The organism is Streptomyces sp. NPDC048290 (assembly GCF_040652095.1).
Classification (GTDB): Bacteria; Actinomycetota; Actinomycetes; order Streptomycetales; family Streptomycetaceae; genus Streptomyces.
The window spans coordinates 115,344-171,463 of the sequence record NZ_JBEZLM010000008.1; the positions used below are offsets into that span (position 1 = coordinate 115,344).

General features: G+C 72.1%; 54 protein-coding genes and 2 riboswitches (2 of these 56 cut by a window edge). Of the genes, 32 read left to right on the forward strand and 22 right to left on the reverse strand.

The features are described from left to right. A protein-coding gene (locus AB0D49_RS15855; RefSeq protein WP_362757235.1) for a hypothetical protein crosses the window boundary here: on the reverse strand, window positions 1–162 show its start. 240 nt of this gene lie to the left of the window's left edge; only the first 162 of its 402 coding nucleotides appear in the window; its start codon is at window positions 160–162; its stop codon lies beyond the left edge, outside the window. 257 nt (window positions 163–419) lie between these two features. Between AB0D49_RS15855 and AB0D49_RS15860 the strand changes: the two genes are divergently transcribed. From AB0D49_RS15860 to AB0D49_RS15885, 6 genes are all read left to right on the forward strand, one after another. Next, window positions 420–1,040: a heme-copper oxidase subunit III gene (locus AB0D49_RS15860; RefSeq protein WP_362757238.1), complete on the forward strand. Its 621-nt coding sequence runs from the start codon at window positions 420–422 to the stop codon at window positions 1,038–1,040. Between the two features lie 77 nt (window positions 1,041–1,117). Then, window positions 1,118–1,930 (forward strand): cytochrome c, encoded by an 813-nt coding sequence (locus AB0D49_RS15865; protein ID WP_362757241.1) that lies wholly within the window; start codon window positions 1,118–1,120, stop codon window positions 1,928–1,930. Beyond that, window positions 1,927–2,982 (forward strand): Rieske 2Fe-2S domain-containing protein, encoded by a 1,056-nt coding sequence (locus AB0D49_RS15870; protein ID WP_362757244.1) that lies wholly within the window; start codon window positions 1,927–1,929, stop codon window positions 2,980–2,982. The genes AB0D49_RS15865 and AB0D49_RS15870 overlap by 4 nt, the downstream gene beginning before the upstream one ends. Next, window positions 2,979–4,619 (forward strand): cytochrome bc complex cytochrome b subunit, encoded by a 1,641-nt coding sequence (locus AB0D49_RS15875; RefSeq protein WP_362757247.1) that lies wholly within the window; start codon window positions 2,979–2,981, stop codon window positions 4,617–4,619. Before AB0D49_RS15870 ends, AB0D49_RS15875 begins: the two co-directional genes overlap by 4 nt. Window positions 4,620–4,823: 204 nt before the next feature. Next, window positions 4,824–5,888 carry an anthranilate phosphoribosyltransferase gene (gene trpD, locus AB0D49_RS15880; RefSeq protein WP_362757250.1) on the forward strand — a complete coding sequence of 355 codons (1,065 nt, stop codon included), beginning with the start codon at window positions 4,824–4,826 and terminating at the stop codon, window positions 5,886–5,888. A gap of 162 nt (window positions 5,889–6,050) precedes the next feature. Then, a riboswitch (SAM riboswitch) is annotated at window positions 6,051–6,167 on the forward strand. Between the two features lie 164 nt (window positions 6,168–6,331). After that, window positions 6,332–7,702, forward strand: coding sequence for an aminotransferase class V-fold PLP-dependent enzyme (locus tag AB0D49_RS15885; protein WP_362757253.1), 1,371 nt, complete (start codon window positions 6,332–6,334; stop codon window positions 7,700–7,702). Here AB0D49_RS15885 and AB0D49_RS15890 read toward each other — a convergent pair. From AB0D49_RS15890 to AB0D49_RS15920, 7 genes are all read right to left on the reverse strand, one after another. Beyond that, window positions 7,657–8,850 carry a glycerate kinase gene (locus AB0D49_RS15890; RefSeq protein WP_362757256.1) on the reverse strand — a complete coding sequence of 398 codons (1,194 nt, stop codon included), beginning with the start codon at window positions 8,848–8,850 and terminating at the stop codon, window positions 7,657–7,659. The two genes, AB0D49_RS15885 and AB0D49_RS15890, sit on opposite strands and share 46 nt — an antisense overlap. Window positions 8,851–9,039: 189 nt before the next feature. Next, a complete protein-coding gene (locus AB0D49_RS15895; RefSeq protein ID WP_362757259.1) occupies window positions 9,040–10,452 on the reverse strand; it encodes an SLC13 family permease in 1,413 nt (470 codons plus the stop codon). A 202-nt stretch (window positions 10,453–10,654) separates the two neighbouring features. Continuing rightward, window positions 10,655–11,317 carry a response regulator transcription factor gene (locus AB0D49_RS15900; protein ID WP_362757262.1) on the reverse strand — a complete coding sequence of 221 codons (663 nt, stop codon included), beginning with the start codon at window positions 11,315–11,317 and terminating at the stop codon, window positions 10,655–10,657. Then, entirely contained in the window at window positions 11,314–12,699 is a 1,386-nt protein-coding gene (locus AB0D49_RS15905; RefSeq protein WP_362757740.1) for a HAMP domain-containing sensor histidine kinase, read from the reverse strand. The genes AB0D49_RS15900 and AB0D49_RS15905 overlap by 4 nt, the downstream gene beginning before the upstream one ends. Window positions 12,700–12,757: 58 nt before the next feature. Further along, the gene (locus AB0D49_RS15910; protein ID WP_362757265.1) at window positions 12,758–13,138 is read right to left on the reverse strand and encodes a small secreted hydrophilic protein; all 381 of its coding nucleotides are present in this window, start codon (window positions 13,136–13,138) and stop codon (window positions 12,758–12,760) included. A gap of 195 nt (window positions 13,139–13,333) precedes the next feature. Then, entirely contained in the window at window positions 13,334–13,615 is a 282-nt protein-coding gene (locus tag AB0D49_RS15915) for an Lrp/AsnC ligand binding domain-containing protein (RefSeq protein WP_362757268.1), read from the reverse strand. After that, window positions 13,612–14,355 carry a rhomboid family intramembrane serine protease gene (locus tag AB0D49_RS15920; RefSeq protein WP_362757271.1) on the reverse strand — a complete coding sequence of 248 codons (744 nt, stop codon included), beginning with the start codon at window positions 14,353–14,355 and terminating at the stop codon, window positions 13,612–13,614. Before AB0D49_RS15920 ends, AB0D49_RS15915 begins: the two co-directional genes overlap by 4 nt. Window positions 14,356–14,588: 233 nt before the next feature. Here AB0D49_RS15920 and AB0D49_RS15925 point away from each other — a divergent pair, with 233 nt between their 5' ends. The 5 genes from AB0D49_RS15925 (at window position 14,589) to AB0D49_RS15945 (ending at window position 20,051) form a co-directional block, all read left to right on the forward strand. Then, complete coding sequence (locus AB0D49_RS15925) at window positions 14,589–14,828, forward strand: hypothetical protein (protein ID WP_362757274.1); 240 nt, start codon at window positions 14,589–14,591, stop codon at window positions 14,826–14,828. 62 nt (window positions 14,829–14,890) lie between these two features. Then, the gene (locus tag AB0D49_RS15930) at window positions 14,891–16,240 is read left to right on the forward strand and encodes an NYN domain-containing protein (RefSeq protein ID WP_362757277.1); all 1,350 of its coding nucleotides are present in this window, start codon (window positions 14,891–14,893) and stop codon (window positions 16,238–16,240) included. Window positions 16,241–16,546: 306 nt separating this feature from the next. Continuing rightward, window positions 16,547–17,581 (forward strand): NlpC/P60 family protein, encoded by a 1,035-nt coding sequence (locus tag AB0D49_RS15935; RefSeq protein WP_362757280.1) that lies wholly within the window; start codon window positions 16,547–16,549, stop codon window positions 17,579–17,581. Between the two features lie 204 nt (window positions 17,582–17,785). Continuing rightward, window positions 17,786–18,808, forward strand: a complete 1,023-nt coding sequence (locus AB0D49_RS15940) for an NlpC/P60 family protein (protein WP_362757283.1) — start codon at window positions 17,786–17,788, stop codon at window positions 18,806–18,808. Between the two features lie 28 nt (window positions 18,809–18,836). Further along, a complete protein-coding gene (locus AB0D49_RS15945; RefSeq protein WP_362757286.1) occupies window positions 18,837–20,051 on the forward strand; it encodes a hypothetical protein in 1,215 nt (404 codons plus the stop codon). A 25-nt stretch (window positions 20,052–20,076) separates the two neighbouring features. Here the strand turns inward: AB0D49_RS15945 and AB0D49_RS15950 are convergent, their stop codons facing one another. Continuing rightward, on the reverse strand, window positions 20,077–21,306 hold the full coding sequence (locus tag AB0D49_RS15950) for a glycosyltransferase family 87 protein (RefSeq protein ID WP_362757742.1): 1,230 nt from the start codon (window positions 21,304–21,306) through the stop codon (window positions 20,077–20,079). Window positions 21,307–21,387: 81 nt separating this feature from the next. On the opposite strand from AB0D49_RS15950, the gene AB0D49_RS15955 reads away from it, so the two are divergent. After that, window positions 21,388–22,530 carry a glycosyltransferase family 4 protein gene (locus AB0D49_RS15955; RefSeq protein ID WP_362757288.1) on the forward strand — a complete coding sequence of 381 codons (1,143 nt, stop codon included), beginning with the start codon at window positions 21,388–21,390 and terminating at the stop codon, window positions 22,528–22,530. Window positions 22,531–22,678: 148 nt separating this feature from the next. Here AB0D49_RS15955 and AB0D49_RS15960 read toward each other — a convergent pair whose 3' ends face one another. Next, the gene (locus AB0D49_RS15960) at window positions 22,679–24,475 is read right to left on the reverse strand and encodes an AMP-dependent synthetase/ligase (RefSeq protein WP_362757291.1); all 1,797 of its coding nucleotides are present in this window, start codon (window positions 24,473–24,475) and stop codon (window positions 22,679–22,681) included. Between the two features lie 315 nt (window positions 24,476–24,790). Here AB0D49_RS15960 and AB0D49_RS15965 point away from each other — a divergent pair, with 315 nt between their 5' ends. The 6 genes from AB0D49_RS15965 (at window position 24,791) to AB0D49_RS15990 (ending at window position 29,976) form a co-directional block, all read left to right on the forward strand. Beyond that, window positions 24,791–25,588 carry a metallophosphoesterase gene (locus AB0D49_RS15965; RefSeq protein WP_362757294.1) on the forward strand — a complete coding sequence of 266 codons (798 nt, stop codon included), beginning with the start codon at window positions 24,791–24,793 and terminating at the stop codon, window positions 25,586–25,588. Between the two features lie 67 nt (window positions 25,589–25,655). Continuing rightward, window positions 25,656–26,096: an SRPBCC family protein gene (locus AB0D49_RS15970; RefSeq protein WP_362757297.1), complete on the forward strand. Its 441-nt coding sequence runs from the start codon at window positions 25,656–25,658 to the stop codon at window positions 26,094–26,096. A gap of 141 nt (window positions 26,097–26,237) precedes the next feature. Continuing rightward, window positions 26,238–27,386, forward strand: coding sequence for an ArsA-related P-loop ATPase (locus tag AB0D49_RS15975; RefSeq protein ID WP_362757300.1), 1,149 nt, complete (start codon window positions 26,238–26,240; stop codon window positions 27,384–27,386). 74 nt (window positions 27,387–27,460) lie between these two features. Continuing rightward, complete coding sequence (locus tag AB0D49_RS15980; RefSeq protein ID WP_362757303.1) at window positions 27,461–27,979, forward strand: DUF5304 domain-containing protein; 519 nt, start codon at window positions 27,461–27,463, stop codon at window positions 27,977–27,979. Between the two features lie 79 nt (window positions 27,980–28,058). Next, the gene (locus AB0D49_RS15985) at window positions 28,059–29,012 is read left to right on the forward strand and encodes an ROK family glucokinase (RefSeq protein ID WP_362757306.1); all 954 of its coding nucleotides are present in this window, start codon (window positions 28,059–28,061) and stop codon (window positions 29,010–29,012) included. Between the two features lie 199 nt (window positions 29,013–29,211). After that, window positions 29,212–29,976, forward strand: a complete 765-nt coding sequence (locus AB0D49_RS15990; protein ID WP_362757309.1) for an endonuclease/exonuclease/phosphatase family protein — start codon at window positions 29,212–29,214, stop codon at window positions 29,974–29,976. Between the two features lie 18 nt (window positions 29,977–29,994). Here AB0D49_RS15990 and AB0D49_RS15995 read toward each other — a convergent pair whose 3' ends face one another. Together AB0D49_RS15995 and AB0D49_RS16000 are read right to left on the reverse strand one after the other, a co-directional pair. Continuing rightward, complete coding sequence (locus AB0D49_RS15995; RefSeq protein ID WP_362757312.1) at window positions 29,995–30,621, reverse strand: hypothetical protein; 627 nt, start codon at window positions 30,619–30,621, stop codon at window positions 29,995–29,997. Then, the gene (locus tag AB0D49_RS16000) at window positions 30,614–31,429 is read right to left on the reverse strand and encodes an alpha/beta fold hydrolase (RefSeq protein WP_362757315.1); all 816 of its coding nucleotides are present in this window, start codon (window positions 31,427–31,429) and stop codon (window positions 30,614–30,616) included. The genes AB0D49_RS15995 and AB0D49_RS16000 overlap by 8 nt, the downstream gene beginning before the upstream one ends. Before the next feature lie 176 nt (window positions 31,430–31,605). On the opposite strand from AB0D49_RS16000, the gene AB0D49_RS16005 reads away from it, so the two are divergent. The 5 genes from AB0D49_RS16005 (at window position 31,606) to AB0D49_RS16025 (ending at window position 36,785) form a co-directional block, all read left to right on the forward strand. After that, the gene (locus AB0D49_RS16005) at window positions 31,606–32,388 is read left to right on the forward strand and encodes a lysophospholipid acyltransferase family protein (protein WP_362757318.1); all 783 of its coding nucleotides are present in this window, start codon (window positions 31,606–31,608) and stop codon (window positions 32,386–32,388) included. 104 nt (window positions 32,389–32,492) lie between these two features. Continuing rightward, window positions 32,493–33,791 carry a DUF5931 domain-containing protein gene (locus tag AB0D49_RS16010; protein WP_362757321.1) on the forward strand — a complete coding sequence of 433 codons (1,299 nt, stop codon included), beginning with the start codon at window positions 32,493–32,495 and terminating at the stop codon, window positions 33,789–33,791. Next, window positions 33,788–34,498 (forward strand): response regulator transcription factor, encoded by a 711-nt coding sequence (locus AB0D49_RS16015; RefSeq protein WP_362757324.1) that lies wholly within the window; start codon window positions 33,788–33,790, stop codon window positions 34,496–34,498. Before AB0D49_RS16010 ends, AB0D49_RS16015 begins: the two co-directional genes overlap by 4 nt. Before the next feature lie 161 nt (window positions 34,499–34,659). Next, window positions 34,660–35,688 carry a 6-phosphofructokinase gene (locus AB0D49_RS16020; protein ID WP_362757744.1) on the forward strand — a complete coding sequence of 343 codons (1,029 nt, stop codon included), beginning with the start codon at window positions 34,660–34,662 and terminating at the stop codon, window positions 35,686–35,688. Between the two features lie 101 nt (window positions 35,689–35,789). Then, window positions 35,790–36,785 (forward strand): 2-hydroxyacid dehydrogenase, encoded by a 996-nt coding sequence (locus AB0D49_RS16025; RefSeq protein ID WP_362757327.1) that lies wholly within the window; start codon window positions 35,790–35,792, stop codon window positions 36,783–36,785. On the opposite strand, the gene AB0D49_RS16030 is transcribed toward AB0D49_RS16025, so the two are convergent. Continuing rightward, window positions 36,737–38,602: an anthranilate synthase family protein gene (locus AB0D49_RS16030; RefSeq protein ID WP_362757746.1), complete on the reverse strand. Its 1,866-nt coding sequence runs from the start codon at window positions 38,600–38,602 to the stop codon at window positions 36,737–36,739. The two genes, AB0D49_RS16025 and AB0D49_RS16030, sit on opposite strands and share 49 nt — an antisense overlap. 440 nt (window positions 38,603–39,042) lie before the next feature. On the opposite strand from AB0D49_RS16030, the gene AB0D49_RS16035 reads away from it, so the two are divergent. Both AB0D49_RS16035 and AB0D49_RS16040 read left to right on the forward strand, forming a co-directional pair. Continuing rightward, window positions 39,043–40,398, forward strand: a complete 1,356-nt coding sequence (locus AB0D49_RS16035) for a class II 3-deoxy-7-phosphoheptulonate synthase (RefSeq protein WP_362757330.1) — start codon at window positions 39,043–39,045, stop codon at window positions 40,396–40,398. A gap of 180 nt (window positions 40,399–40,578) precedes the next feature. Continuing rightward, complete coding sequence (locus tag AB0D49_RS16040) at window positions 40,579–40,830, forward strand: (2Fe-2S)-binding protein (RefSeq protein WP_362757334.1); 252 nt, start codon at window positions 40,579–40,581, stop codon at window positions 40,828–40,830. Window positions 40,831–40,934: 104 nt separating this feature from the next. On the opposite strand, the gene bfr is transcribed toward AB0D49_RS16040, so the two are convergent. Next, entirely contained in the window at window positions 40,935–41,417 is a 483-nt protein-coding gene (gene bfr / locus AB0D49_RS16045; RefSeq protein WP_362757337.1) for a bacterioferritin, read from the reverse strand. A 176-nt stretch (window positions 41,418–41,593) separates the two neighbouring features. Between bfr and AB0D49_RS16050 the strand changes: the two genes are divergently transcribed. Then, window positions 41,594–42,226: a sulfite oxidase-like oxidoreductase gene (locus tag AB0D49_RS16050; RefSeq protein ID WP_362757340.1), complete on the forward strand. Its 633-nt coding sequence runs from the start codon at window positions 41,594–41,596 to the stop codon at window positions 42,224–42,226. A gap of 47 nt (window positions 42,227–42,273) precedes the next feature. On the opposite strand, the gene AB0D49_RS16055 is transcribed toward AB0D49_RS16050, so the two are convergent. From AB0D49_RS16055 to thiO, 6 genes are all read right to left on the reverse strand, one after another. Further along, complete coding sequence (locus AB0D49_RS16055) at window positions 42,274–42,831, reverse strand: DUF4396 domain-containing protein (RefSeq protein WP_362757343.1); 558 nt, start codon at window positions 42,829–42,831, stop codon at window positions 42,274–42,276. 191 nt (window positions 42,832–43,022) lie between these two features. Then, window positions 43,023–43,964 carry a deoxyribonuclease IV gene (locus AB0D49_RS16060; protein WP_362757346.1) on the reverse strand — a complete coding sequence of 314 codons (942 nt, stop codon included), beginning with the start codon at window positions 43,962–43,964 and terminating at the stop codon, window positions 43,023–43,025. A gap of 47 nt (window positions 43,965–44,011) precedes the next feature. Beyond that, entirely contained in the window at window positions 44,012–45,937 is a 1,926-nt protein-coding gene (gene pknB / locus AB0D49_RS16065) for a Stk1 family PASTA domain-containing Ser/Thr kinase (RefSeq protein WP_362757349.1), read from the reverse strand. A gap of 120 nt (window positions 45,938–46,057) precedes the next feature. Next, on the reverse strand, window positions 46,058–46,852 hold the full coding sequence (locus AB0D49_RS16070) for a thiazole synthase (RefSeq protein WP_362757352.1): 795 nt from the start codon (window positions 46,850–46,852) through the stop codon (window positions 46,058–46,060). A 2-nt stretch (window positions 46,853–46,854) separates the two neighbouring features. Further along, window positions 46,855–47,136 carry a sulfur carrier protein ThiS gene (gene thiS, locus AB0D49_RS16075; RefSeq protein ID WP_362757355.1) on the reverse strand — a complete coding sequence of 94 codons (282 nt, stop codon included), beginning with the start codon at window positions 47,134–47,136 and terminating at the stop codon, window positions 46,855–46,857. 125 nt (window positions 47,137–47,261) lie between these two features. Beyond that, a complete protein-coding gene (gene thiO, locus AB0D49_RS16080; RefSeq protein WP_362757358.1) occupies window positions 47,262–48,644 on the reverse strand; it encodes a glycine oxidase ThiO in 1,383 nt (460 codons plus the stop codon). Then, window positions 48,642–48,755, reverse strand: a riboswitch (TPP riboswitch). Its footprint overlaps the gene before it by 3 nt. Before the next feature lie 52 nt (window positions 48,756–48,807). Between thiO and AB0D49_RS16085 the strand changes: the two genes are divergently transcribed. The 6 genes from AB0D49_RS16085 (at window position 48,808) to AB0D49_RS16110 (ending at window position 53,921) form a co-directional block, all read left to right on the forward strand. Further along, window positions 48,808–49,161: a hypothetical protein gene (locus AB0D49_RS16085; protein WP_362757361.1), complete on the forward strand. Its 354-nt coding sequence runs from the start codon at window positions 48,808–48,810 to the stop codon at window positions 49,159–49,161. A gap of 63 nt (window positions 49,162–49,224) precedes the next feature. Beyond that, on the forward strand, window positions 49,225–50,496 hold the full coding sequence (locus AB0D49_RS16090) for an FAD-dependent oxidoreductase (protein ID WP_362757364.1): 1,272 nt from the start codon (window positions 49,225–49,227) through the stop codon (window positions 50,494–50,496). Window positions 50,497–50,569: 73 nt separating this feature from the next. Next, complete coding sequence (locus AB0D49_RS16095; RefSeq protein ID WP_362757367.1) at window positions 50,570–50,935, forward strand: Rv2175c family DNA-binding protein; 366 nt, start codon at window positions 50,570–50,572, stop codon at window positions 50,933–50,935. 106 nt (window positions 50,936–51,041) lie between these two features. Continuing rightward, on the forward strand, window positions 51,042–51,710 hold the full coding sequence (gene thiE / locus AB0D49_RS16100) for a thiamine phosphate synthase (protein WP_362757371.1): 669 nt from the start codon (window positions 51,042–51,044) through the stop codon (window positions 51,708–51,710). 247 nt (window positions 51,711–51,957) lie between these two features. After that, window positions 51,958–52,881: a methylenetetrahydrofolate reductase [NAD(P)H] gene (gene metF / locus AB0D49_RS16105; protein WP_362757374.1), complete on the forward strand. Its 924-nt coding sequence runs from the start codon at window positions 51,958–51,960 to the stop codon at window positions 52,879–52,881. A 56-nt stretch (window positions 52,882–52,937) separates the two neighbouring features. Continuing rightward, entirely contained in the window at window positions 52,938–53,921 is a 984-nt protein-coding gene (locus AB0D49_RS16110; RefSeq protein WP_362757377.1) for a hypothetical protein, read from the forward strand. Between the two features lie 152 nt (window positions 53,922–54,073). Here AB0D49_RS16110 and AB0D49_RS16115 read toward each other — a convergent pair whose 3' ends face one another. Beyond that, window positions 54,074–55,576, reverse strand: coding sequence for an NAD(P)/FAD-dependent oxidoreductase (locus tag AB0D49_RS16115; RefSeq protein ID WP_362757380.1), 1,503 nt, complete (start codon window positions 55,574–55,576; stop codon window positions 54,074–54,076). A gap of 60 nt (window positions 55,577–55,636) precedes the next feature. After that, window positions 55,637–56,120 carry the 3' portion of a DUF4126 domain-containing protein gene (locus AB0D49_RS16120; protein WP_362757383.1) on the reverse strand. Its footprint extends 140 nt past the window's final position, so only the last 484 of its 624 coding nucleotides appear in the window; its start codon lies off the right edge, out of view — the gene reads right to left on this strand; it ends in the stop codon at window positions 55,637–55,639.

Here is a 56,120-nt window from a genome sequence, read left to right on the forward strand (position 1 = left end):
CCCGCCCTTGTCCAGCTCCTCCACCACCGCCGGAGGCGTCGCGCACTCCACGAACCGCACCGGCGGCACGTCCGGCGCCGGCCGGCGTCCCGCGGCGAGCCGCACCTGCGCGCGGGTGGTGGAGTCGTCGCTGTAGACCAGCACGGTGGCGGTCGGCTGCATGCTTCCTCCGTGACTTCGGCGTGACATCGGCGTCGTACGTCCGGTACGGGCGGCGGTGCCCGATGCCGCGGATGCTACTCCTTCCGCCACCCCGTCAACACCTGTGGGAACACGCCTTTGATCACCGGACGGACACCGCACAGGCACCGCACGACCGGCGCTCACCCGCCCGCCGATCGGCCATCCGGGCAGTACACACGCTGCGGACACTCCGAACGGCACCCCCCGGAGTGAGGGCGGGATAAGCGACCGACATAATGTCGGTCGTGGCGACAGCAACGACAGTAGATACCGGGCACGCGCACCCGTCGGTCAACCGGCCGAACCTCACCAGCGTCGGAACCATCATCTGGCTGAGTTCCGAGCTGATGTTCTTCGCGGCCCTCTTCGCGATGTACTTCACCCTGCGATCGGTGACCGGCGCCGAATTCTGGACGGAGAAGGCTGACACCCTCAACTTCCCGTTCTCGGCCGCCAACACCACGATCCTGGTGCTCTCCTCCCTCACCTGCCAGCTCGGTGTGTTCGCCGCCGAGCGCGGTGATGTGAAGAAGCTCCGGATGTGGTTCATCGTCACCTTCATCATGGGTGCCGTCTTCATCGGTGGTCAGGTCACCGAGTACACCGAGCTGGTCAAGCACTACGGCCTCTCGCTCTCCTCCGACGCGTACGGGTCGGTCTTCTACCTGACCACCGGCTTCCACGGACTGCATGTGGCGGGCGGACTGATCGCCTTCCTGCTGGTCCTCGGCCGCACCTACGCGGCCCGGAGGTTCACCCATGAGCAGGCGACCGCGGCCATCGTCGTGTCCTACTACTGGCACTTCGTCGATGTCGTCTGGATCGGCCTCTTCGCCACGATCTACATGATCAAGTAGCCGGGCCCGTGCAAGACGCACGCACCCGTATTCCAGAAGCCTCATCGACGCAGAAGATCCTGACACCGGGGTAATCCGTGAAAAAGCTCTCCGCACGACGACGCCATCCGCTGGCGGCGGTCGTCGTCCTACTCCTCGCGCTGGCGGCCACTGGGGGGCTGTACGCCACGTTCGCGCCCGCGGACAAGGCGCAGGCCGATGAGACCGTCCAGTCCCTCGCCATCGAAGAGGGCAAGAAGCTCTACGCCGTCGGCTGCGCAAGCTGCCACGGCACCGGCGGTCAGGGCACCTCCGACGGACCCAGCCTGGTCGGCGTGGGCGCCGCGGCCGTCGACTTCCAGGTCGCCACCGGCCGGATGCCGGCCGCCACCTCGCAGGGCGTGCAGGTACCGGCGAAGAAGAACATCTACACACAGGCCGAGATCGACCAGCTCGCCGCGTACATCGCCACCTTCGGCCCCGGTCCCGCGATCCCGACCGAGGAGCAGTACGGCCCGCAGGGCGCGGACATCGCCAACGGCGGGGAGCTGTTCCGCAACAACTGCGCGCAGTGCCACAACTTCACCGGCAAGGGCGGCGCCCTGACCAAGGGCAAGTACGCACCGCCGCTGGACGGGGTCGACCCCAAGCACATCTACGAGGCCATGCAGACCGGCCCGCAGAACATGCCGTCGTTCCCCGACACCACGCTGACCGAGCAGAACAAGAAGGACATCATCGCCTACCTCGACGCGGTCAACAGCTCGGACACCACCAACCCGGGCGGCATGTCGCTGGGCGGGCTCGGACCGGTCGTCGAGGGCCTCTTCGCGTGGATCTTCGGCCTCGGCGTGCTGATCGCGGTCGCCGTCTGGGTCGCCGCTCGGACCGCAAAGGCCAAGAAGTCATGAGTAGCCACGACATTCCAGAAGAGAACCTGCCGGCCGAGCAGGCCGCGCACCACGTGCCCGCCGTCGCGGACGAGAAGGACCCGTTCGCCGACCCGGGACTGCCCCCCCACGAGCCGCGCATCCAGGACATCGACGAGCAGGCGGCCCGGCGCTCCGAGCGCGCGGTCGCCTTCCTCTTCACCCTGTCGATGCTGGCCACCGCCGGGTTCATCGCCTCCTATGTGGCGATCCCCAAGGAAAAGTCGATCTTCGTCTTTCCGATCGGGCACATCAACGCGCTGAACTTCGCGCTGGGCCTGACCCTCGGCGGGGCGCTGTTCCTCATCGGCGCGGGCGCGGTCCACTGGGCCCGCACCCTGATGTCGGACCACGAGATCGCCGACGAGCGCCACCCGATCGCGGCGGAGCCCGAGGTCAAGGCCAAGGTGCTGGCCGACTTCAAGCAGGGCGCCAAGGAGTCCGCGCTCGGCCGCCGCAAGCTGATCCGCAACACCATGTTCGGTGCCCTGGCCCTGTTCCCGCTCTCCGGTGTGGTCCTGCTGCGCGACCTCGGTCCGCTGCCCGAGGAGAAGCTGCGCCACACGCTGTGGAAGAAGGGCAAGCTCCTCGTCAACATGAACACGGACGAGCCGCTGCGCCCCTCGGACGTGGCCGTCGGCTCGCTCACGTTCTGCAAGCCCGAGGGCCTGGACGAGCACGCCCACGGCTTCCAGAACGAGATCGCCAAGGCCGCCCTGATGATCGTCCGCATCCAGCCGGACGACATCAAGGACGCCAAGGAACTGGAGTGGTCCGTCGACGGCATCGTGGCGTACTCCAAGATCTGCACCCACGTCGGCTGCCCGATCTCGCTGTACGAGCAGCAGACGCACCACGTGCTGTGCCCCTGCCACCAGTCCACCTTCGACCTCTCCGACGGTGCCCGGGTGATCTTCGGCCCCGCCGGTCACGCCCTGCCGCAGCTGCGCATCGGCGTGAACGACGAGGGCTACCTTGAGGCGCTCGGCGACTTCGAAGAGCCCGTCGGTCCTGCTTTCTGGGAGCGCGGATGAGCACTACGACGACCAACGAGAACGAGGCCAGGCGGGGCAAGGCCCCCGCGGGCGAGCGTGTCGCCGACTGGGCGGACGGCCGGCTGGGGATCTACTCCCTGGCCAAGGCCAACATGCGCAAGATCTTCCCCGACCACTGGTCGTTCATGCTGGGCGAGATCTGCCTCTACAGCTTCATCATCATCATCCTGACCGGTGTGTATCTGACGCTGTTCTTCCAGCCGTCGATGGCCGAGGTCGAGTACCACGGCTCGTACGTGCCGCTCCAGGGGCAGCTGATGTCCCAGGCGTTCGACTCGACCATGCACATCTCCTTCGATGTGCGCGGTGGTCTGCTCATCCGGCAGATCCACCACTGGGCGGCGCTGATCTTCCTGGCCGGCATGTTCGTGCACATGATGCGCGTGTTCTTCACGGGCGCGTTCCGCAAGCCGCGTGAGATCAACTGGCTGTTCGGGTTCCTGCTCTTCGTCCTCGGCATGTTCACCGGTTTCACCGGCTACTCGCTCCCGGACGACCTGCTCTCCGGCACCGGTGTCCGCTTCACCCAGGGCGCGATCCTCGCCACGCCGATCGTCGGAACGTACATCTCGTTCTTCCTGTTCGGCGGGGAGTTCCCGGGCACCGACTTCGTCGCCCGGTTCTACTCGATCCACATCCTGCTGCTGCCGGGCATCATGCTCGGTCTGGTGGTCGCCCATCTGATCCTGGTCTTCTACCACAAGCACACGCAGTTCGCGGGTCCCGGCAAGACCAACAAGAACGTCGTCGGTATGCCGCTGCTGCCGGTCTACATGGCCAAGGCCGGAGGCTTCTTCTTCCTGGTCTTCGGTGTCATCGCGGTCATCGCGGCGATCGCCCAGATCAACCCCATCTGGGTGCTCGGCCCCTACCGGCCGGACATGGTGTCCACGGGCGCCCAGCCCGACTGGTACATGGGCTTCGCCGAAGGTCTGATCCGGTTCTTCCCCGGCTGGGAGGTGAACTTCTGGGGCCACACCCTGGTCCTCGGTGTGTTCATCCCGCTGGTGCTGTTCGGGGTGGTCCTGATGGCGATCGCGGTCTATCCGTTCATCGAGTCCTGGATCACCGGCGACAAGCGCGAGCACCACATCCTGGACCGTCCGCGCAACGCCCCGACGCGTACCGCGTTCGGCGTCGCCTGGATCACGATGTACATGATCACGCTGGTCGGCGGTGGCAACGACCTGTGGGCCACCCACTTCCATCTGTCGATCAACGCGGTCACCTGGTTCGTCCGGATCGGGTTCTTCGCCGGACCGGTCATCGCGTTCATCCTCACCAAGCGGATCTGCCTCGGCCTCCAGCGCCGGGACCGGGAGAAGGTGCTGCACGGCCGGGAGACCGGCACGATCAAGCGCCTGCCGCACGGTGAGTTCATCGAGGTCCACGAGCCGCTCAGCCAGGAGCAGCTGCACACCCTCACCGCGCACGAGCAGTACGAGCCGGCCCAGGTCGGCCCGGCGACCGACGAGAACGGGGTCGTCCGCAAGGTGAAGGCGCCCGACAAGCTCCGCGCCAAGCTCAGCAAGGCGTACTACGGCGAGGACTCCCAGATCACCAAGCCGACCGTCGAGGAGTACAAGGAGATCACGAGCGGCCACGGCCACCACTGATCGCTCACCGATCGCTGCGTTTCGCCACGCACGAGGGCCCCGTTCCGGACACCGGAGCGGGGCCCTCGGTCCGTCGCCGGTCCGCTTCGGTGTCCGGTCCGCTGCGTGGACGGGGGGACGGCTGGACAGTCCCGGCTGGATAGGGTGGACCGCGTCGGCAGACCCGTCCCCGCCCCGGCGCGGGACCTCACCCAGGAGCGGCTTATGAGCGCTGTGAACCCCGCTGGAGGCGACACCGCGGCGGCCCGTTCCTGGCCCGACGTGCTGAACGCGCTGCTGTACGGCCGGGACCAGAGCGCCGAGGACACCGCCTGGGCGATGGACCGGATCATGCGCGGCGAGGCGACGAACGCCCAGATCGCCGGGTTCGCGGTGGCGCTACGCGCCAAGGGCGAGACCGTCGAGGAGATCAACGGCCTGGTCCGGACGATGTACGAGCACGCCAACGTGATCGAGGTGCCCGGCCGCACGGTGGACATCGTCGGCACCGGGGGCGACGGCGCCAAGACCGTGAACATCTCCACCATGGCCTCGATCGTGGCGGCCGGTGCCGGGGCGACGGTCGTCAAGCACGGCAACCGCGCCGCGTCCTCCGCGTCCGGCGCGTCCGATGTGCTGGGGCAGCTCGGCGTCAATCTGGAGCTGAGCCCCGCCCGGGTCGCCGAGGTGGCCCGGGAGGCCGGGATCACCTTCTGCTTCGCGATCAAGTTCCACCCGGCCCTGCGGTACGCCGGCGCGGCGCGGGGGCAGCTCGGTATCCGTACCGTGTTCAACATCCTCGGTCCGCTGACCAATCCGGCGAAGGTGCGGGCGCAGGCGGTGGGCGTGGCCGATCCCCGGATGGCTCCGGTGGTCGCCGGGGTCTTCGCCGAGCGGGGCAACTCCTCGCTGGTGTTCCGCGGCGACGACGGGCTCGACGAGCTGACCGTCACCGCGACGTCCCGGGTGTGGGTGGTGCGGGACGGGAAGGTCACGGAGGAGGTCTTCGACCCGCGCGATGTCGGGATCGAGCTGGTGCCGGTGGAGGCGCTGCGGGGGGGTGACCCGGCGTACAACGCGGGGGTTGCTCGGCGGGTGCTTGCGGGGGAGCGGGGGGCTGTGCGGGATGCGGTCGTGTTGAACGCGGCGGCGGCGCTTGTTGCTCTTGAACCGGGGGGTGGGTCGCTCGCCGAGCAGATTCGGGGGGGGATGGAGAAGGCCCAGGTCGCTATTGATTCTGGGGCGGCTCAGAGGGTGCTTGAGGGGTGGGTCGCGGCGAGTAACGCGTAGCGGTGGGGTGGGGTGGGGTTGTGTGGCGGGTGCGGGTGGGTTGTGGCTGGTCGCGCAGTTCCTCCCCCAGAGGGGGTACCCCCAGCGCCCCTGCTCGACCCCGCGTCCGTCATGCGGATGGGAGTTGCGGTGGGTGTTGGGGGTCGCGTAGGTTTTCGAGTAGGTCATGAGTGACAGCCATCAGGCCCCGGCCGGCTGTCCGGCAACCCTCCGTCCGTGGCGGGGTGCCCCGGGTGAAGACCAGGCCGTAGGCAGCGAGGTCTATGGCAAGCGCGGACCCCTCGCGTCACCAGGGGTCCTGGTCGTCGAGGAGTCTCTCGTGAGCAAGCGAATGCGATAGGGCCGCAGAGCCCCGCCTCCGCATCCCCTTTTTCTCTTCATCGCCGTGCTGGAGCGCTGTCGCTCGCCCGGTGGATTCCGCCTGCCTCCACGGGAGTTGACCCATGTCCGTCGCCACCTCCGCCACCTCCGATACCTCCGTCTGGGCCCCGCTGCCCGTGCTCGGCCGGGACGTCACCGTGCCCCTCGTCACCGGGGGCGAGGTCACGTACGCCGCGCTCGACTACGCCGCCAGCGCGCCCGCGCTCCAGCGGGTGTGGGACGACGTGGCCGCGTACGCGCCCTACTACGGCAGCGTGCACCGGGGGGCCGGGTATCTGTCGCAGCTGTCGACCGATCTGTTCGAGAACGCCCGGACCACCGTCGCCGAGTTCCTCGGGTGCCGGGACGGCGACCAGGTGGTGTTCACCCGGTCCACCACCGACTCGCTGAATCTGCTCGCCGCCGCGCTGCCCGCCGACTGCCAGGTGTTCGTCTTCGAGACCGAGCACCACGCCTCGCTGCTGCCCTGGAAGGACGCCCAGGTCAGCTACCTCGACGCCCCGCGCACCCCCGCCCAGGCCGTCCAGACCCTGGAGCGCGCCCTCGCCGCCCGCGACCCGCACGGCCCCGCCCTGGTCTGTGTCACCGGCGCCTCCAATGTCACCGGTGAGCTGTGGCCGGTGCGGGAGCTGGCCGCCGCCGCCCACGCGCACGGCGCCCGGATCGTCCTGGACGCCGCCCAGCTCGCCCCGCACCACCCGGTCTCGCTGGCCGACCTGGACGTCGACTGGGTCGCCTTCTCCGGGCACAAGCTGTACGCCCCCTTCGGCTCCGGTGTCCTGGCCGGGCGCGCCGACTGGCTGACCGCCGCCGAGCCCTATCTCGCCGGGGGCGGCGCCAGCCGCAAGGTCACCCGGCGCGACGACGGCGGCGTGGACGTCGAGTGGCACGACAGCGCCGCCCGCCACGAGGCCGGGTCGCCCAATGTGATCGGCGCCTACTCCATCGCCTCCGCCTGCGCCGCCCTCACCGAGGCCGGGTTCGACACCCTGGTCGCCCGGGAGCAGCACCTGATCGACACCGTACGGACCGGGCTGGCCGGGATTCCCGAGGTGCGGGTGCTGTCGCTGTTCGGCGACGACGCCCCCCGCGTCGGGGTGATCTCCTTCGTGGTCGACGGCTGGAACAGCTCCCACTTCGCCGCCGCGCTCTCCGCCGAGTACGGCATCGGCGTGCGCGACGGCCTGTTCTGCGCCCACCCGCTGGTCCGTACCCTGCTGGGCAGCGACGCCCAGGCGCAGGGCGAGTGCGGTGCCCCGGAGGCCGCGCCAGGCGAGAAGTCCCTCAACGCCATCCGGGTCAGCTTCGGCGCGGGCACCCCGGACGAGCATGTGGAGCGGTTCGTGCGGGCCGTGCGTGAACTGGTCGCGGACGGCGCCCGCTGGAACTACCGCACGGTCGACGGCCGCTGCGTTCCCGACACCTCCGCCTGACCCGGCAGCCGGGCCCCCAGCACCACCATCCGCAGCGCCCGCTCGGTGGCGTCGGTGAGCAGCTCCGCCGCCCGCACCAGCGCCTCCGCCAGTGCCATCGGGGCGGGCAGGATGCCATGGCAGGCGTCCACGCCCGGCACCTCACCGGCACCCTTGCCGAGGGTGCCGGCCAGCGCCAGCACGGGACGGTCGTAGAGCTTGGCGCGGCGGGCCACCTCGCCCGGCACCTTGCCCCGCTGGGTCTGCTCGTCGATCGCGCCCTCGGCGGTCAGCACCAGATCGGCGCGGGCCAGCCGGGCGTCCAGGTCGAGATGGTCCAACAGCACCTCGAAGCGGGGCAGCAGCCGGGCGCCCAGCGCCGCGAGCCCGGCACCGAGCCCGCCCGACGCGCCCGTACCGGCCCCGAACCGCAGATCCACCGTCCCCGGCCCCAGATCGCGGCGCAGGATGTACGCCCATCGCTCCAGCCCCTCCGACAGCCGCTCGACCTGCGCCGGGGTGGCGCCCTTCTGCGGCCCGAACACCCGGGCCACGCCCCGCTCCCCGCACAGCACGTTGTACGGGTTGCAGGCGACCAGGATCTCGGTCCGGGCCAGCCGGGGATCGAGCCCGCTCGCGTCGATCCGCCGCAGCCGCACCAACTCGCCGCCGCCCCGGCCCAGTTCGAACCCGTCGGCGTCCAGCAGCCGGGCCCCGAGTGCCTGGAGCGCGCCCGCGCCCCCGTCCGAGGTCCCCGAGTCCCCGCAGCCGACGACGATCCGCTCGACCCCGGTGTCCAGCGCGGCCCGGATCAGCTCACCCACCCCGTAGGTGGTGGTGGCCCCGGGATCACGCAGACTCGCCGGCACCAGCGACAGTCCGGCGACCGCCGCCATCTCCACGACGGCGGTCCGCCCGGAGTCCAGCAGCGCGAAGTGCGTCCCCACGCTCTCCCCGAGCGGCCCGGTGGCCGACAGCGCGACCAGCCGCCCGCCCCCGGCCGCCGCCAGCGCCCGAGCGGTCCCCTCCCCGCCGTCCACCAGCGGAATGAGATCGACCTCGACCTCCGGCAACACCCGCCGCACCCCGGCAGCGATGGCATCGGCAGCGGCCTGAGCGGACAGAGACTCCTTGAACCCACTGGGGGCAATGACAATACGGGACAACATCAGAGGGCTCCTAGAAAGATAGTCAAGGGCCAACGCCCCTAAGGGGCGCGGGGAACTGCGCGAACGGCCACGACGAACCCGCAGCCGCCACGCGTTCAGGGGCGCTGGGGGTACCCCCTCTGGGGGAGGAACTGCGCGACCAGCCACGACGAACCCGCAGCCGCCCCACGACACAAACAACCAACGGCGCTACCGCAACGGCACCCCCAACACCGGCCACACCCCCACCGCGAACACCAGCACCAACCCGGCCGTCACCGGCGCCAACACCGCCGACAACCGCAGCAGATCGCGGGGCGTATACGTGACAACCCCCGGCACCTCCGCAAACAAGGCGACCGGCTTCGCAGACGCCGGCAACGTATGACAGAACCCCGCCGCCGCAGTCGACGCCAACGCCGCAGCCACCGGATTCACCCCCACCCCCACAGCCGCCGCGACCACCAGAGGTACCAGCACCGACGACCGCGCCGACCGCGACTGCAACACCAGATGCGCCGCCGTGCTCACGGCGATCACCGCGGCCAGGAACACCCCCGGCCCCACCCCCGTCGGCAGCCCCGACACCAGCCACGCCGCCGCGCCCGAGTCGGACAGCGCGACCCCCATCGCCATGGTCGCCGCCATGAAGATCAGCAACGACCACGGCACGGTCTTCAGCGCGTCCTTCAACCGCACCGTCCCGAGCGCGGGCGACGCCGCCACCACCGCCCCGATCAGCGCGACCAGCGCCGGCGGCACCTGGTGCAAGGGCTCGCTGCACCACAGCAGCACCACCGTCGCCAGCAGCAGCGCGCAGCGCGACTCGGCCGCGGACCACGGCCCGGTGACCGGCTCCTCGGAGTGCTCCTGGATGTCCGCCGCGCTGATCGCGATCGGCAGCTTCCGGTCGGCCCGCCGGGTCGTCGTCAGCAGCACCACCTCCGCCGCGACATGCGACGACACCACGGCCAGCGGCAGCCCGATCAGCAGCCACTCGGTGAACCCGACCCGCTCCCCGGTGGATTCGAACAGCACCGACACCGTGATCAGATGGGCGCCCGCGCCGATCAGGGTGGCGACCGCCGACAGCAGGATCACCGTCGGGAACAGCAGCGCCAGCATCACCACCAGCCGCCGGTGCGCGGACAGCACCTTGGCGAGGGCGAGGAACACCGGCAGCGCCAGCGCCGCCCGCCCGGAGGTGGCCGGGACGGCGAACGCGGTGACGACCAGCGCCGCGGTGGTCAGATGGGTCAGCTGCCGTACGGACGTGGCGCCGCCGACCAGAAAGGCCGCCGCCCGTCCCGCGAGTCCGGTCCTGGCCACCGCGGCGGCCAGGACGAACGCGCAGATCAGCAGCCATACGGTGGAGTCACCGAGGGTGCCGAAGAAGGTGTCGCTGCTGATGACCCCGGTCACGGTCAGCGCCAGTCCGGCGCCGAGCGCGATATAGGTGTCGTCGATCGGGGTGGCGATCCAGGCGCAGGTCGCCAGCGCGAAGACGGCGAGGGTGAGACGGGCGGTGCCGGACAGGCCGGGGAAGGTGCCGGGGACCGCCAGCACGGCGCACAGCGAGAACGCCAGGCACAGGCCCACGGTCAGACGGAGGTTCAGGGTCACGCCATCGAGCGTTCACGGGGGCGGTGAGCCCTTGATGAGCCGTCGATGAAAGAGACTTCATGCGGGCTGGTGAGGGCCGTTCACCGGGCGCGCCCGCCGCCGCGCCGCCCCACCCCTTCGCCCCCGCCGCCCCCTCCGTCCCCTTCGCCCCCGCTGCCCCCTCCGTCCCCTTCGCCCCCGCTGCCCCCGTCGCCCCCGCCCGTCACACCGGCAACCGGTACCCCATCCCCCGTACCGTCTCCACCCGTTCGGCGCCCAGTTTCTTGCGCAGGGCGCGGACATAGACGTCCACGATGTTCGAACCGGGGTCGAAGTCGTAGCCCCAGACGTGGGAGAGGATCTGTTCGCGGGACAGTACCTGGCCGGGGTGGCGCAGGAACAGCTCCAGCAGGACGAACTCCCGGGCCGTCAGATCGACCGTGCGCTCCCCGGAGCGGGCCCGCCGGGTGCGCAGGTCCAGGGTGAGCGGGCCGGACTTCAGCACGGTGACCTCCGGCGCCCTGGCCGCCGTACGCAGCCGGAGCCGGACCCGGGCGAGGAGTTCCTCGAAGCGGAACGGCTTGGTCATCCAGTCGTCGGCGCCGCCCTCAAGACCGGCCACGGTGTCGCGCACCGAGTCACGGGCGGTGAGCACGATGACCGGGGTGGTCACCCGGGCCTCGCGCAGTTCGCGCAGCACGGTGAAGCCGTCCCGGCCGGGCAGCCCGATGTCCAGCACGATCAGGTCGAAACCGCCGGTGAGGCCGTACTCGTAGCCCGCCTCGCCGTCGCCGACGACGGTGGTGGTGAAGCCGTTGGCGCGCAGTCCCTTCTCCACGAAGGAGGCGATGCGCTCCTCGTCCTCGACGATGAGGATGCGGTTCACAGGGGCTTCCCTCCAGGGCTCGGGCGGGTCTCTTCCAGGGTGAGGACGAAGGTGGCGCCGCCGCCGTCGGTCTCGCGCAGCCCCACCCGGCCGCCGTGCGCCTCCGCTATGGCCCGCACGATGGACAGCCCGAGTCCGGCGCCGGAGCCCCGGGTGCCGCGCCGGGCGGTGCCGCGCCGGAACCGTTCGAAGATGACGTCGGCGTCCTGCGGGCGTACGCCCGTACCGGAGTCGGCGACATACAGTTCGACGCGGCTGCCGTCGGCGCGCGAGCCGATGCTGATCCGCTTGCCGGGGCCGGTGTGCTGCACCGCGTTCTGCGCGAGCTGGACCATGGCCTGGGTGATGCGCTGCGGATCGAGCCGGACCTCGGCGTCGGCGACCTCGGCGAGCTGCCAGTCGCGTTCGCCCAGCGCCCGCGCCTTGACGTAGACGTCGGCGGTGAGTTCGGCGAGCTGGACGGGTTCCGGGGCGACGAAGTCGGGGCGTTCGGCCTTGGCGAGCAGCAGCAGGTCCTCCACGATCCGGCTCATCCGGTCGAGTTCGTCGGTGACCAGCCGGACCGTCTCCTCCCGCTCGGCCGGGTCGTCGCCCATGACTTCGAGATGGCCGCGCACGATGGTGATCGGGGTGCGCAGCTCGTGCCCGGCGTCGTCCACGAACTCCCGCTGGGCGGCGAACGCCCGCTCCAGCCGGTCCAGCATGTCGTTGAAGGTCTCGGCGAGCGCCGCTATGTCGTCCCGGCCGTGGACCGGTATCCGCCGGGTGAGGTCCTGCTCGGTGAGCTGCGCGGCGGCGGCCCGCACCAGCCGGACCGGCTGGAGTATCCGCCCGGCGACGACCCAGCCTATGCCGGTGGTCATCAGCAGGGCGACGCCGGAGATGGCCAGCAGGATGCGGAACACCTCGTCGGCCCGCTCGTGCTCGCGCTGCGGATGGAAGGCGACCACGAAGGCGGCCTCCGGTTCACCGCCGTAGGGGGCGATCTCCACCTTGGCCCAGCGGATCTGCCCCGCCGGACGGGACAGCGTGCCGGTGGTCGCGGCAGAGCCGAAGATCTCCCGGCGGGCGTCGGCGTCCTGGTGCAGCGGCACCGCGGCCGGGATCTCCCGCTGCTGGATGATCTTCGCCGGGTCGGGGCCGCGGCTCGCGACCAGCCCGATCAGCTCCTCGTCGGCGTCGGCGTGCTGGCGCTCCAGGAACACCCGCAGCAGCCGGGTCGGGTCGGTGAACGGGCGTCCGCCGGCCGGGTCGACGCCCCGCTCCTCGAACTGGGTGAACTCCACGGCCTCCTGGGCCAGCAGATCCGCGATGCGCTGATCGGTGTCGCGCAGCAGGATCGTCCGTACGGTGGTGGCGACCGAGCCGAAGGCCACGGTCATCACCAGCAGCAGCCACAGCAGGATGCGGACCCGGGCGGAGACGCGGGCACGGCCTCGCTCAGCCGTCGTCGCCTGCGGGACCGTCGTCGTCCGCGTCGTCGTCCCCGGTGCCGGCCGGTCCGCCTCGGTCGTCGTCATTGTTTCCGCCGGTGCTGGGGTTGCTGGAGCCGTTGGGGTTGTTCGTGGTGCCGGAGCCGCCGGAGGTGCCGGGGGACGGGGTCGGTGGGGCGTCGGTGGCGGGCGGTGGTGAGACCACCTCGTCGCTGGGGGTGGGGGCCGGGAGGCCGGGGTCCGCCGTCGGGGAGCCGCTGTCCAGCTCCACCTTGGCCGGCACCTCGGGGGACTCCGGCCGGTCGGTGAGCGCGAAGCTGGTCGCGGCGATGCCCAAGGGGATCACGACGACTGCGGCGAGGGCGGCCATGCGGTGGGAGAAGACCATGGTTGCGATGCTGGGTGTTGTGTGGGCGCCCGGGGATGAAGTTTGGGTGAGGGTTTCTTCATCTGGGGGGCGGGGTTTTGTCGCCTCAGAGGGGGCGTCGGAAGGTTGCGTGGCGAGTGCGGGTCCGTCGTGGCTTGTCGCGCAGTTCCTCCCCCAGAGGGGGTACCCCCAGCGCCCCTAAAAGAAAAAGGCCCTTTACGAGTCCAGGCCGATTGCGAAAGCCGCCTCAAGGTCGTGTTGGCTGTAGGTGCGGAAGGCGACGTGGGTGTCCGTGGCCTCCACTCCTGGGATCTTGCTGATGCGGCCCGGGATCACCTCGGCGAGGTCCTCGTGGTCCTTGACCCGCACCATGGCGATCAGGTCGTACGTACCGGTCACGGAGAAGACCTCGCTGACGCTGTCCAGCGCGGCGATCCGCTCGGCGATCTCGGGAATCCGGTCCACGCTGGTCTTGATCAGGACGATCGCGGTGATCACGGCTGGTTCTCTCCCTCGCGGGCCGGGGCTGGGGCGGGCTTCACTCTAGCCGCCCGTCCGAACCGGGCCCACGCGTAGCAGAAGCCCAGGCCGAAGCCGATCAGATGGGCGAGATAGGCCACCCCGGGCCCCTGCTCGGCGCGGCCCGCCGCGATCCACTGGAGCGTCACCCAGAACGGCAGCACCACCCACGCCGGGAAGCGCAGCGGCAGAAAGAACAGGAACGGCAGCAGACTGGTCACCCGCGCCCGGGGGAAGGCACACAGAAAGGCGCCGAGGACCGCGGAGATCGCCCCGGAGGCGCCGACCAGCGACTGATCGGAGTCCGCGTGCGCGGCGGCATAGCCCAGCAGCGCCAGATAGCCGCAGCCCAGATAGAACAGGGTGAACTCGACGCGGCCCATCCGCTCCTCGGTCAGCACTCCGAAGACGTAGAGGAAGAGCATGTTGCCGAGCAGATGGACCCAGCTGCCGTGGATGAACAGCGCGGTCGCGGGCGTCAGCACGGCCCGGGGGTCACCTTCGAACAACTGTGCGGGAACGACGCCCCAGTGCCGGAAGTAGCTCCGCTGCGCGGCCAGCAGCGCGTCACCGGTGCCGTAGGACGGATTGAATCCGGAGGCGGGGCCGATCAGGAAGACCAGACAGCACAGCGCGATCAGCGTGTACGTCACCGGACCCGCCGGTCTACGCGGCAGCGCCGCCGCCCGGTCCGCCGTCCCGCTCCAGTTGCCGGTCATGGCTACAGAGCATGACGTACCGGGACGCAACCGTGCAGACCGCCTCGCCGCCGTCCCGCGATGGGCGTCGCCGGGCCCCCAGGCCGTAGGGTTACCACCCACACGTTCCGGGCTGCCCGGCGCGTCGCCGACACTGGAAGAGGTGCGGCGGCGCTCACCCCGCCGCCCCGCGGCGCGGGGCGCTCAAGGAACGTCCCGGCCCCGACGAAGACAGAAGGAAGCGGACGCCCACGATGACGGTTCCCCTGCCCACCGCCACCTCGCGGTGGCGCTGCACCCTCTGCGGCAATCTCACCCGCTTCGATGTGACGCGCTCGTCGAAGGTCGTCGAGTATGTCCACCTGGACCTGGCCGGTGAGCCGAAGGTCGAGGAGCGCGAGGTGCTCAGTGAGACCATCGAGTCGGTGCGCTGCCGCTGGTGCAACGCGGTGGACCAGGTGGAACTGGTGGACAGGCCGGGCGCCGACTCCTGACGGAGCCGGGGCCCCCGACCGCCGATCCCGGCCCGGGATCGGCACAGGTATTGGGGTGACGGATGGTGGAGACCACAGGCGGGGGGCCGGGCGACGGCGCCGCCGAGGTGCTCGACCGTCCACTGCCGGACGGGGTGCGCCGCCGGGTCGTGCAGATCGTCTCCGACGGCTTCGGCGGGCTGACCGTCACCGAGCTGCCCGCGCAGCTGCGGCAGTACGCCCGGTTCGCCCCGAACCGGCGCGCCAAGTTCGCCGGGAACGCGATGGCCGCCGCGCTGGAGAGCGACGCGCTGTTCCGTCAGCGCATCGGCGAGAAGCTGCGGGAGGCCCAGCCGGAACTGACCGGCGCGCTGGACTCCGGTGCCCCGCCGCCCGCCGCCGATCCGCTGGATGTGGCGGCGGCGGCGTATGTGCTGCGTCCCACCGGCTGGGTGAAGCTGGTCACCGCGGCCGGTGAGGAGGCCCAGCGCGCGGACGCCGAGCGCGCCGACGACGAGAACCGCGCCGAACTGGAGCGGCTGCGCACGGCGCTGGCCGCCGCCCAGGACCAGATCCGCGCCGAGACCGAGCGGCTGCGCACCGAACTGGACGGCGCCCGCAAGGAAGCGGAATCGCTTCACCGCAAGCTGCGCGCGGCCCTCAGCGACATCCGGCGCGGCGAGGCGGCGCTGCGCAAGGTGCAGGGCGAGCTGGAGGCGGTGCGCGCCGACGGGCACGCCCAGGTGTCCGCCGCCGAGAGCGAGTCCCGGCGGCTGAAGGCCCGGCTCGGTGAGTCCGAGGCCGCCCTCGAGGCCACCCGGCGGGCCGCCCGGGAGGGCCGCAGCGTCGAGGACATGCGGGTCAGACTGCTGCTGGACACGGTCCTGGACGCCGCGCAGGGACTGCGCCGCGAACTCGCCCTGCCCCCGGTGTCGGTACGGCCCGCGGAGACCGTGGACGCGGTCGAGCCGGGCCGGATGACCCCGAAGGACATCGCCGCGCGGGCGCTGTCGGAGCACGACCCGGCCGTTCTGGACCAGTTGCTCGCGCTGCCGCAGGCGCATCTGGTGGTCGACGGCTACAACGTCACCAAGACCGGCTATCCGCAGATGCCGCTGGAGAAGCAGCGGCTGCGGCTGCTCGGCCAGCTGGCCCAGCTCGCCGCCCAGTCCGGCGCCGAGGTCACCTGTGTCTTCGACGGGGCGGAACTGGCCGCGCCGGTGCTGCTGGCGCCGCCGCGCGGGGTCCGGGTGCTGTTCTCCAAGCCCGGGGTCACCGCGGACGAGCTGATCCGGCAGCTGGTGCGGGCCGAGCCGCCGGGCCGTCCGGTGATCGTCGTCTCCACCGACCGTGAGGTGGCCGACGGGGTGGCGCGGGCCGGGGCACGGCCGGTCGCCTCCGCGGTCCTTCTGAAACGGTTCGCCCGAGGCTGACCGCTTGCCATGGATGCGCCCCCTCACAGGGCGTGAGTCCCAAGCATCACCTTCGAGTTGAATGCCCGAATTCATCGGATCTTGGTGCCACGTACGGTCAATCGGGCATCACGGCATGTGAGTTGTGTGTAAATAATCGCCGGAGGGGCGAGATTTTTCAGCTGAGGATTTGAACTGATCACAACCGGGTCACTAGGGTCTGGCGTCGAACCTCCACTCGGTTGATCGCCCATAAGGGGCGACGGTGGAGGGGCACCGCCCGCCGGCGTCTCGGTAGGCGGCTGGAGGAAGAAGGAGCTCGCCTTCGTGGCGTCCCACCGTCGACCCAAGCAGCCGAGCCGTGCACGTGTGACCGTGCTGACCACCGCGGCCGCCGCCGCTGTCGCCATCAGCTCCCAGGCCGCCCAGGCCGCCCCGAGCGAGAAGCCGACCAAGGACGAGGTCAAGGCGAAGGTCGACAAGCTCTACGAAGAGGCCGAGGCAGCCACCGAGAAGTACAACGGCGCCAAGGAGAAGCAGGAGAAGCTCCAGAAGGAGATCTCCACCATCCAGGACAACGTCGCCCGGGGCCAGGAAGAGGTCAACGAGCTGCGCGAGGGCCTCGGTTCGATGGCCAGCGCCCAGTACCGCTCCGGCGGTATCGACCCGTCCGTGCAGCTCTTCCTCTCCGCCGACCCGGACGACTACCTCGACAAGGCGTCCACCCTCGACCAGCTCAGCAGCCAGCAGGTCGACGCCCTGGAGAAGATCCAGGACAAGCAGCGGGTCCTCGCCCAGGACCGCGCCGAGGCGTCCGAGAAGCTGGGGGACCTCTCCGCCACCCGCGACGAACTGGGCAAGAAGAAGGACGAGGTCAAGTCCAAGCTGGCCGAGGCGCAGAAGCTGCTCAACTCGCTGACCGCCGCCGAGAAGGCCGCCCTCCAGCAGGAGGAGCAGCGCGCCAGCCGCGACAGCGCCGACCGCGTCCAGCTCGGCGACGCCCCGGCCGGTTCCGGCCGCACCATGTCGGCCTACGCCGCCGCCCAGAGCGTCATCGGCAGCCCCTACGTCTACGGCGCCTCCGGCCCCTCCTCGTTCGACTGCTCGGGCCTGACCTCCTGGGCCTACGCCCAGGCCGGGATGCAGATCCCGCGCACCTCCCAGGCGCAGGCCAGCTTCGGCACCCGCATCTACTCCCAGTCCGACCTCAAGGTCGGCGACCTGGTCATCTTCTACGGCGACCTGCACCACGTCGGCTTCTACGCCGGCAACGGCCAGGTCCTGCACTCCCCGCGCACCGGTGCCGTCGTGCGCTACGAGTCCATCAACAACATGCCCTTCCAGTTCGGCGTGCGGATCTGATCCACGCCCCGCGTCGACCCACGACACGGGGGACCGCCCGAACGGGCGAATCCCGAACCCCGAAGTGACCCCACGCCCCGCCGGTGACCTGCGTCAGCGGCGGGGCGTCACTGTGCGTGCCCTCCGAGGTCTTTGGCCGACGACCCGTCACCCGGCTACTGTCTGCCGCGTTTGAGTCGTCCAGTGGAAGGAGCACGGCTTCCCGTGGGGTCCCATCGCCGTCAGGCACCGTCCGGGTTCGACCGGGGGGCGTGCGTCGCCGTCTCCGTGCTCTCCGCCGCCGTCGCCGCACTCGGTGCCGTACCGGCCACCGCCGCGCCCGCAGCTCCCGCCGACGACACCCGGGCCGAGGTCGACCGCCTCTACACCGAGGCGGAGCAGGCCACCGAGGCGTACAACAAGGCCGACGAACGCACCGACACCCTGCGCGGCGAGGTCCGCCGCACCCAGGACCGCATCGCCCGCCAGCAGGAGCGGGTCAACGAGATGCGCGAGGCCCTCGGCTCGCTGGCCGGCGCCCAGTACCGCTCCGGCGGTGTCGACCCCTCCGTCGCCCTGCTGTTCTCCGAAGACCCCGACGACTACCTCGACAAGGCCGCCGCCCTGGACCGGATCAGCGCCCGCCAGGCCGGACAGCTCACCGAACTCCAGAACGCCCTGCGCGCCCTCGCCCAGGAGCGCACCGAGGCCACCGGACGCCTGACCGAACTGGAGAAGAGCCGCAAGGCCGTCGCCGCCCACAAGAAGACCGTCGAGGGCAAGCTCGCCAAGGCCCGCGCCCTGCTCAACGCGCTGCCCGACGACGACCGCGCCGCCTACGACCGCGCCTCCCGCTCCGGCCGCGCCGAGCTGCCCGACCTGACCGGCGTCCAGCCCGCCTCCGGCCGGGCCGCCGCCGCGGTCGCCGCCGCCCGCTCCGCCGTCGGCAAGCCCTACATCTGGGGCGCCAACGGCCCCAGCGGCTTCGACTGCTCCGGGCTCACCCAGTGGTCCTACGCCCAGGCCGGGGTCGCCATCCCGCGCACCTCCCAGGGCCAGCGGCACGCCGGACAGCATGTCCCGCTCGCCCAGGCCCAGCCCGGCGACCTCGTCACCTACCGCTCCGACGCCAGCCATGTCGGCATGTACGTCGGCAATGGACAGGTCGTGCACGCCCCCTACCCCGGCGCCCCGGTGCGCTACGACCCGGTCGGCATGATGCCGATCGACTCGGTCACCCGCGTCTGACCCCGCCGCGCGCCTTACGATCGTGAAGATGGCTGGTCGACGGCGCGCCCGGATACCCAGGACCACCGCGGTGTGCGCACTGCTGGTGGCCCTGGTGCCGCTGGTGTCCTGTGCCGGGCGGCCCGCCCCGGACACCGGCCGCGCGGACGTCCAGCGGCTCCTGGACCGCCGTGCGGAGGCCCTCCTCGCGGGCGACACCGCCGCCTACCGGTCCACCGGCACCCCGCCCGGCGGGGACCACCTCTCCGCCCTCCCGCTGGCCGACTGGTCCTACCGCCTCACCGACCTGGACCCCGGGGCCGGTGACGGCACCTACTCAGCGGATGCCGAGCTGAGCTACCGCGTCCAGGGCTACGACCGGGCCCCCGTCACCACCGCCCGCTCCCTCACCCTCACCCGCGCCGCCGACGGCACCTGGCGCCTCACCGCCGACCGCCCCGCCGACCAGGCGGCGCAGCAGCTCTGGGACCAGGGCCCGGTACGGGCGGTCCAGGGCACCCGCAGCCTGGTCCTGGGCGTCGCGGGCGCCCCGGAGGGCTCCCTGCGGGACTACGCCGCCCTCGCCGACCGTGCCGTCCCGGCCGTCTCCGACGCCTGGGGCACCGACTGGGGGCGGCGCGTCCTGGTCGTCGTACCGGCGTCCCTGGAGGGCATGGCGGGGCTGCTGGGGTCGCCCGCGGCCTCCTACCGGGGCATCGCCGCGGTCACCACCGGCGAGGTCGGCGCCACCGGGGACGCGCCCGCCGACCGGATCATCGTCAACCCCGAGGCGTACGCCGACCTGGGCACCACCGGACGGCAGGTGGTGCTCACCCACGAGACCACCCATGTGGCCACCCGCGCCCACACCGACGCCGCCACCCCGCTGTGGCTCTCCGAGGGCTATGCCGACTGGGTCGGCTACCGGGGCACCGACCGCACCCCCGCCGAGATCGCCCCCGAGCTGGCCCGCGCGCTCGCCGCGGGCGAGCCGCCGGAGAACCTCCCCGCCGACGACGACTTCGGCTTCACCGACGACCCCGCCACCCTGGCCCGCGCCTACGAGTCCGGCTGGCTGGCCTGCCGCATGATCGCCGACCGCTGGGGCGAACAGCCGCTGGCCGACTTCTACCGCGCGGTCGCCACCCATGAGACCCGCGAGGGCGCGGTGGCCTCGGCCCTGGAGAAGGTGCTGGGCGTGAGCGAGGACGCGTTCGTGGCGGAGTGGCGGGCGTATCTGACGACCGGGACGGGGGAGGAGTGAGCCGCGGTGCAGTCCCCGTCCCGGCTCACGGTGACGGGACCCGGGCGCCGTCGCGCGGGGTCGGCTCCGCCGGGGACAGCGGGGCGCGCGCGGACCTCGGCGGGACCGTGTCCCGCCATAGCAGACGCGCGGCGATCAGGGCCGCCGCGACCAGCAGGCCGTTGCGCACCACCAGCAGGGTCACGCCCAGCGGGGTGCTCGTCACCACGTGCGAGAACCACAGCGGGAACTCCAGCACCGTCACCAGACAGGCCACCAGCACCAGCAGCGCGGGCACCAGCATCCGGCTCGCCCGGTAGCCGAGGCAGACGGCCGCCACCCCGACCAGCCACACCATGTACTGCGGGCTGATCACCCGGCTGGTGACCGTGAACATCAGCACCGCCACGAACGCCGCGTCCGCCGCCGTCCACGCCTCGAACCGCGCCGCCCTCAGCCGCCACAGCAGCAGCCAGGCGAACGCCAGCCCGGACAGCACCAGCGCCGCCCCGCTGACCACCTCCACATACGGGCCGAGGAATTCCACCGACCCGTAGTTCAGCAGCACCTGCCCCTCCCAGCCGAAGTGCCGGGCGAAGTGGAACACCAGCGCGCCCAGCGACTCCACCTCCGTGCCCCGGTCCCGCTGGAAGGTCAGGAACGCGAACGCCCCCGGCATCGCCAGCCAGCTCACCGCCGCCACCGCGGCCATGGTCACCAGCGCCGCCGCCCACGCCCGGCGCCGCACCACCCCCAGCAGCACCAGCGCGGGCCACACCTTCAGCATCGCCCCGAACCCCGCGAGCGCCCCCATCAGCCGGGGCCGCGTGGCCCCCGCCAGCAGTGCGGCGACGGCGACGGCGGTCACCATCACGTCGTAGCGGGCGTACACGGTCGGGCCCAGCAGCGGCACGCCCGCCACCCACACCCAGGCACCGCGCGGCGAGCGGCCCGGACGGGAACCCGCGTACACCAGCAGCACCAGCACCACCAGATCCGCGGCGCAGGCCAGCGCGAAGAACGCGTGCGCGTACTCCAGGGACGGCAGCAGGGCGGGCGCCAGGATCGGCAGCGCGGCGGCGGGCGGGTACTGCCAGGTGACGTCGTCCAGCGGGAACGTGCCGGTGCGCAGCACCTCGTACCAGCCCTGGTAGATCACCGACACATCGCTGGTGACATCGGGGCCCGCGAAGACCCAGGTCTTGTACACGAAGAGCAGCAGACCCAGCCGGGTGAGCGTCCACACCGAGAGCAGCCATGGCAAAGCCCGCCGCATATCCGACTTTTCCACAGACGCCCCTGTTCCTGAGCCCGGCCGTGCCGAGCCGTGAGTCTACGTTGGGTAGGCTCAGCGGCGATGCGCAAGACCCTCGTCGTGACCAACGACTTCCCGCCCCGCCCCGGCGGAATCCAGGCGTTCCTGCACAACATGGCCCTGCGTCTCGACCCCGAGCGGCTGGTCGTCTACGCCTCCACCTGGAAGCGCGGCCCCGAGGGCGCCGAGGCCACCGCCGCCTTCGACGCCGAGCAGCCCTTCACCGTCGTACGGGACCGTACGACGATGCTGCTGCCGACGCCGGGCGCCACCCGGCGGGCCGTCTCCCTGCTGCGCGAACACGGCTGTACGGCGGTGTGGTTCGGGGCCGCCGCCCCGCTCGGTCTGATGGCGCCCGCGCTGCGCCGGGCCGGTGCCGAGCGGCTGGTCGCCACCACGCACGGCCATGAGGCGGGCTGGGCCCAACTGCCCGCGGCCCGCCAACTGCTGCGCCGGATCGGCGAGGGCACCGACACCCTGACCTACCTCGGCGAGTACACCCGCTCCCGGATCGCCGCCGCGCTCACCCCCGAGGCCGCCGCCCGGATGGTCCAACTGCCGCCCGGCGTCGACGAGAAGACCTTCCACCCGGGTTCCGGCGGCGCCGAGGTCCGCGCCCGGCTCGGGCTCACCGACCGTCCGGTGGTCGTCTGTGTCTCCCGGCTGGTCCCGCGCAAGGGCCAGGACACCCTGATCCTCGCCCTGCCCCGCATCCTGGCCCACCACCCGGACACCGCCCTGCTGATCGTCGGCGGCGGCCCCTACGCCAAGGACCTGCGCCGCCTCGCCGAGGAGACCGGCGTCACCGACTCGGTGTTCTTCACCGGCCCGGTCCCGTGGTCCGCGCTGCCCGCGCACTACGGCGCCGGTGATGTCTTCGCCATGCCCTGCCGCACCCGGCGCGGCGGTCTGGACGTCGAGGGCCTCGGCATCGTCTACCTCGAAGCCTCCGCGACCGGCCTCCCGGTCGTCGCCGGAGACTCGGGCGGCGCCCCCGACGCGGTCCTGGACGGCGAGACGGGCTGGGTGGTCCGCGGCACATCCCCCGAAGACACGGCGGACCGTGTCATCACCCTCCTCTCCGACCCAGAACTCCGCCACCGCATGGGAGAGCGAGGCAGACACTGGGTGGAGGAGAAATGGCGCTGGGATCATTTGGCGAGTGACCTGCGGGCGTTGCTGTAGCGCCGGGGGACCTTTTGACGAACGCAGGCGACCAGGCTTTTGCTTTTAGGGGCGCTGGGGGTACCCCCTCTGGGGGAGGAACTGCGCGACCAGCCACACACCACCCGCACCCGCCCCACAACCCGAACCAGCCCCCCCATTAGGCGCGTCACTTACCGTAAATCGCTTCAATCTCCTCAGCGAAATCCTTGGCAACAACGTTCCGCTTCAGCTTCAACGACGGAGTCAAATGCCCCGACTCCTCCGTGAACTGAGACCGCAGCACCCGAAACTTCCGCACGGACTCCGCCTTGGACACCGCCGCGTTCCCGTCATCCACAGCGCTCTGGATCGCCGCCAGCAGATCCACATCCCCGGCGAGGGACTCCGCGGTGGAGCCGGCAGGCTTCCCGTGGTCCGCCGCCCACCGCCCGAGGAACTCCTCGTCGAGCGTGATCAGCGCCCCCACGAACGGCCGTCCGTCACCGACCACCATGCACTCGGCGACCAGCGCGTGCGCCCGGATACGGTCCTCGATCACCGCCGGGGCCACGTTCTTGCCGCCCGCGGTGACGATGATCTCCTTCTTGCGGCCGGTGATCCGCAGATACCCGTCCTCGTCCAGCGTGCCGACGTCCCCGCTGTGGAACCAGCCGTCGGCCAGCGCCTCGGCGGTCGCGGACGGGTTGTTCCAGTACTCCTTGAACAGGTGCTCGCCGTGCAGCAGCACCTCGCCGTCGTCGGCGATCCGCACCACCGAACCCGGCAGCGGCTGCCCGACCGTGCCGATCTTCTGCCGGTCCCAGGGGTTGAAGGTGGTCGCCGCGCAGGTCTCGGTCAGCCCGTAGCCCTCCAGGACGGTGAAGCCGATACCGCGGAAGAAGTGCCCGAGCCGCTCGCCCAGCGGGGCGCCGCCGGAGATGGCGTACTCGCCGCGTCCGCCGAGCACCGCGCGCAGCTTGCCGTAGACCAGCTTGTCGAACACCTTGTGCTTGATCTTCAGGCCCAGCGCCGGGCCGGACGGGGTGTCCAGGGCCCTGCTGTACGCGATGGCGGTGTCCGCCGCCTTGTCGAAGATCTTGCCCTTGCCGTCGGCCTGGGCCTTGGCGCGCGCCGAGTTGTAGACCTTCTCGAAGACGCGCGGGACGCCCAGGATCAGCGTCGGCCGGAAGCTGGCCAGTTCGTCGGTGAGGTTCTTGACGTCCGGGACCAGACCCAGCTTGATCGGCGCCATCATCGGCGCGACCTGCACCAGCCGCCCGAAGACATGGGCGAGCGGCAGGAAGAGCAGCACACTGCACTCACCGGTGCGGAACAGCGGGCGCAGCCGTTCCACGGCGTTGCCGCACTCCGCGAAGAAGGCGCGGTGGGTGAGGACACAGCCCTTGGGCCGGCCGGTGGTGCCGGAGGTGTAGACAATGGTCGCCGGGTCGTCCGCCCTGGCGAGGGAGGAGCGCTCGTCGACGGTGTCGTCGGAGACGTCCTGGCCGAGTCCGCCCAGTTCCTCGACCGCGCCGCCGTCGATCTGCCAGACGTGCTTCAGCTCCGGCAGCCGGTCGCGGACCGACTCCAGGGTGTCGGCGTGCCCGGCGCTCTCCACGACGCACGCGGTGACGCCCGCGTCCCCGAGGATCCACTGGATCTGCTCGGCCGAGCTGGTCTCGTACACCGGGACGGTGACCCCGCCCGCGGTCCAGATCGCGAAGTCCAGCAGGGTCCACTCGTAGCGGGTGCGGGACATCAGGCCCACCCGGTCGCCGGGCTGCACACCCGCCGCGATCAGGCCCTTGGCCGCGTCCCGCACCTCGGCGAGGAAGGCGGTGGCCGTCACGTCCTGCCAGCCGCCGTCGACCTTGCGGGCGATCACGGCGACGTCGGGATGCTGCGCGGCGTTTCTGCGGACGATGTCGGTCAGGTTGCCGTCCGCGGGGACCTCGTACAAAGCCGGAAGGCTGAACTCGCGCAAGACTGCTGCTCCTCATAGGGCACCGGTGCCACGACGTTGTGTGATGCGACGGTGCGGTCCAAGGCTCGGGCAGGTGCTCAGGGCGTTCGCCGGGCCTCCGGGCCCCGTGGCCGAAATCCTGAGTACGACTGGACGGCCCGGACGTTACCCGCCGGTATGGCGTCTTCGACAGGGGGACCGGCGAGATGTTCGCTGCGTCACACGGATTTTGGTGTTCCTGCGCGCACAGTAGTCCACCCCTTTCCGGACCGGCCAGTAACCGGGGGCCTATCCGACACTGTTCACTTATGCCGCACCCGCCTACCCTTGATCGCCATGGCCCCCACACCCGCCCCCGGCCGCCGTCACCGCGTGCATGTGATCAGTGACGTGCACGGCAACGCCAGGGACCTGGCCACCGCCGGGGCGGGCGCCGACGCCCTGATCTGCCTCGGTGACCTGGTCCTCTTCCTCGACTACGCCGATCACTCACGCGGGATCTTCCCCGACCTCTTCGGCGTCGAGAACGCCCACCGGATCGTGGCGCTGCGCACCGAGCGGCGGTTCACCGAGGCCCGGGAGTTCGGCGCCCGGCTGTGGGCGGGCATCGGCGAGGACCGCGCCACCGTGATCGAGACAGCGGTACGACGGCAGTACGCCGAGCTGTTCGCGGCCTTCCCCACCCCGACGTACGCCACCTACGGCAATGTCGACATCCCGCCCCTGTGGCCGGAGTACGCCGGACCCGGCACCACCGTGCTGGACGGCGAGCGGACCGAGATCGGCGGCTGGACCTTCGGCTTCGTCGGCGGCGGCCTGCGCACCCCCATGCACACGCCCTACGAGATCGACGACGAGGAGTACGCGGCGAAGATCGAGGCGGTCGGCGAGGTCGACGTGCTGTGCACCCACATCCCGCCCGAGGTACCGGAACTGGTCTACGACACGGTCGCCCGCCGCTTCGAGCGGGGCTCGCGGGCGCTGCTCGACGCCATCCGGCGCACCCGGCCCCGCTACGCCCTGTTCGGCCACGTCCACCAGCCGCTGGTGCGGCGGATGCGGATCGGGGCCACCGAGTGCGTGAACGTGGGGCACTTCGCCGAGGCGGGGCGGCCGTGGGCGCTGGAGTGGTGACGGCCGCCGTTCGGCCGCGCGGTAGCCTTCACGCTGTCTATTCGGCCGCATCGGAGGAGCCACGGCGATGGCGGAACACACCAGCTCTAGCATCACGATCGAGGCGGCACCCGCCGAGGTGATGAAGGTGATCGCGGACTTCGCCCGCTACCCCGACTGGACGGGCGAGGTGAAGCAGGCCGAGGTGCTCGCCACGGACGCGCAGGGGCGGGCCGAGCAGGTGCGGCTGGTGATGGACGCCGGGGCGATCAAGGACGACCAGACGCTGGGGTACACCTGGACCGGGGACCATGAGGTGTCCTGGACGCTGGTGAAGTCCCAGATGCTGCGGTCGCTGGACGGGTCGTATCTGCTGAAGCCGTCCGGTGCGGTGACGGAGGTGACGTACCGGCTGACCGTCGACGTGAAGATCCCCATGCTCGGGATGATCAAGCGGAAGGCGGAGAAGGTGATCATCGACCGCGCGCTGGCGGGCCTGAAGAAGCGGGTGGAGTCCGGGACGGCGTAGCGATGCGTTGCCGGGTGCGGATTGACGGTGGCTGACCGGCCGCGCCTTGTTGTCGCCGCCGGGCCGCCGTTCCTTCAGGGGCGCGGGGAACTGCGCGACCAGCCACATCCCACCCGCACCCGACCACACAAACGGGAAGCCATGCGCAGCATCCTCGTCACCGGCCCCGGCGGAGCCGGCCGCACCACCATCGCCGCCGCCACCGCCCTCCGCGCCGCCCGCCAGGGCACCCGCACCCTCCTCATCACCACCGACCCCACCCCCACCCCCGCCCTGGACGAGGCCCCCGGCCTCACCCTCCACCGCCCCGACACCGCCACCCGCTTCCGCGAGGACCTCGCCGCGTTCCAGGACCGCGCCACCACCGTCCTCGACCTGCTCGGCGCCGGACGCCTCGACCCCGAGGAACTCACCCCGCTCCCCGGCGCCCCCGAACTCGCCCTGCTGCGCGCCCTGCGTACCGCCGCCCTCGCCGAGGACGACCACGACCTGGTCGTCGTCGATCTGCCGCCCACCGAGCAGGCGCTCGCCCTGCTCGCCCTCCCCGAGGAACTGCGCCGCTATCTGCGCAGGCTGCTGCCGCCCGAACGGCAGGCCGCCCGCGCCCTGCGCCCGGTCCTCGGCCGCCTCGCGGGCGTCCCCATACCCGCCGAGTCGCTCTACCAGACCGCCGCCCGCTGGGACCTGGAGCTGGCCGCCGCCGAAGCCGTCGTCGCCGACCCGGACACCACCGTACGGATCGTCGCCGAGCCCGGTCCGGCCGGTGCGGACGCCGTCCGGGCCGCCGCCCTCGGGCTGGCCCTGCGCGCCCGCGCCCCCGAGGCGCTGATCGCCAACCGGGTCCTCCCGGAGCACACCGGCGACCCCTGGCTCGGGGGCCTCGTCGCCCAGCAGCGCAAGACGCTGGACGACTGGCGGGCGGGCGGGCACGGCACGGCCCTGCGGCTCGTACCGCACCTCGGGCACGATCCGCGCGGGATCGACGACCTCGCCGCCCTGCCCGTGCCCGGCCCCGCGCCCCGGCCCGCGCCCGTGGAGTGGCGGATCGCCGACCGGCTCGGCGACGACGGGGTGCTCGTCTGGCACATCCCGCTGCCCGGCGCCGCCCGCGGCGACCTGGACCTGATCCGGCGCGGCGACGAACTCGTCCTCGGCGCGGGACGGTTCCGGCGGATCGTGCCGCTGCCGTCCGCGCTGCGCCGCTGCACCGTCGCGGGCGCGAGTCTGCGCGAGGGCGAGCTGCGCATCCGGTTCGCCCCCGACCCCGCGCTGTGGCCGACAGGGCGCTGAGGCCGCCGCGCCCGTTCGGGTAACGTCGTAAGGACGAGACGTAGTCAGGAGTCGCCATGAGCGAGGAGCGCCCGATGAGCGAAGAGCGACCGTCGTCCGACGCCCGCGACCGGGCCGACGGCCGGGACGGGCCGGTCACGCCGGTCACCGACGCCGATGCCTGGGCGACCGCGTGCGCCGAGGACCTCGCCGAGGAGAAGGCCCGCCGCCGCGCCCAGCACGGCAGCCCGCCCGGCTCGGCCGCCGACGAGCTGCTGCGGCTCGTCGACACCGTCGCCGACAAGCTGTCCGGGCTTGGCGCCCCGCTGCTCGGCCCGGTGGCCGGAACGGCGGCCCAGCAGGTGGTCCGGCAGGTCGTCCAGCAGGCGAAATCGGTCGTGGAACCGGTGATCGAGCGCAATCCGGACGTCTTCGACCATCTCGCCGGTGCCGGTCAGGAACTGCTCGCCGCGTACCGCTCCGCGGTCCAGGCCCAGGAGCAGCGCTGGACCACCCGCGCCGCCGACCTGGACGTACCCGGCGAGGACGGCGGGCGCGGGGGCGACGACGAGGACCCGCCGGCCGGTCCGAACCAGCGGATCGACCTGGACTGAGGCCCGTTGGGGCCCCATGGGTTCCGGCCACCTCGGGTACGGTTGGCCGTAGCGGGGCTCGACCGAAACTGAGGGATTCATGGGACTCACCATCGGCGTCGACATCGGCGGCACCAAGATCGCGGCCGGTGTGGTCGACGAGGAAGGCAACATCCTCTCGACCCACAAGGTGCCCACTCCGGGTACGCCCGACGGCATCGTGGACGCCATCGCCGCCGCCGTGGAGGGCGCGCGCGCGGGACATGAGATCGTCGGCGTCGGCATCGGCGCCGCGGGCTATGTCGACCGCGAGCGCTCCACGGTGTACTTCGCGCCCAACATCCGCTGGCGGCAGGAGCCGCTGAAGGAGAAGGTCGAGACCCGGGTCGGGCTCCCCGTCGTGGTGGAGAACGACGCCAACGCGGCGGCGTGGGGCGAGTACAAGTTCGGCGCGGGCAAGGGCCACCGCAACGTCATCTGCATCACCCTCGGCACCGGCCTGGGCGGCGGCATCATCATCGGCAACAAACTGCGCCGCGGGCACTTCGGGGTGGCCGCCGAGTTCGGTCACATCCGGATGGTCCCCGACGGTCTGCAGTGCGGCTGCGGCTCCCAGGGCTGCTGGGAGCAGTACGCCTCCGGCCGCGCCCTCGTGCGGTACGCGAAGCAGCGCGCCAACGCCACCCCCGAGAGCGCCGAGATCCTGCTCGGCCTCGGTGACGGCACGCCCGACGGCATCGAGGGCAAGCACATCTCCATGGCCGCCCGCCAGGGCGACCCGGTGGCCGTCGACTCCTACCGCGAGCTGGCCCGCTGGGCGGGCGCGGGTCTCGCCGACCTCGCCTCGCTCTTCGACCCGTCCGCCTTCATCGTCGGCGGCGGCCTCTCCGACGAGGGCGAACTCGTCCTCGACCCGATCCGCAAGTCCTACAAGCGCTGGCTGGTCGGCGGCAACTGGCGCCCGGTCGCCCAGGTCATCGCCGCCCAACTGGGCAACGAGGCGGGCCTGGTAGGCGCGGCGGACCTGGCCCGCCAGCCCGACCCGACGATGTAACCCCGGGCCCCCAGGGGCGCCCCGGCGCCCCTGACACCCACTCCGCCCAAGAGACCCGGGACCACCCTTCCAAGGGGCTGCGGGGTGGCTTTCAGGGGCGCTGGGGGTACCCCCTCTGGGGGAGGAACTGCGCGAAAACCCCAGCCCCCACTGACCCGCACCCCCCAAAAGAAGCCAAGCCCCTCGTACATTGACCGGCATGGCAGCAACCACCCCCACCCCCCTCCCCCCCTCCACCACCGAACCCGACGGCTCCGCCGTCATCCGCGTCCTGAGCTACAACATCCGCTCCCAGCGCGACGACCAGCCCGCCCTCGCCCGAGTCATCCGCGCCTGCGCCCCCGACCTGGTCCTCATCCAAGAAGCCCCCCGCTTCTTCCGCTGGCGCAAGAAACTCTCCCGGCTCGCCGCCGCCACCGACCTGGTCACCCTCACCGGCGGTGCCACCGCAACCGGCCCCGCCCTCCTGTGCACCCTGCGCGCCACCGTCCGCCGCACCGAGGACGTCCTGCTCCCGCTCACCCCCGGACTGCACCGCCGGGGCTTCGCGACCGCCGTCGTCCAGTTCGGGACCTCCGCCCCCCTCGGGGTCATCAGCTGTCATCTCAGCCTCGACAAGGCGGAGCGCTACACCCAGAGCGGTATGCTCCTCGACCGCCTCGCCGCCCTGGACGCCAAGCACGCCCTCGCGGGCGGCGACCTCAACGAACGCCCCACCGGACCCGCCTTCCGCAGACTCGCCGCGAGCCTCCAGGACTGCCGTACGGCCGCCCCCTGGGGCGGGGAGGACACCTGGGTCCGTACCGGTCCGCCCAGCCGGATCGACGCGATCTTCGCCACCCAGGGCATCGAGGTGCTCGGCTGCGGGGTGCCGCTGGACCTGCCCGGCGTCGACGCGGCAGACCTGAGGGCGGCCACGGACCACCTTCCGGTCCTGGCCGCCCTCAGAATCCCGCCCGCGTGACCCAGCGCGCGCCCGGGGTCAGACCACCGCGCCCCGCCCCGGGTCCTCCCCGTCCTCGTCGTCCGTGCGCATCCGGCCCACCAGCGTCGCGAAGCCGCCGAGGAAGCCGCCGATGCCCAGCGTCGCCAGCCACCACGTCATGTCCCAGCGCAGCAGCACCGCCAGCAGAAGCAGCAGCGGTCCGCCGACCACCGCGAGCCAGGCGAACTTCGCCGTGACATCGGCGGTCGGCAGGGGCGGCGGCTCCGGGGGCACGAAGTGCCCCTCGTCGTCCTCGCCCAGGTCGTCGTCGGACGGCTCGGCCACGCTGTAGTCGCGCGGGCCGCCGACGCCCGGGGCGAAGGCCACCGAACCGCCGAGCGGCTTGACGGCCTCCTCACGCGGCTCGGCGTCACCACCGGGGCCGGCGCTCTCACCGCCCTGCGCGTCGTTCTTCTCGCTCTCCAGCAGCGCCAGGTCCTCGACCGACTTGAAGGGCTTGGCGCCCGGCGGGTCCCGCGGCTCGTCCCCGTACCCGGCGACGATCGCCGCCCAGGCGGCCTCCTCGTCGAAGGGGACGTCCTGCTCGTCCGGCTCGGGCCGCTCCCGGTCGTCCCGCTCGTCGCGGTCCTCCCGGTCCTCGCGGTCGGAGTCGTGCTCAGCCACCTGCGGCCGTCCCTTCCTTTCCGGAGTCCTTCCCTGCCCGCTCACCGGCCGCCGTGACGGCACCCGGTGCGTACCGGTCCACGAAGGTGAGGCTCTCCTCGAAGATCCGGTCGGCGTCATGGTCCAACGTCGCCACGTGGTAGCTCTGTTCCAGCAGCACCTCACGGACCTCCGTGGAGGAGACCCGGCCGAGGATGCGGGCCGAGTCCACCGGCGGCACCACATGGTCCTGCGGGCTGTGCAGCAGCAGCAGCGGCTGGGTGACCTGCGGCAGCTCGCCGTCGACCCGCTGGAAGAAGTGGCGCAGCGAGTGCGCGGCGTGCAGCGGCACCCGTTCGTAGCCCACCTCCACCACGCCGGGCTTGGCGATGTCGCTGGCGATCCCCTTGGTCGTACGGACCAGGTGGCGGGCCACCGGAAGGGCGTACCCGCTCAGGCCGTGCACCTTGTTCGCCGGGTTGACGACGACCACGCCGGTCACCGCGTCGCCGTGCCGGGCGGCCAGCCGCAGGGCGAGGGCGCCGCCCATGGACAGGCCGAAGACGAAGACCCGCGTACACCGCTCGGTCAGGGCGGTCAGCGCGCGGTCCACCTCCGCGTACCAGTCCTGCCAGCCGGTGAGCTGGAGGTCCTCCCAGCGGGTGCCGTGGCCCGGGAGGAGGGGGAGCGAGACCGTGAGGCCGCGCTCGGCCAGATACTCCGCCCAGGGGCGCAGCGACTGGGGGGAACCGGTGAATCCGTGGCAGAGCAGGACGCCGACCTCACCGCCGTCATGGCGGTAGGGCTCGGCTCCGGGCAGGACCGGCACCTCGGTCTCCTGTTCATCGGAAGGGCACCTCGGCACAGGAGGCACGCGGACGACTCGGTGTGCTTCACCGTACGCGACCGCACTGACACCGACCAGGGTCGTCGGGTCCTTTGCGGGGCCCTGGGGTTAAGGTCTGATCGACAGACACAGGAGGCACTCGGTTGTTGTACGGCGCGATGAAGGTTTCCGTCGGGGGTTCACTGAAGGTCGTCTTCCGGCCCTGGGTGGAGGGCCTGGAGCACGTTCCCGCCGACGGCCCCGCGATCCTCGCCAGCAATCACCTCTCGTTCTCCGACTCGTTCTTCCTGCCCGCGGTGCTGGACCGCAAGGTCACCTTCATCGCGAAGGCCGAGTACTTCACCACCCCGGGGGTCAAGGGCAGGCTGACGGCCGCGTTCTTCAAGGGCGTGGGCCAGCTCCCGGTGGACCGCTCGGGGGCGCGCGGCGCGGGGGAGGCCGCGATCAAGAGCGGCATAGAGGTGCTGGAGCGCGGTGAGCTGTTCGGGATCTACCCGGAGGGCACCCGCTCGCCCGACGGGCGGCTCTACCGGGGCAAGCCCGGCGGACTGGCCCGGGTGGCGCTGGCCACCGGCGCCCCCGTGCTCCCGGTCGCGATGATCGACACGGAGAAGATCCAGCCGCCCGGCAAGGTGCTGCCCAAGGTGATGCGCCCCGGCATCCGGATCGGCGCCCCGCTGGACTTCAGCCGCTACCAGGGCATGGAACACGACCGTTTCGTACTTCGCGCGCTGACCGACGAGGTCATGTACGAAATCATGAAGCTCTCCGGCCAGGAGTACGTGGACATCTACGCGACCGCCGCCAAACGGCAGATCGCGGAGGCGGCCAAGGCCGAGAAGGACGCCGCCAAGGAGGCTGCCAGAGAGGCGGCCAAGGAGGCGGCCAAGGCCGACAAGGGGGCCGCCTCCGCTGCCCGGTCCGGGCGACCGGGCGAATAGCCGCGCCGCCGGTCCCGTACACGGCACTCTGGGACCGTACGGGCGGGGACGGCCGTGGCGTACGGCGGCGGCACAGGCAGGGACACACGGTCGGGGTGGGGGAGATGGCCAAGCGCGAGCGAGTCATGCGGATGTCGGTCGAGCAGCCGCTGTGGCGTGCCCTGTCCGCCTACCGGGTCCTCACCCTCTTCTACGCGATCGGCCTGTTCGTCAGCGCCTACGACGAGTTCGCCCGCCCCTGGGTCGCCATCGGCTACTTCGCCGTGCTCGCCGGGTGGACCTTCGCGACCCTGCCCCGCGTGGCGAGCGCCGCCAACTGCACCAAGCGCTTCCTCGCCGCCGATCTGACCGTCGCCGTGACCGGCATCCTGCTCACCCGGGTCGCGGACTCCGCCGAGCGGGTCGACGGCGGCGGGCCCACCCTGCCGTCGATATGGACCGCCGGGGTCGCCCTCGCCTTCGCCATCAAGGGCGGCTGGCGCTGGGCCGCCGTCGCCTCCACGCCCATCGCCGTCGCCAACCTCATCCACCGGGGCGTCCCCGCGCGGGACACCGTCCACAACGTGATGCTGGTCTGGGTCGCGTCCATCGCCATCGGCTATGTCGTCGAGGTCGCCCGCGCCTCCGAGCGCACTCTCGCCCGCGCCCTGGAGATCGAGGCCGCCACCAGGGAGCGGGAGCGGCTCGCCCGGGACATCCACGACAGCGTCCTCCAGGTGCTGGCGATGGTGCAGCGGCGCGGCGCGGTGATCGGCGGCGAGGCGGCCGAACTGGGACGGATGGCCGGTGAGCAGGAGGTGGCGCTGCGCACCCTGGTCTCCGGCGGACTGCTGCCCGTCTCCCGGGTCTCCGAGGACTCCGCCGAGGGCGCCCTCGTACGGGCCGTGGACGAGCCGGACGACGACTCGGGCCCCGTCGATCTGCGGACCCTGCTCGCCCCCTACGCCAGTGGCCGGGTGAGTCTGGCCGAGCCCGGCGCCCCGGTGGAGCTGGCGCCCGGCGCCGCGCGGGAGCTGACGGCGGCCGTCGGGGCGGCCCTGGACAATGTGCGGCTCCACGCGGGCGACGAGGCCCGTGCCTGGCTCCTGGTCGAGGACGAGCCCGACGCGGTGATCGTGACCGTACGGGACGACGGGCCCGGCATCCCCGAGGGGCGGCTCGCCCAGGCCGAGGGGGAGGGGCGGCTCGGGGTGGCGCTGTCCATCCGGGGACGGCTGCGCGACCTCGGCGGCACGGCGGAGCTGATCTCCACGCCGGGCCAGGGCACGGAGGTCGAGCTGAGGGTCCCCAAGGAACCCAGGGCCCCCGAGGACACGAAGAACAAGCAGGGCAGGCAGGGTACGAAGGCCATGGCGGACGCGGACGGTGCCGACGGCGCCGAGAGGGCACGGGGAACACGATGAGCGGCAGAGACGACGGCGACGGCGGAGACGGGCGGCAGGGGCCGATCAGGGTGATGGTGGTCGACGACCACCCGATGTGGCGGGAGGCCGTCGCCCGCGATCTCACCGAGGCCGGGTTCGAGGTGGTCGCCACCGCCGGGGACGGGGAGCAGGCGGTGCGCCGGGCCAGGGCCGCCGCGCCCGACGTCCTCGTCCTGGACCTCAATCTGCCCGCCAAGCCGGGTGTCCAAGTGTGCAAAGAACTGGTCGGACACAACCCGGCCCTGCGGGTGCTGGTGCTCTCCGCGAGCGGTGAGCACGCCGATGTGCTGGAGGCGGTGAAGTCCGGCGCCACCGGCTATCTGCTGAAGTCGGCGTCCACGGAGGAACTGCTGGACGCGGTGCGCCGGACCGCCGTCGGCGACCCGGTGTTCACCCCCGGCCTCGCCGGGCTGGTGCTCGGCGAGTACCGGCGGCTCGCCTCCGAACCGGCGCCCGGACCCGGCACCGACCCCGACGAGCCGGGCGCCCCCCGGCTCACCGACCGGGAGACCGAGGTCCTGCGGCTGGTCGCCAAGGGTCTGAGCTACAAGCAGATCGCCGAACGCCTGGTCATCTCGCACCGCACGGTCCAGAACCACGTCCAGAACACCCTGGGCAAGCTCCAGTTGCACAACCGCGTCGAGCTGGTCCGGTACGCCATAGAGCGCGGCCTCGACGAGGAGTAGCCCCGCCGTCCCGGGCGCGCCCCAGCACTTCCGTCCCGGAAGTCCGCTGCCGGACCCTGCCGAAGTGACCTGCATCACCCGTACCGTGCTTGCAGTGGCACGGCAGCACCTCGCACGGCACACGGCAACCGCGGCGAAGGGGACTTTCCATGCGGAATTCCATGCGCGTCGGCGTACTGACCGGGGGCGGCGACTGCCCGGGGCTCAACGCCGTCATCCGGGGCATCGTCCGCAAGGGCGTGCAGGAGTACGGCTACGAGTTCACCGGCTTCCGGGACGGCTGGCGCGGCCCCCTGGAGGGCGACGCCATCCCGCTCGACATCCCCGCCGTCCGGGGCATCCTGCCCCGTGGCGGCACCATCCTCGGCTCGTCCCGCACCAACCCCCTCAAACAGCGGGGCGGCATCGAACGGATCAAGGAGAACCTCGCCCGGATGGAGGTGGAGGCGCTCATCGTGATCGGCGGCGAGGACACCCTCGGCGTCGCGGCGGAACTCACCGACCGCCACGGCGTGCCCTGCGTCGGCGTCCCCAAGACCATCGACAACGACCTGTCCGCCACCGACTACACCTTCGGCTTCGACACCGCCGTGAACATCGCCACCGAGGCGATCGACCGGCTGCACACCACCGCCGAGTCCCATATGCGGGTCCTGGTGGTGGAGGTGATGGGCCGCCACGCCGGCTGGATCGCCCTGCACTCCGGGCTCGCGGGCGGCGCCAACGTCATCCTCGTCCCCGAGCACCGCTTCGACGTCGACCAGGTGTGCGCCTGGGTGACCTCCCGGTTCCGGGCGACCTACGCCCCGATCGTGGTCGTCGCCGAGGGCGCCAGCCCCAAGGACGGGGACATGGTCCTCAAGGACGGGTCGCTGGACTCCTTCGGGCACGTCCGGCTGTCCGGCGTCGGCGAATGGCTCGCCAAGCAGATCGAGAAGCGCACCGGCAAGGAGGCCCGCACCACCGTCCTCGGGCATGTCCAGCGCGGCGGCACGCCCAGTGCCTTCGACCGCTGGCTCGCCACCCGCTTCGGGCTGCACGCCATCGACTGCGTCCGCGACCGGGCCTTCGGCACGATGGTCGCGCTGCGCGGCACGGACATCGTGCGGGTGCCGATCGCCGACGCCACGGCCCGGCTGAAGACGGTCTCACCGGAGCTGTACGAGGAGGCCGGGGTGTTCTTCGGCTGACGGGTCGGCTGACGGTTCGACCGGCGGGGCGCGGTGCGCCGGGGTGCCCGGCCGGGGGAGTCGTAGATTGGGGCCCTCACCCTCACGAGGCGGGAGTGGCCGTGGAGATCCTTGCGTTCGGTGTGCAGGCCGACGAGAAACCCCTCATCGAACGCGCCTTCCACGGCCACCACGAGGTGCGCTGTGTGGAGGTCTTCCTGAACGCGGACACCGCGCCCATCGCCCACGGCTACGAGATCGTCTCCACGTCCGTCAACGCCGATCTCGGCCCGCGCGTCCTCCAGACCCTCGCGGTCGGCGGCACCCAGCTGATCGCCCAGCGCTCGACCGGCTTCAACAACATCGACCTCGATGTCGCCGAACGCCTCGGCCTGACCATCGCCCGGGTCTCGTCCTACTCGCCCTATTCGGTGGCCGAGTTCGCCTGGACCCTCGCGATGGCCGTGAACCGGAGGATCGTCCGCGCCTCCACCCGCACCCGGGACTTCGACTTCAGGCTCGACGGACTGATGGGCCGCGACCTGCACGGCCGCACGGTGGGCGTGCTCGGCACCGGCAAGATCGGCGAGTGCTTCGCCCGGATCGCGCACGGCTTCGGGATGCGCCTGCTGGGCTGGGACATCGCCGAGAACCCGGCCTGTCTGGACCTCGGCATGACCTACGTACCCAAGGAGCGGCTGCTCGCCGAAGCCGACCTGGTCTCCCTGCACGTCCCGCTGATGGAGCAGACCCGCCACCTCATCGACGCCGACGCGCTGGCCGGGATGAAGGACGACGCGATCCTGGTGAACTCCAGTCGCGGCGGACTGATCGACACCGCCGCCCTGGTCACCGAGTTGCGCGCGGGCCGCTTCACGGGCGTCGGCCTCGATGTGTACGAGGCGGAGGCGGGCCTGTTCTTCCTCGACAAGTCCCTCGAACCCATCGAGGACGACACCCTGGCCCGCCTGGTCACCTTCCCCAATGTCCTGGTCACCTCGCACCAGGCGTACTACACCCGGGACGCGGTCGGCCAGATCATCGACACCACCGTCGGCAATGTCCTCGACTACCTCGCCGGGCGCCGCTCGGACAACGTCCTGGTGCCCCGCGTCTGACCGAGCAGCTCCGCCACCACCGCGGCCCCGTCCAGGCTCAGCACCGACTCCGGATGGAACTGCACCCCCGCGAACCCGGGCCCCCGTACCGCGTGCACCTCGTCACCGGCGCCCCGGCTGACCTCGATACCGTGCGCCGCCAGCTCCTCGGCCACCTCGTCGTCGCAGCGCGCCACGAAGCTGTTGTAGAAACCGACCGTCTCGGCCCGCCCGAACAGGTCGATCACCGACTGCGCGCCCTGGAACGGGACCGCCTTGCGGACGATCTCCAGACCCAGTTCGGCCGCGATCAGCTCATGGCCCAGACACACCCCGAGGACCCCGCCGGTGTGGCCGCGCACCACCTCGGCGGTCAGCTCACGGAGAAACGCCATCTTGGGGTCGCCGAGATCGCGGGGGTCGCCGGGCCCGGGGCCCAGCACCACCGGCCCCTCATGGGCGAGGACGGCCGCCCGCAGCCCCGGCTCGTCGTAGCGGCGGACCGTGACGGTCAGCCCCGAGCAGCGCAGGACGTGCGCCAGCATCGCGGTGAAGGTGTCCTCGCCGTCCACCACCAGGGCGTGGCCGCTCAGCGTGGCGCCGCGCTCCTGCATCCGCAGCCAGAAGGGTGCCAGGGCGGCCCGGCGTCCGTCGAGCGCGGCCCGTACCCGGGGGTCGTCGGCCAGCCGGGGCCGGGACTCCTCCGGCCGGGGCCGGGACGGACGTACCCCCAGGGCCGCCAGGACGCCCGCCGCCTTGGCGTGGGTCTCGGCGACCTCGCCCGCCGGGTCCGAGCCGCGCACCAGCGTGGCGCCCACCGGGACGCGCAGCCGTCCGGCCGCGTCGATGTCGGCGGTGCGGATCAGGATCGGGGAGTCCAGGGTCTGCGCGCCGCCGGAGTCCACACCGAGCAGGGCCAGCGCGCCCGCGTAGTAGCCGCGCCCGCCGCTCTCGTGCCGCTCGATGACCCGGCAGGCGTTCTGCACGGGAGAGCCGGTCACGGTCGCCGCGAACATCGTCTCGCGCAGCACCTCCCGGACGTCCAGCGAGGACCGGCCGCGCAACTCGTACTCGGTGTGCGCCAGATGGGCCATCTCCTTGAGCCGCGGCCCGACCACCACCCCGCCCATGTCGCCGACCGTGCACATCATCTTCAGTTCCTCGTCCACCACCATGGACAGCTCCTCGATCTCCTTGCCGTCGGCGAGGAAGCCGAGCAGATGCTCCGGGGTGGGCCCGCCGTCCGGGTAGCGGTACGTGCCGCTGATCGGGTTCATCACGACCGTGCCGCCGGACATCCGCACATGCACCTCCGGGCTCGCCCCGACCAGCGTGCGGTCCCCGGTGTGCACCACGAACGTCCAGTACGCGCCCCGCTCACCGGCCAGCAGCCGCCGGAACAGCGCCAGCGCGTCCGCCCGCGAGAACCCCGGGATCCGCCCCTCGTACGTCCGCCGGATCACGAAGTTCGCGCCCTCGCCCCCGCCGATCTCCTCGCGCAGCACCCGGCCGACGATCTCGCCGTACGCCTCGTCGTCGGTGTCGAAGCCGCCGGCCTCGACCCGCACGGGGTGCGCGGGCAGTTCCGCGAGCGCCCGCTCCAGGGGCAGGACGTGGGTCTCCTCGGGGGTCAGGGCGAGCAGCGGGGTGCCGTCGTCGCGGACGTCGAAGCCGCGCTCCCGGATCTGCCGGAAGGGGATCAGCGCGAGCGCCCGGCCGGGCAGGTCGGCGAGTCGCTCGTACCGGGTGACCGGGCCGAGGAGCAGTTCCACGGTGTCCTGGTCGTGGCCGGGGGTGCGGCGGTGCAGCAGGGCGAAGGGGCGGGGGTCGGCGAGCAGGTCGGTGAGGGGGTCGGTGAGCGGCTCGGTGGGCGGGGTGGTGAGCGGCTCGGTGGGCGGGGCGGTGAGGTCCACGGGGCTCCTTCTTCGGCGGGCTTCCACGGCGGGCTTGTCCAGCGGGCGGGAAGGGAACCAGGAGCGGCCGGGGCCGGAAACACCGAAGGCCGCCCCTGGGGCGGCCTTCGCGAGTCTTGGGTACGCGCAGTCAGTGGGCCGCCGGATCTGCGGTCCACCACCAGCTCTGGTGCGAGGTCGGGTTCGAATGCGCGAACATGCCGGGCACCCTACCCCATGACCCTCCCTGTCCAGGGCGCCTCCGCGCCGACTGTGTCCCGCGTGTCCTCCGTGTCCCCCGTGCCCCCCTGTCCACGGTGTGTATCCGGTGTCTCACTTCCTGGGCATGAACCGGACACCGGGATTGGACACCGTAGGGTTGTGTCGTGACCGTGAACGCTGATTCCCAAGCCGTCGCCGCTCAGGCGAGCTGGCGTGACCTGCCCGCGGCGCAGCAGCCCGATTACCCCGACCTTGAGGCTCTGCGCGCTGTCGTTGCGGACCTCGAGTCGTATCCGCCGCTCGTCTTCGCGGGCGAGTGCGACCAGCTGCGCGCCCGGCTGGCGGCCGTCGCCAAGGGGGAGGCGTTCCTCCTTCAGGGCGGCGACTGCGCCGAGGCGTTCGACGCCGTGGGCGCCGAGCAGATCCGCGCCAAGCTGAAGACCCTGCTCCAGATGGGCGCGGTGCTCACGTATGCCGCGTCCGTGCCGGTGGTCAAGGTCGGCCGGATCGCCGGCCAGTACTCCAAGCCGCGCTCCAAGCCCACCGAGACCCGGGACGGGGTGACGCTCCCGACCTACCGGGGCGACTCCGTCAACGGCTTCGACTTCACCGAGGCCGCCCGGATCCCGGACCCGGACCGGCTGAAGCGGATGTACCACGCCTCGGCGTCCACGCTGAACCTGGTGCGCGCCTTCACCACCGGCGGGTACGCCGACCTGCGCCAGGTGCACGCCTGGAACCAGGACTTCGTACGCTCCTCCCCGTCCGGCCAGCGCTATGAGCAGCTCGCCCGGGAGATCGACCAGGCGCTGAACTTCATGCACGCCTGCGGGGCCGACCCGGAGGAGTTCAAGACCGTCGAGTTCTACGCCTCCCACGAGGCGCTGCTGCTGGACTACGAGTCCGCGCTGACCCGCGTCGACTCCCGCACCGGGCGGCTGTACGACGTCTCCGGGCACATGGTGTGGATCGGTGAGCGCACCCGGCAGATGGACGGGGCGCACATCGAGTTCGCCTCGAAGATCAGCAACCCGATCGGCATCAAGCTGGGCCCCAGCACCACGGCCGAGGAGGCGCTCCAGTACGTAGAGCGGCTCGACCCGGACCGTGAGCCGGGCCGGCTGACCTTCATCGTCCGGATGGGCGCCGACAAGATCCGCGACAAGCTCCCGGAGCTGGTCGCCAAGGTCACGGCCTCCGGGGCGACGGTCGCCTGGGTGACCGACCCGATGCATGGCAACACCTTCGAGGCCGCCTCCGGCCACAAGACCCGCCGCTTCGACGACGTGCTCGACGAGGTCAAGGGCTTCTTCGAGGTCCACAAGGCGCTCGGCACCCACCCGGGCGGCATCCATGTGGAGCTGACCGGCGACGATGTCACCGAGTGCGTGGGCGGCGGCGACGAGATCTTCGTCGACGACCTCCACCAGCGCTACGAGACGGCCTGCGACCCGCGGCTCAACCGCAGCCAGTCGCTGGACCTGGCGTTCCTGGTGGCGGAGATGTACCGGGACCAGTGAGCCACCGGCACAGTCGGCTGTGGTGAGCCGAGAGCTGAGTGAGCATGGTGTGGGGCGCGGATCGATGTGATCCGCGCCCCACAGCACTTTTGAGACAGCTGAACGCCGGGTAAGGTTAGGTTTGCCTCACCGATCTTCGGGATGGCGCGACCTTGACGATCCCGGCGGGAGGTGGACCGCGTGTATGTGTGCAGTTGCTTCGGCATCACCGAGCAGCAGGTCGAGCAGCACGCGGCGGACGGCGCCTGCACCCCCCGCCAGATAGCCTCCGCCTGCAAGGCCGGCACCGACTGCGGCTCCTGCGTACGGCGGATCCAGGCGCTGCTGGGCCGCGGGGCGTGTCCGCGCCGGGAGCTGGCCGACCAGGGGCAGCCGGTGCTCTCCGAGGTGCTGGCGCGGGGCGAGGGCGCGCGACTGGACGAGGTGGCCTAGCCGGTCCGGGTGCGGGCCGTGCGGGTTTCCGTCGGCCGGTCCGGGTGCGGGCCGTGCGGGTCGGCCGTGTGGGTTTTCCGTCGCCCGGGGTGCGGAAGCGGGCCTCAGCTGGTCTCGGGCTGCTCGATGAGCTGGGCGATGTAGAGCGCCTCGCCGAGCTTCTCCACCAGTTCCAGCTGGGTGTCGAGGTAGTCGATGTGGTTCTCCTCGTCGGCCAGGATGTCCTCGAAGATGTTCGCGGACGTGATGTCGCCCTTGGCGCGCATCACCTCGATACCGCGCTTGAGCCGGTCGATCGCCTCGACCTCGACCTGCCGGTCGGCCTGGAACATCTCGGTGACCGTCTGCCCCACCCGGACATGGAACAGCCGCTGGTAGTTGGGCAGCCCCTCCAGGAACAGGATCCGGTCGGTGAGCACCTCGGCGTGCTTCATCTCGTCGAACGACTCGTGCCGGGTGTACTTCGCGAGCTTGTACCAGCCGAAGTTCTCCTGCATCTTCGCGTGCAGAAAGTACTGGTTGATCGCGGTCAGCTCACCGGTCAGCTGCTCATTGAGGAATTCGATGACCTCGGGGTCGCCCTGCATCGCAGAGGCTCCTTCCGCGTATGGGACTGGAGAGGTTGCCGCCGCATGATTGCACCGGTGGAGAAGATCGTCCAGTAAGTGCGAGCTTAGTAAGTTAGGGCAAACTTAGTGCGAGTTGTCCGTTTCTGATGCGGCCCGGTCAGGCGCAGTGCTCCGGGTCTGTCAGGATGGAAGGCATGGGTCAGCCGGTGGAACGCGAATCAGCGGAAGCAAGGGGTGGCGAGCTTCCGCCGGGGCAGCGGATCCAGCGCGGCTGGCCGGTCACCCACTACGGACCCGTCCCCAAGTTCCGCCCCGAGCGCTGGGAGTTCCGGGTCTTCGGCGCCACCGCCGACGGCGAGAAGCACTGCTGGAACCACGAGGAGTTCACGGCCCTGCCGTACACCACCGTCGTGGCCGATCTGCACTGTGTGACGAAGTTCAGCATGTTGGGCGCCGAGTGGGGCGGCATCCCGGCCCGGACCATCCTGGACATCGCGCCGCCCGCCCCCGATGTCACCCATGTGATGGTGTGGGCGGAGTACGGCTTCAGCTCCAATCTGCGGCTCGCCGACTTCCGCTCCGACCGCACGATCTTCGCCACGCACAAGGACGGCGAACTGCTCACCGCCGAGCACGGCTTCCCGCTGCGGCTCGTCGTCCCGCATCTGTACGCCTGGAAGGGGCCCAAGTGGGTCCGGGGCGTGGAGTACATGACCGCCGACCGCCGCGGCTTCTGGGAGGAGCGCGGCTATCACAACGTCGGTGACCCCTGGAAGGAACAGCGGTACTCGTACCAGGAGCAGCCGGGGGAGGGGCCGGAGCTGTAGCTCCGGCCCCTCCGGCTGTCCGTTCTACGGGGTCTCCAGTGGGGTCTCTAGTGGTACTGGTGGACCACGGCGTGGCCCTTGCCTCGGCCGATCAGCCACTTGTTGATCGGGACCGTGACCACGAAGGCGACCACGAAGGCGATGGCGAGCACGCCCCAGAACAGCCAGGTGTCCAAATGGGCGTCCATCGCGCCCGGCCAGAGCGCGATCACCCCGTTGTCGACCGTCTCCATCACGATGATGGACACGGTGTCCGCGGCCAGCGCGACCTTCACCGCCGCCTTGAAGCCGAGGCCCGCGCGGAGCACGCCGTAGAGGGTGAACGAGTAGCCGAAGATGAAGGCGAGGGTGATCGCCAGGATCATCGTCGGGGCGTTGTGCCAGCCCAGCGCGGTGCCGATCACCATGCCGAGCACCTCGCCGGTCGCACAGCCGGTGAGGCAGTGCAGGGTGGCTCGGATGGCGGTGGGCCAGTCGCTGTCAGGGGTGTGGGCCGCGTGTTCCCCGTGTGCCCCGTGTTCCGCGTGTTCCCCGGGGCCGTGCGGCTGCTCGGGGTGGTGCGGGTCGTGCTGAGGTATGTGGTGCTGATGGGCCTCGTGTTGCATGGCTGTCCCCCTGGGGTGCTGGTGATGATCACGGACCCTATAGGGGGTAGGGGTATTTGACCAGGGAATTGCCGGGGGATGGTCAGGGGCATGCGCGCAGGGGACAGGGGGTGTGCGTCAGGGGTGCAGCGGGCGGATGGTGTGCGGGTCGTTCCAGGTGGGCGCCCGGCGGGGTCGGTGGCCGTGCCGTGCTAGGCGGGTACCGGATGTGCGGTCCGCAGGCGTTTCAGACGGGCCACGTCCGCCGTGTGTCCCTCCTTGCCGCCCGGGGTCTCGATGACCAGCGGGACGCCTTCGGTGGCCGGATGGGCGAGCAGCGCGCGGAACGGCTCCTCGCCGATATGGCCGGAACCGATGTTCTCGTGACGGTCCTTGTGGGCGCCCGCCGCCTCCTTGGAGTCATTGGCATGGATCAGTTTCAGCCGTCCTTCGCCGACCGTGTCCACCAGCAGATCCAGCGTCTGGGTCATGCCGTCGGGTCCGGTCAGATCGTGTCCGGCGGCGAAGACATGACAGGTGTCCAGACAGACCCCGAGCTTCGGATGGGCGTCCAGCGCCTCGAAGTACGGGCCGAAGTCCCAGGTCCGCGAGCAGAGCGAGGAGCCCTGCCCGGCGGTGGACTCCAGCAGCAGGAACGGGTCGTCGTCCTCGGTCAGCTCATCCAGCAGGGGCAGCATGTACCGGCGTACCTGCTGGAGCGCCACCGATCGTTCCCGGCCACCGGTCGCGCTGCCGGTGTGCACCACCACACCGAGCGCGCCGATCTCCCGGCCCCGGCGCAGCGAGTGCCGCAGCGACTCCACGGAGCGCTCCACGGTGGCCGGGGTGTGGGAGCCGAAGTTGATCAGATACGGGGCGTGCACATACGCCGGGATCGACTCCGCCGCGCAGGCCGCCCGGAACGCCTCGTCCTGCCGGGGGTCGCCGGTGGGGGTGGCCCAGCCGCGCGGGTTGGCGACGAAGACCTGCACGGTCTCGGCCCCTAGCTCGCGGGCGTAGGCCAGCCCGATCCGGTCCAGGCCCCCGGCGACGGGGACATGGCTGCCGACGGGGTTGCGGGTGCGGCCGGTGGCGCTCGTCGCATGGCCGGGGGAGTGGCCCGGGGAGTCGCTCGGGGAGTGCTGCTGCTTCACCGGGTCAGGGTTTCATGGGCCCCGGACGCGGTGGACGGGGGTGGGGATCAGCGGATCGTGAGGGTGATGGTCGAGCCCTCGGGGGCCGTGTCGCCGCCGTCCACCGACTGGTCGCTGACCGAGTCGCCGAACAGGCCGAGCAGTCCACGGTCCTCCTCGACCTGGAAACCGGCGGCCTCCAGGGTCGCGCGGGCGTCGTCCACGGTGTCCCCGACCACGTCCGGGACCTCGATCATCCGGGGGCCCTTGGACAGGGTCAGCGTGACCCGGTCGCCCTCGGCGAGACGGGTGCCCTCGCCCGGGGTCTGCCGGGCCACCGCGCCCGCGTCCATCTCGGAGTGGACCCGGTCGGCGGCGATCTTCACGGTCAGCCCGGCCTCGGTGAGCGCCGCGCGGGCGTCCTCCAGCTCCGCGCCGGTCACGTCCGGGACGTCGACCGGGGCGCCCTTGCTGACCACCAGGGCGACGGCGGAACCCGCCCGGCGCTCGGTGCCGCCGCGCGGATCGCTGTCGATGACCGAGCCCTGGGCGATCTCGGCATGGAACTCCCGGGTGACCATGCCCGGCGCCAGTCCCTCGCCCTTCAGCAGGGCCCGCGCGTCGGCCAGCGCCATGCCCTGCACATCGGGCACCCGCACCGTCTCCGGGCCGTCGGACACGACCAGGGTCACCGTGTCGTTCTGCCGTATCCGGTCGCCCGGCGCGGGCTCGGTGCTGATCACCGCGCCGCGCTCGACCGTGTCGCTGTAGGCGTGCCGGACCTCGCCCACGTCGAGCCCGGACTGCGCCAGCCGGTCCCGGGACTGCGCCTCGGTCTGCCCCAGCACCGCGGGGACCCGCGTGAACTGCCCCGAGTTGATGTACCAGACGCCCGCGCCGAGCGCGAAGACCAGCAGCACCGCCGCGACCAGGGTGAGCGTCAGCCGCCGCTGCCGGGCGGTGCGGCGGCGCGGGAGCGGGGGCGGCTCGGCGGCGAACCGGCTGGTGTGGTGGAGGTCGTCCGGCTCGTCCCCGTCGATCGGCAGCGGCCGGGGCACCGTCAGCGAGCGGGGGATCACACTCGTCCGGTCCTCGGCGATGTCGTGCTCCGAGGCCCGCGCCTGCGGCGGTACGGCGTCCAGCTGGGCGTCGGTGAGGCCGGCGCGGGCCTCGCGTGCCCGCGCGAGCAGCGCCACCGCGTCGTACGGCCGGATCTGCGGGTTGCGCGCGGTGGCCGCCGCGACCAGATCGTCCAGCGCGTGGGCCAGGGCCGGAACCCGGGCCGACGGGGGCGGGACGTCCTCGTGGAGCGCCTTGTAGAGGACCTGGGCCGGGGTCTCCCCGGTGTGCGGCTTGCCGCCGGTGAGCATCTCGAACAGCATCACCCCGCACGCGTACACGTCCACGCGGGCGTCGGCCGTGCCGTGCTCGATCTGCTCGGGGGCCAGGTAGGAGACCGTGCCGAGCACGGCGCCGGTGGTGCTGGTCACCGCGTCCACCGAGCGCACCAGGCCGAAATCGGCGACCTTCACCCGGCCGTCGTCGCCGATCAGGACGTTCTCCGGCTTCATGTCGCGGTGCACGAACCCCGCGCGGTGGGCGCCGCCCAGCGCGGCCAGCACCGGCTCCAGGATGTCCAGCGCGGCGCGCGGCTGGAGCGCCCCGCGCTCACGCAGCACGTCCCGCAGGGTGCACCCGGCGACGTACTCCATGGCCAGATAGACGTACGACCCGTCCGTGCCCTGGTCGAAGACCTGGACCACATTGGGGTGCGCGAGCCGGGCCACGGACTTGGCCTCGCGGATGAACCGGTCCACGAACGAGGCGTCGGCGGCCAGCGTCGGATGCATCACCTTCAGCGCGAGCACGCGGTCCAGACGGGTGTCCACGGCCCGGTAGACCGTGGCCATCCCGCCGACCGCGATCCGCGCGTCGACGCGGTACCGGCCGTCGAGCAGCCGCCCGATCAGAGGGTCCTGGAGGGTCGTGTCCACGCTGGTGAGTCTACGATCCGGCACCGACAGCACCGCCCGTTCCACCGTTCGGGTGACACACTGCCGCAGACTTGTGACGGTGCCGGAACGGTACGGCGGGGGGCAGGCGGGGGGTGCCGGTCAGAACGCGGGGCGCTCCGGGTCCAGGTCGGCGCGGCCGGCCGTCGGGGACGACGCCTCGGCGAAGTGCCGCTTCGGAATCCGCCCCGCGCGGTGGGCCAGTCGGCCCGCCTCCACGGCGTGTCGCATGGCGTCGGCCATGAGGACCGGCTCCCGCGCGCGGGTGACCGCCGAGGCGAGCATCACCCCGGCGCAGCCCAGCTCCATGGCGAGGGCCGCGTCCGAGGCCGTCCCGGCGCCCGCGTCCAGGATCACCGGCACCCGCGCGCGCTCCACGATCAGCTGGAAGTTGTGCGGGTTGCGGATACCGAGCCCCGAGCCGATCGGCGAGCCCAGCGGCATGATCGCCGCACAGCCCGCGTCCTCCAGGCGGCGCGCCAGCACCGGGTCGTCATTGGTGTACGGCAGCACGGTGAAACCGTCGTCCACCAGGGTCTCCGCCGCCTCCAGCAGTTCGATGGGGTCCGGCAGCAGGGTCCGCTCGTCGGCGATGACCTCCAGTTTGATCAGCTCCGTGCCGAGCGCCTCGCGGGCGAGGCGGGCGGTGAGCACGGCCTCGCCCGCAGTGAAGCATCCGGCGGTGTTCGGCAGCACCCGGATGCCGAGCCTGTCCAGCACCGAGAGCACGGAGCCGTGCACGTCCGGGTTGACCCGGCGCATGGCGACGGTGGTCAGCTCGGTCCCGGACGCCACCAGGGCGCGTTCCAGCACATCGAGGCTCGGCGCGCCGCCGGTACCCATGATCAGCCGGGACGTGAAGGACGTACCGGCGAGGACGAAGGGGTCGTCGGCCATGGTCAGCCTCCCTGGACGGCGGTCAGGACTTCCACGCGGTCGCCGTCGCACAGGGCGGTCGTGGACCACTGTCCGCGCGGGACGACCGTCTCGTTGAGGGCGGCGGCCACGCCGGAGGGCGCGGCGGTGAGGGTGCGGACCAGGGCGTCCAGGGCGGTGCCGGGGGGGATGCTCCGGGGGTCGCCGTTGACGGTGACGGTGAGGGCGACGGTGAGGGGGGCGTCCGGGGTGGTGGCGGTGCTAGTGGCGGTGCCGGTGGTGGTGGTCGGGGGCGCCGGGGTCATGTGGGTCGGGTCCGCGGGGGGCGGGGTCGTAGGGGCTGCGTTCGCAGGGGGCTGAGTCGTACGGGTCGGGTCCGTGGGGGGCGGGTTCGTATGGGCCGGGTTCACGGGGGTCGGGTGCGTGCGGTTCATACGGGCTGCTCCGTGAGGGCTGCGGCGGTGAAGCGCCGGGGCGTGAAGGGGCGGGCTTCCTCGGGGAGTTCACCGGTGACCAGGGCGTGCGCCAGCGCGTCGCCGGTGACCGGGGTGAGCAGGACGCCGTTGCGGTAGTGCCCGGTCGCCAGCAGCAGTCCGGGCAGTTCGGTCGGGCCCAGCAGCGGCGCGTTGTCCGGGGAACCGGGGCGCAGTCCCGCGCGGGTCTCGGTCAGCGGCAGTTCGGTGATGCCGGGGATCAGGTCATGGGCGTCGCGCAGCAGTTCGTACACGCCGCCCGCGGTGACCGTGGTGTCCCAGCCCTGTTCCTCGCTGGTGGCGCCGACGACCAGCTCACCGTTCTCGCGCGGCACCAGGTACACATGGCTGCCGCGCACCACCGCGCGGACGGTACGGCTCAGGAAGGGCGCGTACGGGCGGGGCACGGTCAGCCGCAGCACCTGCCCCTTGACCGGCCGCACGGGCGGCCGTACGGCGTCGGGGACGCCCGCCAGCCGGCCGCTCAGGCTCCCGGCGGCCAGCACCACCTGCCCCGCGGCCAGCCGGGTGCCCTCGCGGGTGAGGACGCCGGTGGCGCGGTCCCGGGTCACCGACAGCCGTTCGGCCCAGGCGCGGTGGAAGACCACCCCGGCGCGCTCACAGGCCGTCACCAGGGCCGCGGTGAGCCGTCTCGGGTCGATCTGGTGGTCCCCGTCGACCCGCAGTCCGCCGCGCACCCCGGGCGCCAGCATCGGTTCCAGTCGGCGGCACTCCCGCCCGGACAGCCACTCCGAGTCGAGACCGGACTGCTGTTGCAGGGCGTGCAGCTCCCGCAGATGGGCGCGGTCGTCGGCGTCCAGGGCGACGGCCAGGGTGCCGCAGCGGCGGTAGCCGAGGTCCTGGCCGGTGAGGTCGGTCAGCTCGGCGGCGAAGTCCGGGTAGCGGCGGGCCGAGGCCAGGTTGAGGCCGAGCAGGGTCTGCTCGCCGGGGTGCAGCTCCGTGACGGCGGCCAGCATCCCGGCCGCCACCTGGGCCGCCCCGCCGCCGGGCGCCGGGTCCAGCACGGCCGCGGTGAGCCCGGTCCGCGCGGCCCGCCAGGCGGTGACCAGCCCTATGAGGCCGCCGCCGACGACCAGCACGTCGGGCGGGTGCGCGGCGGGCGACGCCGTATGTGCGGGCCCGCGGGTGCCGGGCGGATGGAGTCCGGGCGTGTCGCCGGGCGCCTGGTCGGGCGCGCCGGAGTCGGCCGTGTTCAGGTCGGGCGTGTTGTGGGGCGCGCTGGAGTTGGCTGTGTTCAGGTCGGGCGTGTTGTGGGGCGCGCCGGAATCGGACATGGTGCCGCGCGCGCTGGAGTCGGGCGTGTCGAGGTCGGACGGCATGGGCGTTCAGCCCCTCCCTTCGCCGGCATGACCCGGATCAGGTTCGTACGGTCGGAGGCCGTGTCAGCCTCCCTCTCAGCCCGGTGCGTCCGGGCTCCCGCGAGTGCTCTACGTTGGGCAGCCTAGCCCCCGCCGCCACGCCTCTGTAAGGGAGCCGGTTCCGATGCCCCGCTCGCTGGACGGTCTCGTGCTCGCCCCGGTCGCCGATCAGGCACCGGGTCAGGTCGGCACCCGCACCCGCTTCACCTACCACGAGGCCGACGGCGCCGTCTGGGCCGAGTACGCGGGCGGGGACGTCGTACGGGGCTTCCTGGTCGGCACCCGCGCGGGCGACCGGCTCGACTTCCGCTACGTACAGCTCAAGACCGACGGCACCACCTCCTCCGGGCACTGTGTGTCCCAGGTCGGCGAGCTGCCCGACGGGCGTCTGCGGCTCGCCGAGACCTGGGCATGGGAGTCCCAGGAGGGCAGCGGCACGAGCGTGGTCGAGGAGATCGCGGACGCCGAAGCGGGGTAGGAGAGGGTGTACGGGCCGCATGGGGACGCCGTACGGGCGGTCCCGGCGGGCGACGGACCATCGATGCCCGGAGTGTCGGATGCCTGGAGTGATCGGGTGAGCGTGGACAGACAGCAGACGGCGGCGCAGCCGCGGCGGGTGGTCGTGGTGGGCGCCGGGATGGCCGGGGTGCAGACCGCGGTGGCCCTGCGGGAACAGGGCTTCGCCGGGACGGTGACCGTGGTCGGCGCCGAGCCCCACCAGCCCTACGACCGCCCTCCGCTGTCCAAGGCCGTCCTGCTCGGCAAGGCCGAGGACTCCGCCTTCGACATCGACTTCGACTCCCTCGGCATCGAGCTGCGCCTCGGCCTGGAGGCGACCGGCGTCCGCCCCGCCGACCACGAGCTGGACACCAGCCAGGGCCCGGTCCCGTACGACGTGCTGGTGCTGGCCACCGGTGCGGAACCGATCCGCCTGCCGGGCACCGAGGGCGTCCCCGGCGTCCATCTGCTGCGCACGCTGGACGACGCCGAACGGCTGCGGCCGGTGCTCGCCCGCCAGCACGACATCGTGGTGGTCGGCGCGGGCTGGATCGGCGCGGAGTTCGCCACCGCCGCGCGGGAGGCGGGCTGCGCGGTGACCGTCGTGGAGGCCGCCGACCGGCCGCTCGCCGGGGCCCTGCCCGCCGAGGTCGCCGCGCCCATGACCGGCTGGTACGCCGACAGCGGCGCCGCGCTGCGCACCCACGCGCGGGTGACCCGGGTCGAGCCCGGGGCGGTCGTCCTGGACGACGGCACCCGGGTGGCCGCCGGAGCGGTCGTCGTCGGCATCGGCGCCCGGCCCGCCACCGCCTGGCTGACCGGCTCCGGCATCGAGCTGGGCGCCCAGGGCGAGATCGTCGCGGACGCCCGCCTGCGGACCTCAGCGCCCGACGTCTACGCGGTCGGCGACTGCGCCTCCTTCCCCTCCGCCCGCTACGGCGAGCGGCTCCTCGTCCACCACTGGGACAACGCCCTCCAGGGGCCGCGCACGGTCGCCGGGAACATCGTCGAGGACGGGCAGACCGACGCCGTCTACGACCCGGTGCCGTACTTCTGGTCCGAGCAGTTCGGCCGTTTCGTGCAGTACGCCGGGCACCACAGCGGCGCCGACAGCACCGTCTGGCGCGGCGGCCCCGAAGGACCCGCGTGGTCCGTCTGCTGGCTGCGCGAGGGCCGTCTCGTCGCCCTGCTGGCGGTGGGCCGCCCGAGGGACCTGGCCCAGGGGCGGCGGCTGATCGAGGCGGGCGCCGCCATGGACCCCGACCTGCTCACCGACCCCGCCCGGCCGCTGAAATCGGCGGTCCGCACCGGCTGAGGGAGCGACCCGGACCGCCCGGCGGACGCGGCCCGGCTACCGGCTGTCAGTCCCAGATGGCAGTCTTGGTGATGTGACCGAGATTGACGCAAAGATCGATGCTCTCGTACCCGCGTGGCTGACCCTCCCCGACATCGCCGAACAGCTCGACGTCGAGGTGACCCGGGTTCGGCAGCTGGTCAAGGAGGGCCAGCTGATCGCCGTACGCCGGGGGGAGAACCGCGCGCTGCACGTCCCCGCCGCCTTCATCGACGGGGACAAGGTGGTCAAGGGCCTGTCAGGCACCTTGACCCTGCTGCGGGACGACGGCTTCACGGTCGAAGAGATGATCCAGTGGCTGTTCACCGCCGACCCGACCCTGCCCGGCACCCCCGCCCAGGCGCTGAGCGAGAATCGGGGCACGGAGGTGAAGCGACGCGCCCAGGCGCTCGCCGTCTGACCCGCACCCACTGATCCACCCGCACCACATCGCCCGTACCGACACCATGGGGGCGTACGGGCCGCCGTGCCCGTACGCCCCGAGCTGAGATCCGGGGGGACCTCACATGCCCGACTCCCTGACCGGCCGCGGGGCGACCGCCCGTGAGCGGCTCGCCGACGCCCGGCTGTATCTGTGCACGGACGCGCGGCGGCGCCAAGGCGACCTGCCGGAGTTCCTGGACGCCGTCCTCGCGGGCGGTGTCGACATCGTGCAGCTGCGAGACAAGGGCATGGAGGCCGCCGAGGAGCTCGAGCACCTCGCGGTGCTCGCCGACGCCTGCCGACGACACGGCAGACTTCTCGCGGTCAACGACCGCGCGGACATCGCGCACGCCGCCGGGGCCGACGTCCTGCACCTGGGCCAGGGCGACCTCCCGGTGCCCGCCGCGCGCGCCCTGCTCGGCCCCGACGTGCTGATCGGCCGCTCCACCCACACCGACACCGAGGCCGCCGCCGCGGCCGTCCAGGACGGCGTGGACTACTTCTGTACGGGCCCCTGCTGGCCCACGCCCACCAAGCCGGGCCGTCCCGCCCCCGGCCTCCCCCTGGTCCGGCACACGGCCGCGCTGGGCACCGACCGCCCCTGGTTCGCCATCGGCGGCATCGACCTCACGAACCTCGACGCCGTGCTGGAGGCGGGCGCCCGCCGTGTGGTGGTGGTTCGGGCCCTCACCGAGGCGGACGACCCCGGAGCGGCGGCGGCGGACTTCAGCAAGCGGCTCCGGCAGATCTGAGCCTCTCGCGGGGCAGAGCCCGCGCGGAGGGCCCGCAGGGAGGGCCCGCGGGAAGCGCCCGCGCGGAGGGCCCGCGCGCGGGCCCGCAGGGAGAGGCCCCGCGCGGAGCCGGGCGGTGGACGCCGAGCTGCGCGTTTCGGCGCTCCCGTGTCCCACGGCTGTCCAAGGGGTGGACAGCAGCCCGGCAAATCGGGCAAATTTCCGGGCTCCGGTTGGGGTGCCGCCAGGCCGCCACTAACCTGCCGTTATGGCCTTCGGAACCGCTTCCACCAGGACAGACCGCGCACGCACCGTGCGCGACATGCTCGCCACCGGCAAGAAGACGTTCTCGTTCGAGTTCTACGCGCCGAAGACCGCCAAAGGTGAGCGAAGCCTCTGGAACGCGCTGCGCAGAGTCGAGGCGGTCGCTCCCGACTTCGTCTCCGTGACCTATGGAGCCGGCGGCTCCACCCGCGCCAGCACGGTCCGTGAGACCGAGCAGATCGCCGCCGACACCACCCTCACCCCGGTCGCCCACCTCACCGCCGTCGACCACTCCCTCACCGAGCTGCGCAATGTCATCGGACAGTTCGCGGACGCGGGCATCCGCAACATGCTCGCGCTGCGCGGCGACCCGCCCGGCGACCCCATGGGCGAGTGGGTCGCCCACCCGCAGGGCCTCATGTATGCCGCGGAACTGGTCCGGCTCATCAAGGAATCCGGTGACTTCTGTGTCGGGGTCGCCGCGTTCCCGGAGATGCATCCGCGCTCTCTGGACTGGGACAGTGATGTCGCCCACTTCGTCGAGAAATGCCGCTCGGGCGCCGACTACGCCATCACGCAGATGTTCTTCCAGCCGGAGTCCTATCTCCGGCTGCGTGACCGGGTGTCGGCGGCGGGCTGTGCGACACCGGTGATCCCCGAGGTCATGCCGGTCACCAGCGTCCGGCAACTCGAGCGTCTGCCAAAGCTCAGCAATGCTCACCTTCCGTCCACCTTCAAAGAGCGCATCCTCACAGCGAAGGACGATCCGGCGGCTGTACGCTCCATTGGAATCGAGTTCGCCACGGAGTTCTGCGCGCGACTGCTGGACGAAGGCGTCCCAGGACTGCACTTCATCACGCTCAACAACTCCACGGCGACGCTGGAAATCTACGAGAACCTGGGTCTGCACCATCCCCCGCGGACCTAGACCGGTCGCACTCGCGTACGACACACTGCGGAGCGGCCACAGGGAGAGGGGCGTACATGGGCTGGACGGTCCTCTACATCGCGTTTGGCATCGTCGCGTTGTGGCTGCTCGGTGAGGTGCTGCTCCAGTACAAGGCGCGGCTGCGCTGGCGCCTGCTGGCGTTCGGCGGGTTCCTCGGTGTGGTCGTCGGTGTGCTCATCCCGTCCGTCGTGGTCATCGGACTCGGCGCCGCCGCGTTCGCGGTCGGCCAGACCTATGTGACGCTCTCCTTCCGCCGCGGCTTCGCGTCCGGCTGGGCGGTCAACGGCCGCGGTCCGGGCGGCAGCAAGCGCCGCCGCGGCGAGCCCGAGCACCAGGACCCGACGCTGGAGGTCTCCGACCTGGAGGCGGGCGGCTACGACGACACCGACCGGCAGCAGAGCGGCTTCGGCCACCAGGGCGACGACGCCTACGCCACCGGTGAGCGCCCCGCCTTCCCCCCGCCGCAGGACGACTACGAGCGCGACGACGTCTTCACCCCCGCCCGCGCCGCCTCGCCCGCCGAGTCCACCGCCGTCTACCAGCCCCAGCCGATGCCCGACGACACCGGCTCCTACGGTGTGTACGCCGACACCGGCTCCTACACGACCGCGAACCAGCCCCAGGACCAGTACGCCGCCACCGCCCAGGGCGCCGACCAGACCTACGGCTACGACGGCTACACCGGCTACGACCAGCAGCAGTACGGCTACGACCCCGGCAACCAGCAGCCGTACGCCCCCTACTCCGACCCGTACATCGGCCAGGCGTACGGCTCCGGCGGCGGCTACGACACCGGCGGCTACGGCCCGCAGGGGTACGAACAGCAGGGCTACGCCCAGGACCAGTACGGCGGCGGCTACCCCGACGGCACCCCGCCCGGCGGCGTCTGGGTGCCCCAGCAGCGCACCACGGACGACCCGTACGGCGGTGAGCTTCCGCCGGAGCAGCAGTATCCGTACCAGGGGCAGGGCGACGGGCCGTCGCAGGGCGGGTCGTACGACGAGCGTTACCGCTTCTGAGGTCCTGGCCCGTCGGAATCCGCGGGTTCCTGTTCAGGTCGGACCCTGTTGCGCCCCGCCCGATCCGGTCGGACTCGCCTGACTCTGGGCCTGACTCCGGCGGTCCCCGACGGGCCCCGCGCGGTGCCGCTCACCGTGTCCTCACCGCGCGCTCACTGTGAGCCCCGGAACTCCGGGCCCTCCACGATCAGGCCCGCCACCAGTGCCCCCGACATCCCGGCGTGCGCGAGTCCTCCGCCCGGGTGGGACCAGCCGCCCACGGTGAACAGTCCGGGCAGCCCGGTGGAGTTGGCCGGATGCAGCCGCCGCCCCCCGTCCGCCGCCAGCGCGGGCGCCGGGACCGCGCCGCCCGGCACGCCCGTGACCTCCGCGCTGTCGGCCGGGGTGCGGACCTCGTGCCAGAGCAGCCGTTCCCGCAGCTCGGGTATCGCGCGCTCGGCGGCCGTGATGAGCCGCTGGGCCGTGGCCTCGGCGTCGGACGCGTCACCCGCCGGGACCGTGGCCCGGAGAGTGACGGCCTCATGGCCCTCGTCCGGCACCGACGCCGGGTCACCGGGGCGCAGCACGGTGACCGTAGGCTCGCCGTCACCGGAGCCCCCCGCCGGACCGAACACCGACGCCAGCTCCGCCTCCCGGTCCCGGGTGTGCACCACCATGCGCCGCGCGGTGCCCTCGGGGCAGCCGCCGCGCAGGGCCAGCAGCACCGTCAGCCTGCCCGGGAGCCCGCGCTGCGCGGGCACCTCCTCGGCGTCCGCCGACCGCCGGGCCGACCCGGCGAGCCGCTCCAGCACCTCCGGCGCGACACCGGCGACCACGAAGTCCGCCTCCACGACCGCCCCGTCGGCCAGCTCCACGCCCGCCGCGCGGCCGTCCTTGTCCAGCACCCGCGTCACCTCGGCGCCGAACGTGAACTCCACCCTGCGGGCCCGGCAGCGCTCGTACAGGGCGGTGGCCAGCTCCCGCATCCCGCCGCCCACGCTCCACGTACCGAAGGCGTGCTCCATGTAGGGCAGGACGGCCGCGCTCGCGGGAGCCGTCCGCGGGTCAAGACCGTGCGCCAGGGCGTGGCTCTCCAGCAGGGCCGTGAGCCGGGCGTCCCGCAGCTCCCACGCGCCCACCTCGGCGAGCGTGGTGGCCCGGCGGGTGCGCAGCACGCGCTTGTGCGGCACGGAGGGGTAGGGCTCGCGGTCGGCCAGCACCCGCCAGTTCGGCCACAGGGGCTCCTCCAGGAGCGGGCGCCTGGTGCGGTCCCACGCCTCCCGGGCGCGCACCAGGAAGTCGCCCCAGCGGGCGCCCGCGCCGGACCCCAGCGCCTCGTCCAGCGCGCTGACCACGCCCGCGCGGGAGGCGTTGGGCAGGGCCGCCGACGTGCCGTCCGCGAACAGGTGCCGGGACGACGGGTCGACCTGCACCAGGTCGACGGACGACTCCAGGGACTCCTTGCCGGTCTTCAGGAACAGGTCGCGGTAGACCGCGGGCAGGGTCAGCAGCCCCGGGCCCGTGTCGAAGCGGAAGCCGTCCCGCTCGTAGCGCCGCAGCGCGCCGCCGTAGGTCTCCGCACGCTCGTACACCGCCACCCGATGGCCCGCGACAGCCAGCCGGGCGGCGGCCCCCATCGCACCCATCCCGGCGCCGACCACCACGATCCGTCCCATGCCAGCGACTGTATCGGCCGCCACTGACATCGCGGGCCGGGGGCCGAACGAGGGCTCCGGTCAGGCCGGGGGAGCGGGGCCCGCCCGTGCGCCCGCCGCCATCCGGCGCTCCTCCCGCCGCCGGGCCCGGCGGCGCCAGAACCGGCGGATACGGGAGACCAGGAAGACCAGCACCACCAGACCGAGCAGCAGCAGGACGCCCGCGATGATCGCCGCCACCTCGGGATGGAAGATCGCGAACGTCACGATCCCGGCCACGCCCAGGTCCTCGGCCAGGCTGAGCAGGATGTTGCTGAACGGCTCCGGGGACGCGTTCACCGCCATCCTGGTGCCCGCCTTGACCGCGTGGCTGGCCAGCGCCGTGCCACCGCCGAGCGCGCCCGCCGCCAGCTCCGGCATCGAGGCGCTCTGCCCGGCGAGCAGCGCGCCCACCCAGGCGCCCGCGGCCGGGCGGATCGCGGTGTGCACGGTGTCCCAGGCCGAGTCGACGTACGGGATCTTGTCCGCGACGGCCTCGCACAGGAACAGCACCCCGGCCGTGATC

Coding starts and splice junctions, on each gene's coding strand:
- AB0D49_RS15860 (WP_362757238.1), top strand. CDS start 420: ATGTCGGTCGTGGCGACAGCAACGACAGTAGATACCGGGCACGCGCAC.
- AB0D49_RS15870 (WP_362757244.1), top strand. CDS start 1,927: ATGAGTAGCCACGACATTCCAGAAGAGAACCTGCCGGCCGAGCAGGCC.
- AB0D49_RS15875 (WP_362757247.1), top strand. CDS start 2,979: ATGAGCACTACGACGACCAACGAGAACGAGGCCAGGCGGGGCAAGGCC.
- trpD (WP_362757250.1), top strand. CDS start 4,824: ATGAGCGCTGTGAACCCCGCTGGAGGCGACACCGCGGCGGCCCGTTCC.
- AB0D49_RS15885 (WP_362757253.1), top strand. CDS start 6,332: ATGTCCGTCGCCACCTCCGCCACCTCCGATACCTCCGTCTGGGCCCCG.
- AB0D49_RS15890 (WP_362757256.1), bottom strand. CDS start 8,850: ATGTTGTCCCGTATTGTCATTGCCCCCAGTGGGTTCAAGGAGTCTCTG.
- AB0D49_RS15905 (WP_362757740.1), bottom strand. CDS start 12,699: ATGACCGTGGCCTTCGGCTCGGTCGCCACCACCGTACGGACGATCCTG.
- AB0D49_RS15910 (WP_362757265.1), bottom strand. CDS start 13,138: ATGGTCTTCTCCCACCGCATGGCCGCCCTCGCCGCAGTCGTCGTGATC.
- AB0D49_RS15920 (WP_362757271.1), bottom strand. CDS start 14,355: ATGACCGGCAACTGGAGCGGGACGGCGGACCGGGCGGCGGCGCTGCCG.
- AB0D49_RS15925 (WP_362757274.1), top strand. CDS start 14,589: ATGACGGTTCCCCTGCCCACCGCCACCTCGCGGTGGCGCTGCACCCTC.
- AB0D49_RS15930 (WP_362757277.1), top strand. CDS start 14,891: ATGGTGGAGACCACAGGCGGGGGGCCGGGCGACGGCGCCGCCGAGGTG.
- AB0D49_RS15945 (WP_362757286.1), top strand. CDS start 18,837: ATGGCTGGTCGACGGCGCGCCCGGATACCCAGGACCACCGCGGTGTGC.
- AB0D49_RS15950 (WP_362757742.1), bottom strand. CDS start 21,306: ATGCGGCGGGCTTTGCCATGGCTGCTCTCGGTGTGGACGCTCACCCGG.
- AB0D49_RS15955 (WP_362757288.1), top strand. CDS start 21,388: ATGCGCAAGACCCTCGTCGTGACCAACGACTTCCCGCCCCGCCCCGGC.
- AB0D49_RS15965 (WP_362757294.1), top strand. CDS start 24,791: ATGGCCCCCACACCCGCCCCCGGCCGCCGTCACCGCGTGCATGTGATC.
- AB0D49_RS15970 (WP_362757297.1), top strand. CDS start 25,656: ATGGCGGAACACACCAGCTCTAGCATCACGATCGAGGCGGCACCCGCC.
- AB0D49_RS15975 (WP_362757300.1), top strand. CDS start 26,238: ATGCGCAGCATCCTCGTCACCGGCCCCGGCGGAGCCGGCCGCACCACC.
- AB0D49_RS15980 (WP_362757303.1), top strand. CDS start 27,461: ATGAGCGAAGAGCGACCGTCGTCCGACGCCCGCGACCGGGCCGACGGC.
- AB0D49_RS15985 (WP_362757306.1), top strand. CDS start 28,059: ATGGGACTCACCATCGGCGTCGACATCGGCGGCACCAAGATCGCGGCC.
- AB0D49_RS15990 (WP_362757309.1), top strand. CDS start 29,212: ATGGCAGCAACCACCCCCACCCCCCTCCCCCCCTCCACCACCGAACCC.
- AB0D49_RS16005 (WP_362757318.1), top strand. CDS start 31,606: ATGAAGGTTTCCGTCGGGGGTTCACTGAAGGTCGTCTTCCGGCCCTGG.
- AB0D49_RS16010 (WP_362757321.1), top strand. CDS start 32,493: ATGGCCAAGCGCGAGCGAGTCATGCGGATGTCGGTCGAGCAGCCGCTG.
- AB0D49_RS16015 (WP_362757324.1), top strand. CDS start 33,788: ATGAGCGGCAGAGACGACGGCGACGGCGGAGACGGGCGGCAGGGGCCG.
- AB0D49_RS16020 (WP_362757744.1), top strand. CDS start 34,660: ATGCGCGTCGGCGTACTGACCGGGGGCGGCGACTGCCCGGGGCTCAAC.
- bfr (WP_362757337.1), bottom strand. CDS start 41,417: ATGCAGGGCGACCCCGAGGTCATCGAATTCCTCAATGAGCAGCTGACC.
- AB0D49_RS16050 (WP_362757340.1), top strand. CDS start 41,594: ATGGGTCAGCCGGTGGAACGCGAATCAGCGGAAGCAAGGGGTGGCGAG.
- AB0D49_RS16055 (WP_362757343.1), bottom strand. CDS start 42,831: ATGCAACACGAGGCCCATCAGCACCACATACCTCAGCACGACCCGCAC.
- AB0D49_RS16070 (WP_362757352.1), bottom strand. CDS start 46,852: ATGGCCGACGACCCCTTCGTCCTCGCCGGTACGTCCTTCACGTCCCGG.
- thiS (WP_362757355.1), bottom strand. CDS start 47,136: ATGACCCCGGCGCCCCCGACCACCACCACCGGCACCGCCACTAGCACC.
- thiO (WP_362757358.1), bottom strand. CDS start 48,644: ATGCCGTCCGACCTCGACACGCCCGACTCCAGCGCGCGCGGCACCATG.
- AB0D49_RS16085 (WP_362757361.1), top strand. CDS start 48,808: ATGCCCCGCTCGCTGGACGGTCTCGTGCTCGCCCCGGTCGCCGATCAG.
- AB0D49_RS16090 (WP_362757364.1), top strand. CDS start 49,225: ATGCCCGGAGTGTCGGATGCCTGGAGTGATCGGGTGAGCGTGGACAGA.
- thiE (WP_362757371.1), top strand. CDS start 51,042: ATGCCCGACTCCCTGACCGGCCGCGGGGCGACCGCCCGTGAGCGGCTC.
- metF (WP_362757374.1), top strand. CDS start 51,958: ATGGCCTTCGGAACCGCTTCCACCAGGACAGACCGCGCACGCACCGTG.
- AB0D49_RS16110 (WP_362757377.1), top strand. CDS start 52,938: ATGGGCTGGACGGTCCTCTACATCGCGTTTGGCATCGTCGCGTTGTGG.
- AB0D49_RS16115 (WP_362757380.1), bottom strand. CDS start 55,576: ATGGGACGGATCGTGGTGGTCGGCGCCGGGATGGGTGCGATGGGGGCC.